General features: G+C 64.3%; 54 protein-coding genes and 1 tRNA gene (1 of these 55 cut by a window edge). 26 read left to right on the forward strand and 29 right to left on the reverse strand.

Annotation, left to right across the window (positions count from 1 at the left end):
* Window positions 1–95: 95 nt before the first annotated feature.
* Window positions 96–851, forward strand: a complete 756-nt coding sequence (locus tag N7333_RS02530) for a M48 family metalloprotease (RefSeq protein WP_129482768.1) — start codon at window positions 96–98, stop codon at window positions 849–851.
* A 44-nt stretch (window positions 852–895) separates the two neighbouring features.
* Window positions 896–1285 carry a lysozyme inhibitor LprI family protein gene (locus N7333_RS02535; RefSeq protein ID WP_252576768.1) on the forward strand — a complete coding sequence of 130 codons (390 nt, stop codon included), beginning with the start codon at window positions 896–898 and terminating at the stop codon, window positions 1283–1285.
* On the opposite strand, the gene N7333_RS02540 is transcribed toward N7333_RS02535, so the two are convergent.
* Genes N7333_RS02540 through N7333_RS02555 form a run of 4 tightly spaced genes read right to left on the reverse strand, consistent with a single transcriptional unit; the run spans window position 1282 to window position 4155 of the window.
* Window positions 1282–2475, reverse strand: coding sequence for a crosslink repair DNA glycosylase YcaQ family protein (locus tag N7333_RS02540; RefSeq protein ID WP_129482770.1), 1194 nt, complete (start codon window positions 2473–2475; stop codon window positions 1282–1284). The two genes, N7333_RS02535 and N7333_RS02540, sit on opposite strands and share 4 nt — an antisense overlap.
* 14 nt (window positions 2476–2489) lie before the next feature.
* Window positions 2490–2936: a DUF3291 domain-containing protein gene (locus N7333_RS02545; RefSeq protein WP_129482771.1), complete on the reverse strand. Its 447-nt coding sequence runs from the start codon at window positions 2934–2936 to the stop codon at window positions 2490–2492.
* A gap of 26 nt (window positions 2937–2962) precedes the next feature.
* A complete protein-coding gene (locus N7333_RS02550) occupies window positions 2963–3907 on the reverse strand; it encodes a DMT family transporter (protein WP_129482772.1) in 945 nt (314 codons plus the stop codon).
* A 23-nt stretch (window positions 3908–3930) separates the two neighbouring features.
* Window positions 3931–4155 carry a DUF1127 domain-containing protein gene (locus tag N7333_RS02555; RefSeq protein ID WP_129482773.1) on the reverse strand — a complete coding sequence of 75 codons (225 nt, stop codon included), beginning with the start codon at window positions 4153–4155 and terminating at the stop codon, window positions 3931–3933.
* Between the two features lie 97 nt (window positions 4156–4252).
* Between N7333_RS02555 and N7333_RS02560 the strand changes: the two genes are divergently transcribed.
* Entirely contained in the window at window positions 4253–5107 is an 855-nt protein-coding gene (locus N7333_RS02560) for a LysR family transcriptional regulator (protein WP_003240101.1), read from the forward strand.
* Here N7333_RS02560 and N7333_RS02565 read toward each other — a convergent pair.
* Window positions 5102–5866 (reverse strand): sulfite exporter TauE/SafE family protein, encoded by a 765-nt coding sequence (locus N7333_RS02565; RefSeq protein WP_129482774.1) that lies wholly within the window; start codon window positions 5864–5866, stop codon window positions 5102–5104. The genes N7333_RS02560 and N7333_RS02565 overlap by 6 nt on opposite strands.
* A gap of 101 nt (window positions 5867–5967) precedes the next feature.
* On the opposite strand from N7333_RS02565, the gene N7333_RS02570 reads away from it, so the two are divergent.
* Window positions 5968–6930, forward strand: coding sequence for a LysR family transcriptional regulator (locus N7333_RS02570; RefSeq protein ID WP_129482786.1), 963 nt, complete (start codon window positions 5968–5970; stop codon window positions 6928–6930).
* Between the two features lie 88 nt (window positions 6931–7018).
* On the opposite strand, the gene efp is transcribed toward N7333_RS02570, so the two are convergent.
* From efp to N7333_RS02595, 5 genes are all read right to left on the reverse strand, one after another.
* The gene (gene efp / locus N7333_RS02575) at window positions 7019–7591 is read right to left on the reverse strand and encodes an elongation factor P (RefSeq protein ID WP_003240094.1); all 573 of its coding nucleotides are present in this window, start codon (window positions 7589–7591) and stop codon (window positions 7019–7021) included.
* Window positions 7592–7625: 34 nt separating this feature from the next.
* Window positions 7626–8768, reverse strand: a complete 1143-nt coding sequence (gene earP / locus N7333_RS02580; RefSeq protein WP_129482437.1) for an elongation factor P maturation arginine rhamnosyltransferase EarP — start codon at window positions 8766–8768, stop codon at window positions 7626–7628.
* Window positions 8769–8875: 107 nt separating this feature from the next.
* Window positions 8876–9082, reverse strand: coding sequence for a hypothetical protein (locus tag N7333_RS02585; RefSeq protein WP_129482436.1), 207 nt, complete (start codon window positions 9080–9082; stop codon window positions 8876–8878).
* Window positions 9083–9333: 251 nt separating this feature from the next.
* Window positions 9334–9423, reverse strand: a tRNA-Ser gene (locus N7333_RS02590).
* A gap of 93 nt (window positions 9424–9516) precedes the next feature.
* Window positions 9517–9735 carry a hypothetical protein gene (locus N7333_RS02595; RefSeq protein ID WP_129482434.1) on the reverse strand — a complete coding sequence of 73 codons (219 nt, stop codon included), beginning with the start codon at window positions 9733–9735 and terminating at the stop codon, window positions 9517–9519.
* A gap of 186 nt (window positions 9736–9921) precedes the next feature.
* Here N7333_RS02595 and N7333_RS02600 point away from each other — a divergent pair, with 186 nt between their 5' ends.
* Complete coding sequence (locus N7333_RS02600; RefSeq protein WP_129482433.1) at window positions 9922–10611, forward strand: crotonase/enoyl-CoA hydratase family protein; 690 nt, start codon at window positions 9922–9924, stop codon at window positions 10609–10611.
* A 99-nt stretch (window positions 10612–10710) separates the two neighbouring features.
* Here N7333_RS02600 and N7333_RS02605 read toward each other — a convergent pair whose 3' ends face one another.
* Window positions 10711–11103: a hypothetical protein gene (locus N7333_RS02605; RefSeq protein ID WP_129482432.1), complete on the reverse strand. Its 393-nt coding sequence runs from the start codon at window positions 11101–11103 to the stop codon at window positions 10711–10713.
* Between the two features lie 147 nt (window positions 11104–11250).
* Between N7333_RS02605 and N7333_RS02610 the strand changes: the two genes are divergently transcribed.
* The 14 genes from N7333_RS02610 (at window position 11251) to cobA (ending at window position 28657) form a co-directional block, all read left to right on the forward strand.
* Complete coding sequence (locus N7333_RS02610; RefSeq protein WP_012018520.1) at window positions 11251–11565, forward strand: hypothetical protein; 315 nt, start codon at window positions 11251–11253, stop codon at window positions 11563–11565.
* 387 nt (window positions 11566–11952) lie between these two features.
* Window positions 11953–13236: an ABC transporter substrate-binding protein gene (locus tag N7333_RS02615; RefSeq protein WP_129482431.1), complete on the forward strand. Its 1284-nt coding sequence runs from the start codon at window positions 11953–11955 to the stop codon at window positions 13234–13236.
* A 12-nt stretch (window positions 13237–13248) separates the two neighbouring features.
* A complete protein-coding gene (gene ntrB, locus N7333_RS02620) occupies window positions 13249–14100 on the forward strand; it encodes a nitrate ABC transporter permease (RefSeq protein ID WP_036986784.1) in 852 nt (283 codons plus the stop codon).
* Window positions 14101–14216: 116 nt separating this feature from the next.
* Window positions 14217–15008 (forward strand): ABC transporter ATP-binding protein, encoded by a 792-nt coding sequence (locus tag N7333_RS02625; RefSeq protein WP_129482430.1) that lies wholly within the window; start codon window positions 14217–14219, stop codon window positions 15006–15008.
* A 110-nt stretch (window positions 15009–15118) separates the two neighbouring features.
* The gene (locus N7333_RS02630) at window positions 15119–15808 is read left to right on the forward strand and encodes a polysaccharide lyase family 7 protein (RefSeq protein WP_129482429.1); all 690 of its coding nucleotides are present in this window, start codon (window positions 15119–15121) and stop codon (window positions 15806–15808) included.
* Between the two features lie 73 nt (window positions 15809–15881).
* Window positions 15882–17726, forward strand: a complete 1845-nt coding sequence (locus N7333_RS02635) for a sulfatase-like hydrolase/transferase (protein WP_129482428.1) — start codon at window positions 15882–15884, stop codon at window positions 17724–17726.
* A 78-nt stretch (window positions 17727–17804) separates the two neighbouring features.
* Window positions 17805–18248 (forward strand): thioesterase family protein, encoded by a 444-nt coding sequence (locus tag N7333_RS02640; RefSeq protein ID WP_003240052.1) that lies wholly within the window; start codon window positions 17805–17807, stop codon window positions 18246–18248.
* Window positions 18249–18388: 140 nt separating this feature from the next.
* The gene (locus tag N7333_RS02645) at window positions 18389–18544 is read left to right on the forward strand and encodes a hypothetical protein (RefSeq protein ID WP_012018515.1); all 156 of its coding nucleotides are present in this window, start codon (window positions 18389–18391) and stop codon (window positions 18542–18544) included.
* Window positions 18545–18967: 423 nt separating this feature from the next.
* Window positions 18968–20179, forward strand: a complete 1212-nt coding sequence (locus tag N7333_RS02650) for a nitrate/nitrite transporter (protein WP_129482427.1) — start codon at window positions 18968–18970, stop codon at window positions 20177–20179.
* A 116-nt stretch (window positions 20180–20295) separates the two neighbouring features.
* Complete coding sequence (locus N7333_RS02655) at window positions 20296–21960, forward strand: bifunctional protein-serine/threonine kinase/phosphatase (RefSeq protein WP_129482426.1); 1665 nt, start codon at window positions 20296–20298, stop codon at window positions 21958–21960.
* Window positions 21961–22239: 279 nt separating this feature from the next.
* Window positions 22240–24696, forward strand: a complete 2457-nt coding sequence (nirB, locus tag N7333_RS02660; protein ID WP_129482425.1) for a nitrite reductase large subunit NirB — start codon at window positions 22240–22242, stop codon at window positions 24694–24696.
* The gene (nirD, locus tag N7333_RS02665) at window positions 24693–25019 is read left to right on the forward strand and encodes a nitrite reductase small subunit NirD (protein ID WP_012018511.1); all 327 of its coding nucleotides are present in this window, start codon (window positions 24693–24695) and stop codon (window positions 25017–25019) included. The genes nirB and nirD overlap by 4 nt, the downstream gene beginning before the upstream one ends.
* Before the next feature lie 111 nt (window positions 25020–25130).
* Entirely contained in the window at window positions 25131–27848 is a 2718-nt protein-coding gene (locus N7333_RS02670) for a nitrate reductase (RefSeq protein ID WP_279858405.1), read from the forward strand.
* 65 nt (window positions 27849–27913) lie between these two features.
* Complete coding sequence (gene cobA, locus N7333_RS02675) at window positions 27914–28657, forward strand: uroporphyrinogen-III C-methyltransferase (RefSeq protein WP_129482423.1); 744 nt, start codon at window positions 27914–27916, stop codon at window positions 28655–28657.
* A 115-nt stretch (window positions 28658–28772) separates the two neighbouring features.
* Here the strand turns inward: cobA and N7333_RS02680 are convergent, their stop codons facing one another.
* The 8 genes from N7333_RS02680 to ppsA all read right to left on the reverse strand — a co-directional run bounded on the left by N7333_RS02680 (window position 28773) and on the right by ppsA (window position 36947).
* A complete protein-coding gene (locus N7333_RS02680) occupies window positions 28773–29756 on the reverse strand; it encodes an OmpA family protein (RefSeq protein ID WP_129482422.1) in 984 nt (327 codons plus the stop codon).
* Window positions 29757–29864: 108 nt separating this feature from the next.
* The gene (gene sigX / locus N7333_RS02685) at window positions 29865–30455 is read right to left on the reverse strand and encodes an RNA polymerase sigma factor SigX (RefSeq protein WP_003240036.1); all 591 of its coding nucleotides are present in this window, start codon (window positions 30453–30455) and stop codon (window positions 29865–29867) included.
* 82 nt (window positions 30456–30537) lie between these two features.
* Window positions 30538–31362, reverse strand: coding sequence for a mechanosensitive ion channel domain-containing protein (locus N7333_RS02690; protein WP_012018507.1), 825 nt, complete (start codon window positions 31360–31362; stop codon window positions 30538–30540).
* A gap of 1 nt (window position 31363) precedes the next feature.
* Complete coding sequence (locus N7333_RS02695) at window positions 31364–31615, reverse strand: CrfX protein (protein ID WP_177491111.1); 252 nt, start codon at window positions 31613–31615, stop codon at window positions 31364–31366.
* A gap of 49 nt (window positions 31616–31664) precedes the next feature.
* Window positions 31665–32651, reverse strand: coding sequence for a CorA family divalent cation transporter (locus N7333_RS02700; RefSeq protein WP_129482421.1), 987 nt, complete (start codon window positions 32649–32651; stop codon window positions 31665–31667).
* A 5-nt stretch (window positions 32652–32656) separates the two neighbouring features.
* Complete coding sequence (gene rraA, locus N7333_RS02705) at window positions 32657–33145, reverse strand: ribonuclease E activity regulator RraA (RefSeq protein ID WP_129482420.1); 489 nt, start codon at window positions 33143–33145, stop codon at window positions 32657–32659.
* A 252-nt stretch (window positions 33146–33397) separates the two neighbouring features.
* The gene (locus N7333_RS02710) at window positions 33398–34387 is read right to left on the reverse strand and encodes an alpha/beta fold hydrolase (RefSeq protein WP_129482419.1); all 990 of its coding nucleotides are present in this window, start codon (window positions 34385–34387) and stop codon (window positions 33398–33400) included.
* Window positions 34388–34574: 187 nt separating this feature from the next.
* Complete coding sequence (gene ppsA, locus N7333_RS02715; protein WP_012018503.1) at window positions 34575–36947, reverse strand: phosphoenolpyruvate synthase; 2373 nt, start codon at window positions 36945–36947, stop codon at window positions 34575–34577.
* A 180-nt stretch (window positions 36948–37127) separates the two neighbouring features.
* Between ppsA and N7333_RS02720 the strand changes: the two genes are divergently transcribed.
* Window positions 37128–37946 carry a pyruvate, water dikinase regulatory protein gene (locus N7333_RS02720; protein ID WP_003240022.1) on the forward strand — a complete coding sequence of 273 codons (819 nt, stop codon included), beginning with the start codon at window positions 37128–37130 and terminating at the stop codon, window positions 37944–37946.
* Window positions 37947–38011: 65 nt separating this feature from the next.
* On the opposite strand, the gene prpF is transcribed toward N7333_RS02720, so the two are convergent.
* The 5 genes from prpF to N7333_RS02745 form a co-directional block, all read right to left on the reverse strand.
* Complete coding sequence (prpF, locus tag N7333_RS02725) at window positions 38012–39199, reverse strand: 2-methylaconitate cis-trans isomerase PrpF (protein WP_129482418.1); 1188 nt, start codon at window positions 39197–39199, stop codon at window positions 38012–38014.
* Between the two features lie 221 nt (window positions 39200–39420).
* On the reverse strand, window positions 39421–42030 hold the full coding sequence (gene acnD / locus N7333_RS02730) for a Fe/S-dependent 2-methylisocitrate dehydratase AcnD (protein ID WP_177491109.1): 2610 nt from the start codon (window positions 42028–42030) through the stop codon (window positions 39421–39423).
* A 13-nt stretch (window positions 42031–42043) separates the two neighbouring features.
* A complete protein-coding gene (gene prpC / locus N7333_RS02735) occupies window positions 42044–43201 on the reverse strand; it encodes a 2-methylcitrate synthase (RefSeq protein WP_129482416.1) in 1158 nt (385 codons plus the stop codon).
* Window positions 43202–43294: 93 nt separating this feature from the next.
* Window positions 43295–44182: a methylisocitrate lyase gene (gene prpB, locus N7333_RS02740; protein WP_129482415.1), complete on the reverse strand. Its 888-nt coding sequence runs from the start codon at window positions 44180–44182 to the stop codon at window positions 43295–43297.
* Window positions 44179–44901, reverse strand: coding sequence for a GntR family transcriptional regulator (locus tag N7333_RS02745; protein WP_003240010.1), 723 nt, complete (start codon window positions 44899–44901; stop codon window positions 44179–44181). The genes prpB and N7333_RS02745 overlap by 4 nt, the downstream gene beginning before the upstream one ends.
* 303 nt (window positions 44902–45204) lie before the next feature.
* Here N7333_RS02745 and N7333_RS02750 point away from each other — a divergent pair, with 303 nt between their 5' ends.
* From N7333_RS02750 to N7333_RS02770, 5 genes are all read left to right on the forward strand, one after another.
* The gene (locus tag N7333_RS02750) at window positions 45205–45741 is read left to right on the forward strand and encodes an ATP-dependent zinc protease (RefSeq protein WP_012018498.1); all 537 of its coding nucleotides are present in this window, start codon (window positions 45205–45207) and stop codon (window positions 45739–45741) included.
* Between the two features lie 5 nt (window positions 45742–45746).
* Entirely contained in the window at window positions 45747–47273 is a 1527-nt protein-coding gene (locus tag N7333_RS02755) for an inactive transglutaminase family protein (protein ID WP_003240004.1), read from the forward strand.
* Between the two features lie 4 nt (window positions 47274–47277).
* Window positions 47278–48267 (forward strand): alpha-L-glutamate ligase-like protein, encoded by a 990-nt coding sequence (locus N7333_RS02760; RefSeq protein WP_003240002.1) that lies wholly within the window; start codon window positions 47278–47280, stop codon window positions 48265–48267.
* Window positions 48268–48534: 267 nt separating this feature from the next.
* Window positions 48535–49602: a phosphotransferase family protein gene (locus tag N7333_RS02765; protein WP_129482414.1), complete on the forward strand. Its 1068-nt coding sequence runs from the start codon at window positions 48535–48537 to the stop codon at window positions 49600–49602.
* 16 nt (window positions 49603–49618) lie between these two features.
* Window positions 49619–50386 carry an SDR family oxidoreductase gene (locus N7333_RS02770; RefSeq protein ID WP_003239997.1) on the forward strand — a complete coding sequence of 256 codons (768 nt, stop codon included), beginning with the start codon at window positions 49619–49621 and terminating at the stop codon, window positions 50384–50386.
* A 233-nt stretch (window positions 50387–50619) separates the two neighbouring features.
* Here N7333_RS02770 and N7333_RS02775 read toward each other — a convergent pair whose 3' ends face one another.
* Window positions 50620–51267, reverse strand: a complete 648-nt coding sequence (locus N7333_RS02775; RefSeq protein WP_003239994.1) for a hypothetical protein — start codon at window positions 51265–51267, stop codon at window positions 50620–50622.
* A gap of 101 nt (window positions 51268–51368) precedes the next feature.
* On the opposite strand from N7333_RS02775, the gene N7333_RS02780 reads away from it, so the two are divergent.
* Window positions 51369–52148, forward strand: a complete 780-nt coding sequence (locus N7333_RS02780; protein ID WP_129482413.1) for a TSUP family transporter — start codon at window positions 51369–51371, stop codon at window positions 52146–52148.
* A 46-nt stretch (window positions 52149–52194) separates the two neighbouring features.
* On the opposite strand, the gene nudC is transcribed toward N7333_RS02780, so the two are convergent.
* The 4 genes from nudC to N7333_RS02800 all read right to left on the reverse strand — a co-directional run.
* On the reverse strand, window positions 52195–53016 hold the full coding sequence (gene nudC / locus N7333_RS02785) for an NAD(+) diphosphatase (protein ID WP_129482412.1): 822 nt from the start codon (window positions 53014–53016) through the stop codon (window positions 52195–52197).
* Window positions 53016–54695 carry a ferrous iron transporter B gene (locus N7333_RS02790; protein WP_129482411.1) on the reverse strand — a complete coding sequence of 560 codons (1680 nt, stop codon included), beginning with the start codon at window positions 54693–54695 and terminating at the stop codon, window positions 53016–53018. Before N7333_RS02790 ends, nudC begins: the two co-directional genes overlap by 1 nt.
* A gap of 46 nt (window positions 54696–54741) precedes the next feature.
* Window positions 54742–55554 (reverse strand): crotonase/enoyl-CoA hydratase family protein, encoded by an 813-nt coding sequence (locus tag N7333_RS02795; RefSeq protein ID WP_129482410.1) that lies wholly within the window; start codon window positions 55552–55554, stop codon window positions 54742–54744.
* Between the two features lie 202 nt (window positions 55555–55756).
* Window positions 55757–57310, reverse strand: partial view of an Orn/Lys/Arg decarboxylase N-terminal domain-containing protein gene (locus tag N7333_RS02800; protein ID WP_129482409.1) — the 3' portion only. The gene runs 690 nt beyond the window's last position; only the last 1554 of its 2244 coding nucleotides appear in the window; its start codon lies beyond the right edge, outside the window — the gene reads right to left on this strand; it ends in the stop codon at window positions 55757–55759.

Genomic DNA, 57310 nt, shown 5'->3' on the forward strand with positions numbered 1-57310 from the left:
CATAATGCCGCCCCTCGCGAGCACCGGACAGGTGCCGAAGCAACACCCAGCCGGAAAGGACTCGCGGCCAACACCACCAACAAGGACGATGATCCATGCAACTGCGCACCACCCTCTCCGCTTTTGCCCTCTCCAGCGCCGTGCTTCTGACCGGCTGCCAGAACATGTCTCCCGACGCCATGCTGCAATCCGGCCTGATGGCCGTGCAAGCCGCGACCCTGAGCGATGCCGAAGTGAAAAGCATGTCCGACCAGGCCTGCGCCGAAATGGACGCCGCAGCCAATGTCGCCGGCCCGACCAGCCCCTACGCCAAGCGTCTGGACAAGATCGCCAGCAACCTCGGCCATCAGATCAACGGCACGCCGATCACCTACAAGGCCTACCTGGCCGACGACGTCAATGCCTGGGCCATGGCCAACGGCTGCGTGCGCGTCTACAGCGGCCTGATGGACCTGATGACCGACAACGAAGTGGAAGGCGTGCTCGGCCACGAAATCGGTCACGTCGCCCTCGGCCACACCAAGAAGGCCATGCAGACCGCCTACGCCACTGCCGCCGCACGCAATGCGGCCGCTGCTTCGGGCAATGGCACCGTCGCTGCCCTGTCCGCCTCGCAGCTTGGCGCCATGGGCGAACAGCTGGTCAATGCGCAGTTCTCGCAAAGCCAGGAAACCGCGGCCGACAACTTCTCCTTCGACCTGCTGACGCAGCGCAACATCCCGCGTGAAGGCCTGGTCACCGCGTTCGAGAAACTGGCCAAGCTGGGCGGCGGCGAAAGCAGCATGTTCGACTCGCATCCGGGCTCCCACGACCGCGCCAACAACATGCGCACCCGTCTGGCGGCCAAGTAAGCCCCTCCCGAGGGGCTGCAACGCAGCCCCTTCTCGTTTGCGATATGACCATGCCGACTCTGTACAAGTACCTGAGCCTAGTGTTCCTGCCGCTCACTGCCTGGGCCGATTACGACATGCAGTACCAGGCCTGCCGGGACGCCAGCGGAGCGATCAACAACGCCAGCGTCGCCGGCTGCGCCGAGGGCGTCTCCGAAGCGGCGAAGAAAGAAATGAACCGGGTCTACCAGCAGCTTTTTCTCAAGCTGCAGGAAGGTGCGCCGCAAGATGCCCAGCAACTGGAGGCGACGCAGAAGGCCTGGCTGATCTACCGCAACGGCCAATGCGACCTGCAGGGCAAGCACGTCGGCTCGCCGATGTACTACACCTGCCCGATGCAGTTGAACATTCAGCGCGTCGAGGAGCTGAAGTTCCTGCTGGAAAACGGCGGTTAGCCGAGCTGCCCGCGCAGGCTGACGCTCGGCGCCAGCCACACTTGCTCCAGCCCCAGCCAGTGCGCCAGCGCACGCAGCGAATCGCCCAGCGCCAGGCGCGCCTCGTCGCTCAACACCGCTTCTTCCAGATGCACGGCATGCACCGCCAGGCGCCCGGCCGCGCGCTCGCTGCGCAGGTCCACCCGCGCCAGCAGGCGCTCGTGATGCAGGAAGGGCAGCACGTAATAGCCGTATACGCGCTTGGCCTGCGGGGTATAGATCTCCAGGCGGTAGCGGAAGCCGAACAGCCGCTCGGTGCGCTCGCGTTCCCAGATCAGTGAATCGAACGGCGACAGCAGCGCGCTGTGACGGATGCGCCGCGGTACGCGCGGCTCGCCCCGACAGTAGGCCGGCTGCCGCCAGCCCTGCACTGCGACCGGCAATAGCTCGCCCGCCTCCACCAGCTCGGCGATACGGCGCTTGCTGTCGCCGGCATCGAGCCGGTAGTAGTCACGCAGATCCTTCTCCGTCGCCACGCCCAACGCATCGGCCGAACGCAGCAACAGGCGCCGCTGCGCATCGTCCTCATCCAGTTCGGCATGATTGAGCAGCTCAGCCGGGATGACCCGCTCCGGCAGATCGTACAGACGCTCGAAACCGCGGCGTCCGGCCACCGTCACCAGGCCTGCGGCGAACAGCCACTCCAGCGCCATCTTTTCCGCACTCCAGTCCCACCAAGGGCCGGCCTTCTCAGTACGACTGGACAGACTGCCGGCGCCCAGCGCACCGCGCTCGCGCACGGCCTGCAGCACGGTCTCTATGGCGTCGCGCCGCTCCACGCCGAAGCGCGCCAGCCCCGGGTAGATGCCCTGGCCATCGGCGGCCCGGCGCATGCGCCAGCGCAGCAGCGGATAGAGTTCCAGCGGCAACAGCGAAGCCTCGTGTCCCCAGTACTCGAACAGGCGCCGACGGCGCGCCCGGCCCCAGGCCAGTTCGTCGAGGTGCTCGGCCTGGTAGTGGCCAAGGCGGGAAAACGCCGGCAGGTAATGCGAGCGCACCAAGGCGTTGACCGAATCGATCTGCAGCACGCCGAGGCGTTCGATCTGCGCCTGCAAGTGCCGGTGGGCGATGGCGCCGCGCGGGGTACGGCCGAACCCCTGAGCCGCCAGGGCCAGGCGGCGCGCTTCGGCGAGAGAAAGTGAGAGCGTCATGGCGAGCCAGCCTATCAGGCCGGCGCCGCGAACGCATGGCGGAAGGTGAAGGCCTGCTGCGTGGCGCCATGCTCGCGCAAATGCGCCAGACGCTCGGCCGCCTCGACCACGTCCGGACGATGCCCGGCCGGCACCCACCACAACACCTGGTGCGCCTGTTCGACGCGCTCGAACCATTCGCGGCGGCGCTTGAGCATCTCGGTATGCGCGGATTTGTAGACGTAATCGCTGAGCGACTGCACGTCCTGCCAGACCGACATGTTCACCAGCACCTCGTCACCGAACGGGCGGATCGCCGTGGCATCGCCCGCCTCGTCCTGCAAACGCCAGACATAGCCAGGCGAGGCTTCGGCCAGGGCATTGACGCGCTGCAGGTTGGCGACGAAATCGGCCATTCCCGGCGATTCCAGCGGTGCCTTCATCCAGGCGATGTTCAGTTGGGCCAAGTGATAAGCGGACAAATTCCAGCCTCCTTGCAGGCAAAGCATCAGGATCGTTGCGGCAAACCGCGCCAGTCAGCGAAGCGCCGACGCAGCCAGGCCTCGCTGCTGACCAGGGTGATGCCCGACAGCACCAGTGCCGCGCCGATGATGAAGTTCAGCGTCAGCGGCTCGTCCAGCACCAGCACGCCGAAGCTGACGCCGAACAGCGGGGTCATGAAGGAGAACACCGCCATGTTCGAAGCCAGGTAACGGCGCAGCAGCCAGAACCAGGTCAGGTAGGTGAAGAACGACACCACCACGCCCTGCAGCAGGATGCTGCCGATGGCGATCGGGCTCCAGCGCAACTGGCCAAGATCGACCACCGCCAGCGCATAAGCGAGCAGCAACGCGAAGGCCACCGCCAACTGATAGAACAGCGTCAGCCCAGGCGGCGCCTCGGACAGTCGAGAAGCGCGCACCACCACCGTGGTAGCGCCCCAGGCCATGCCGGCGCACAGCCCCAGCACATCACCAAGCAGCATACCGGCATCGATCTGGGCCCAGTTGCCGCCCACACCGAAGGCCATCACCACACCGCCAAAACACAGCGCGATACCCAGCCACTGCAGACGCCGCAGGCGCTCGCTGGGCAGCAACAGGTGCAGCCCAAGCGCCGAGAAGATGGGCGCGGTATAGAGAAACACCGCCATATGCGAGGCCGTGGTATGGCGCAGACCCAAGGCGATGAAGAAGAACTCCAGGGCGAACAGCACGCCTGCCAGCAGTCCGGCCAGCCAAGTCGCGCTGACCCAGTCGCGCCAACCGCGCTGCCATAACAACAGCAGCCCGACCAGCAGTGCGGCGATGCCGGAGCGCAGGGCCACCTGCAGCATGGGCGCGATGTCGTCCGCCGCCAGCTTGATGGCCACCTGCTGGCTGCCCCAGATGGCGCAGAGCAGCAGCATCAGTTGGAACAGGAAAAAATCGGCGCCCTTGCGTTCCGCGCTCATTCAACAACTCCAGTCATTACTCGTCACTTTTTCAGCGGATCATCCCAGAATGGCCGTTCGGCCTCCTGCATCACATCGGCGCGGGACAAGCCCAGGTCCTTCAGCGCAGCGGCATCGAGCCGAGCCAGTTGCCGACGCTGGCGCGCCAACTGCTGCCAGCGACGCAGCATACGCCACATGGCTGCCAATGACGGCAGGCGCTCGAAGTGGATGGCCTGTGCCAGTGCATAACCTTTCTGACCTTTCATCTTTTCGCCCTCCCTGTGGGGTTGGCGTAATTGTCGGGCCGCGCTTAAGATCAATCCAACGAATGTTATTTATAGTATCCATCTCGAGGATTGATGAATGGCCTACCACCCCAGCATTGATACCGAACTGCTGCGCAGCTTCGTGGCCATCGCCGACACCGGCGGCTTCACCCGCGCCGCGGAAACGGTCAATCGCACCCAATCGGCCGTCAGCATGCAGATGAAGCGGCTGGAGGAAGACGTGGTACAGCGACCGCTGTTCGAGCGCGACGGCCGCCAGGTGCGGCTGACGCCCGAAGGCCAGGTGCTGCTGGGTTATGCGCGGCGCATTCTCAAGCTGCACGGCGAAGTGCTCAACACCCTGCGCGAACCGCACATGGTCGGCGCCGTGCGCATCGGCACGCCGGACGACTATGTGATGCGTTTCCTGCCGGAAATACTCTCGCGCTTCGCCCAGGCCTACCCGCTGGTGCAGGTGGAGGTGCATTGCGAACCCTCCGGCCAGCTGTTGCTGCGCCAGGATCTCGATCTGACCATCGTTACCCGCCAGCCCGGCAAGGAGATCGGCCAACTGCTGCGCCAGGAGCGCTTCGCCTGGGCCGTGGCCCAGGGCTTCTGCCCGCACGAGCAGAACCCCATGCCGCTGGCCATGTTCAACGCCGACTGCTTCTGCCGCGAATGGGCCTGCAACGCGCTGGATGCGATGAGTCGCCCCTATCGCATCGCCTATACCAGCCCCAGCCTGTCGGCGATCTTCGCCGTGGTACGCGCCGGCCTGGCCGTCACCGCGCAGCTGCAAAGTCTGATCACCCCGGACTTGCGCATTCTCGGTGAGGCCGAAGGCCTGCCCCTGCTGCCACTGACCAGCATCGTGCTGCTGCGCAACGAAAGCAGCCAGTCCCCGGTGACCGAGTGCCTGGCCGAACATATCGTCGAAGGCTTCCGGCTATAGGCCGCCGGATTCCAGCGCCAACAGCAGCGCGCAGAGCAGCAGGAAGCCGCAGAACAGACTGCGCAGCAGACGCTCCGGCAGCGAGTGCGCCAGGCGTACCCCCCAGCTGATGCTGAGCAGGCCGCCAATGGCCAGCGGCACGCCCATCCACCAGTTGACGTGATGGTGCACCGCATAGGTGAGCAAAGTCACCCCGGTGCTCGGCAGCGCCAGCGACAGTGAAAGCCCCTGCGCCACCACCTGGCTGGTGCCGAACACGCTGGTCAACACCGGCGTCGCCACCACCGCGCCGCCCACACCGAACAGACCGCCCATGGCGCCGGACACCCCGCCCAGCACGCCGAACCAGCCCCAGTGATGGCGCAGCTCGCCGCTGGCCGGTACCTGAGCCATCAGCATGCGCAGCAGGTTGTAGGCTGCCAGCGCCAGCAGGAAGCCGACAAAGGCCCAGCGCATGGTGCGCGAGTCCACCTCCACCGCGTACAGCGAGGCCAGCCAGGCGCAGAAGAAACTGGTGACACCCAGCAGCAGGGCATAGCGCAGGTCGATACGGTTTCTCTGGTGGTAACGCCAGATCGCCAACATCACGTTCGGCACCACCATCACCAGGGCGGTGCCCTGCGCCAGTTGCTGATCCAGCCCGAAGACAATGCCCAGTACCGGAATGGCGATCAGCCCGCCGCCGATGCCGAACAACCCTCCCAGCGTTCCCAAACCCAGCCCCAGCAACAGATTCGGCAACAGGTCGAACAGATTCATGGCACCTCCAGACAGTGGAAGGCATGTTAAGCAGCCTCGGCTAGCGCGGAAACGCACAGCAACGCAAAATGGCTGTGCCGATTACGCACAAGCAGATCACCATGAACCCCGATGCCCTGACCGACCAGCTGGAACTCTTTCTCGACGTGCTGGAAACCGGCAGTTTCTCTGCCGCTGCCCGGCGTCACCCGCTCACGCCTTCGGCGGTGGCCCGGCGCATCGACGCGCTGGAGCGCGCCCTGGGCAGCAGCCTGTTCAGCCGCAGCACCCATGCGGTGCGCGTGACCCCGGCGGGCCTGGCATTCGCCGAACGTGCCCGGCGCATTCTTGCCGAGTTGCACCTGGCGCGTGCCGAGGCGGTATCGCTGAGCAGCGCGCCGGAAGGGTTGATTCGCATCGACGCACCCTCGCCCTTCGGTCGCCGCCACCTGGCACCCGCGATTGCCAACTTCCTGCGCGCCAACCCCGGGCTCGACGTGCAGCTGCGCCTGATCGACAGTTTCACCGACCTGCAGGGTGAGCATCTGGGCGAGGTGGACATCGTCGTACGCATCGGCCCGCTGCCGGACAGTCGCCTGGTCGCCACCCCGCTGGCGTCGATGACCCGCATCGTCTGCGCCAGCCCGGACTACCTGCGCCGCCGCGGCATCCCGCGCAGCCCGCTGGAGCTGGAGCAACACGACGGCCTGGACTGGGACAGCCTCGCCCCACCCTACGCCTGGCGCTTCGAGGTCGACGGCAAGCTGCAACTGTGCAAGCCCAAACGCCTGCGCCAGACCAGCAACAATGCCGAGACCCTGCTGTTCAGCGCCCTCGCCGGCCTGGGCGTCGCCCACCTGCCCACCTGGATGAGCAGCGAGCATCTGCAGCGTGGCGAGCTGATCCCGCTGTTCTGCGAGCAGGGCCTGCCGGCCGCTGAGCCGGTGAGCATCTACGCGCTGCGCCTGGAACGCGAAGCCAGCCCGCGCACACGGCTGCTGCTGAGCTTTCTCAAGCAGCGCTTCGGCTTCCCGCCGCCCTGGGACCAGGCACTACAGGCCAGCCTGGCGACACCGCAGCAGTAGGATCATGCGCCGCGCGCCCCACGCAAACCACCGCGTAACAGCCACAAAAAACCCGGCGCGAAGGCCGGGTTCTTCGTAGCGTTCAAGCTCAGGCCGGAGCCTGGGTGCGGCCCTTGTAGGAACCGTCACGGGTATCGATCTCGATCCAGTCGTCGATGTCAACGAACTCGGCAACCTTGATCTCGGTGCCGTTGCGCAGCTTGGCAGGCTTCATCACCTTGCCGGAAGTGTCGCCACGGGCAGCGTTCTCGGTGTAGACAACCTGACGCACGATGGTGGTCGGCAGGTCGACGGAGATCACCTTGCCTTCGAAGAACACGGCTTCGCAGACGTCGGTCATGCCTTCTTCGATGAACGGCAGAACGCTTTCCAGATCTTCGGCACGCAGCTCGTAGGAGTTGTACTCCGGATCCATGAACACGTAGTCCTCACCGCTGATGTAGGACAGGTTCACTTCCTTGCGCTCGAGAATCACCGGCTCCATCTTGTCGTCGGCTTTGTAGACGGTCTCGGTCTTGGAACCGTTGAGCAGGTTCTTCAGCTTCATCTTGACGATGGCGCTGTTACGACCGGACTTGGTGAACTCGGCCTTCTGGATCAGCCACGGCTGGCCATCGATCAGGGCCACGCTGTTGACTCTCATTTCTTGTGCAGTTTTCATGCGGATATCCGAAATATGCGGGAGGTACAGAAATCTAGGCCGCGTATGATAGCCAATTTAGGTAAAACTGTTCCAGCGCTGTGGCAAGGTCCGGCCGAGCGGCCTGCGAATCGCACCAGCGCTCGGCATGTTGCTGCAATACCGGCCACGCGTGCAGAAGCGCAGGCCAGGCCTGCTCCATCCCCTCTCCGGCATTCCATGCGCGCCACCACGCGGCATGCGCAGCGGCGACGTCCGACGGCAACTCGGCGCCATAGAGCGCCAGGAAAGCCTCCAGCTTGTCCCAGTGCGCCCCTTCCTCCTGCGGGTAGATATGCCAGAGCAGCGGCCGCCCGGCCCACTGCGCGCGGATAAAGGAATCCTCGCCGCGCACCGCATTGAGGTCGCAGCACCACAGCAGACGGTCGTAATCGTCCTGAGCAAGAAAAGGCAGCACATGAATCTGCAGATTGCCACGCCGGCGCTGATCACCCGGCGCCAGCTGCGCGTCACCGAGCCAGACCTGCAGATCGGCGAGAATCTTGCCTTGCGGCACCAGCAGCTGAGTCGCTTGCGCGCCGGCTGCCAGCGCATCGAGCCAGCCCGCCAGCCCGGCATTTTCGTAGGCGAACAGCGAGATCAAGCGCGCCCCGGCTACACGCACCACACCGAGCGATTGCAGAAACGCCTGCCGCGCCGACGCATCGGCCTGAAAGGCGCGCCGCCGCGCCAGTAGCTCGGCCTCACGCAACAAGCCCCCCGTGCCCGCCACGAACCCGGGAAAGAAGAAGAACTTCTGCAAACCGCCCGGCTGAGGTGATGGCAGGCCATGACACCCGGCAACCCAGTCTTCGGCGCTGAGGTATTCCAGGTTCAGCCACAGACGCCGCGAGCCGCGCGCCGTCATCGCCTCTATATAGGAAGGTGGCAACTGGCAGGCGAAGGCCTCGATCACCACCTCCGCCGGCTCAACCGCCGGGAACGGCTCACGCCAGTGACGCACCTCGACACCCGAACGCAGCTGACTCTCGGCGTCGGGATTCGCTGCAGGGCACAGGCGCACGAAGGCGCTCAGCTCATCGACCCAAAGGCGCACCGCATGCCCCTGCTCGGCCGCCAGCTGCCGAGCCAGCCGCCAGGTCACGCCAATGTCGCCGTAGTTGTCCACCACGCTGCAGAAAATGTCCCACCTGGCCACACGGCGCCCCTCGAACAAATGATCGCCATTCTACCCGGCAGACAAGAAAAAGCCCGCCAGAGGCGGGCCAAGGGGAGCGCTGGAGCGAGCGCGGGGTAAAACGGTAATCAGGCCAGCAGCAAGTCACCCTCGCGCCGGGCAGCGGTGCTGAGCAGCCACACCGCCTGGCAAGCCAGCGCCGCCTCACGCGAAGCGAAGGGCCCGGCCTTGGGTTGACCATCGACCATCAGCAGCCAGCACGCCATATGACCATCGGCTCTGAGCTCAGCCGGCACGGCGCTACCAACCAGGGACACCACATCGATACGGGGCATAGCCACCTCCAATCCAACTCAATTTCTGTTGCGATCGACAGTAGGCCACCGGCTCGCCAGATAGAAATCAGCGTTCTCGATAGTGACCATGGTTATTGCCAATGGACCACCGGGAGCGGCCAGGGCCAAGGTTGAGGTGAGGCTTCACGCAAGCCCACACAGGTTGCGCCGGAGATGGGCAAAAGCAAAAAGGCAGCAAACAAAAAGCCCCGAGAACTTTTCAGCTCTCGGGGCTTCATGTATTGCGAAAGTGGCGGTGAAGAAGAGATTCGAACTCTTGATACGGTTTCCCGTATACACACTTTCCAGGCGTGCTCCTTCAACCACTCGGACACTTCACCGGATCTCGACGTTTTGGCGTTTACCCCGTCGAGGCGCGCTAATTTAGTCGAATGTTTTCCCGATGGCAAATTTTTTTTAAAGGATTCATGCGCTTAAGAGCGAAGCGGGTTTTCGTCGTGCTCGCTGGCGGGTTGATCGTCGAAGCGCGTATGACCAAACAGCAGGAAGCCCAGCGAGGCAAACAGGCCGGCGCCGAACAGCAGCAGGACGCCGGTGGGGCTGCGCAGCAGCTGGCTTTCGCTGAACAGGACCGCTGCCAGCAACAGACCGATCACGGCGATGACATAAAGGATGGAGTACAGGGTATTCATGGGTAGCTCTCCTTCGGTTCGCTACACCTTATTGCCGCGCGACGTCTCTCGGCCAATTGCCATCCGGCATCGCCGCGATAGGCAAAAACACTGACCCACCAGTCAGCCACGGCGCTTTACCAGAGCGATTCCGCTGAGTACCTTCTGCCCACATTCAGCCCTGCGGCCCTAACAAGGAAAACTGCCATGAGCGACCTGATCAGCTACCAACTCGAGGACGGCATCGCCACCCTCACCCTGAGCAACGGCAAGGTCAATGCCATCTCCCCTGACGTGATCGCCGCCTTCAATGCAGCGCTCGATCGTGCGGAGCAGGATCGCGCCATCGTCGTCATCACTGGCCAGCCAGGCATTCTTTCCGGCGGCTATGATCTGAAGGTGATGACCTCCGGCCCGCAGAATGCGATCAACCTGGTGGCTGCCGGTTCTACCCTGGCGCGGCGCATGCTCGCTCACCCCTACCCGATCATCGTCGCCTGCCCGGGTCATGCCGTGGCCAAGGGGGCATTCATCCTGCTGTCCGCCGATTACCGTATCGGCGTGGAAGGCCCGTTCAACATCGGCCTGAACGAAGTGCAGATCGGCATGACCATGCACCATGTCGGCATCGAGCTGGCCCGCGACCGTCTGCGCAAATCCGCCTTCCATCGTTCGGTGATTAATGGCGAGATGTTCGACCCTGCCGGTGCAGTGGATGCCGGCTTCCTCGACAAGATCGTGCCGGCCGAGCAACTGTTGGCCACCGCTCAGGCAGTGGCGCAGCAGATGAAGAAGATCAACATGACCGCGCACAAGAACACCAAGCTGAAGGTGCGCAAGGCGCTGCTGGAAACCCTCGACGCCGCCATCGAGATGGACAAGCAACACCTGCTGTAAGCACGCGCTGACGCATAAATGAAAAGCGCCGCTTCCGTTAAGGTCGCGGCGCTTTTTTCTTTGCGCGTCTCGGCTGTCGAATGTCGGGGCGCGCTGCGCTCAGCCGGAATAGTCCAGCGCCGTCCAGGCCCGGCTGAGCCCCTGGTTCAATACGCAGTTGGGGTTGCCCAGTTGTTCGTTGAAGGCGGCGGGCAGCAGCGTGGTTTCACCCTCCGCGGCGCCATGTCGCTCGGTCAGCCATTGCAGCTTGCCGCAGTTGGGGGTGTCGATCACGTAACTGGCGGCGATGTTGGAATGATGGCTGGGTAGGCGAATCACATCCAGCACCCGGCCAACCTCCTCCACTCTGCGACCATCGGACACCAGCACGGCCCAGGCCTGCTCGCCCTCGATCACCAGGTACGCGCCATTGGCCTGCGGTCGCTCGACCTGGGGCTGAGCGCAGCCGTACAGGAAGACCGATAGCACAATCGTCATCAGCATCTGTTGCATTGCCAATTCTCCTCTCGCAAGGCGCCCGTCTTGCGGGCGGACAGGTCTGCAGTGGCCTTACTATTCCTCAATACTGTTTATTTGTACAGTATTTTTAGATTAGGCTTGGCATCACAGGTAAATGACCTTTTGCACAGGAGCGCTACCATGCTGGACGTACTGCAGTTGAAACACCGGGTGAACCGCATGCCGCTGGAGCGGGTGCGCGAGATGGTCGAGGAGCTGCAGCTCGAGGGCATCGTCACCGAGAGCCGCACCCCCTTCAATCGTCAGCACTTCAATACCTGCTTCGCCGAGATCGAGGCCCTGCTGCAGCGCGCCGGCTACCACCGCCAGCTGGACGTGGTCGGCTACCAGGGGCTGGCCTATGCATTGTTCGATCCGGCCCGCTGGGAAGCCGTCGAAGTGCTGCGCTGGCTGCGCGATTTCGTCGAGGAGGCGCGCGTTCAACCGGCTTCCTGAGCCTTCCAGGCGAACCAAAAAGGCTCAGCGTCGCCTGCCCATGCACGGCATTGGCTCAGAAACATGCAGGGCGAGCCGCGCGCTCGCTCGCCGCGCATGCTGTCAATCGACCTCAACAAGCATCTGCAACTTCTTGATTAAAAACGGTTAGCTGCTGGCCGGCTTGTATCCAGCCTCTACCTGCCAGGCGCCGCATGGTGCTGCTCGGCTGTTATACGTGAAAGCTGGCAAGCCCCTTGCTAAGTCACTGTCAACCATCCTGCGTAGCACGCCAACGGCGGCGGGCCGAGGATCACGGACAACGGCGTCCGTCAGGTCACCTCCCTCTCATTTGAGGTGGCCTGGCGTACGCCGTTTTTGTTTATGCGCCTGACAAGGATTAGACCCATGACCGATCGTGATTCGAACAAGCCGCTGGACACCAGCCGCCGCAACTTCCTCAAGCAATCCATCGCCCTGGCCGGCGCCGTGAGCGGTATCGCCGCGCTCGGCCTGTCCGCCCCCGCTTCGCTGCGCAGCGCGGCCTGGGCCGCCGGCTCCGACGCACCGGAGAAGGCCGCGCTGACGGTTGGCTTCATTCCACTGACCGATTGCGCCTCGGTGGTGGTAGCCGCGACACAGGGTTTCGGCGAGAAATATGGCCTGACCATCAACCCGAGCAAGGAGGCCTCCTGGGCCGGCGTGCGCGACAAGCTCAACACCGGCGAACTGGACGCTGCCCATGTGCTTTACGGCATGATGTACGGCGCCCAGCTCGGCCTGGCCGGCCCGCAGAAGGACATGGCGGTGCTCATGGGCCTGAACCAGAACGGCCAGGCCATCACGCTTTCCAAACAGTTGCGCGACGCCGGTGTGACCAACGGCGCGCAACTGGCCGAGCACGTGAAGAAAGGCGGCAACCCGCTGACCTTCGCCCAGACCTTCCCCACCGGCACCCACGCCATGTGGCTGTACTACTGGCTCGCCAGCCTGGGCATCAACCCCATGAGCGACGTGAAGACCATCGTCGTGCCACCACCGCAGATGGTCGCCAACATGCGCGTCGGCAACATGGACGGCTTCTGCGTCGGCGAACCCTGGGGCGCGCGGGCGATCTTCGACAAAATCGGCTTCACCGCCACCACCACCCAGCAGATCTGGCCGGACCACCCGGAGAAGGTGCTCGGCACCACCCGCGCCTTTATCGAGCAGTATCCCAACGCAGCGCGCGCGCTGATCATGGCCATTCTCGACGCCAGCCGCTTCATCGAGGCCAGCGAGGAGAACCGCAAGAGCACCGCCAAGCTGATTTCCGGCAAGGCCTACGTCAACGCCCCGGTGCAGGTGATCGAGCCACGCTTCCTTGCGCAGTATGAAGATGGCCTGGGCAACAACTGGAAGGACGAGCACGCCATGGCCTTCTGCAAGGACGGCAGCGTCAACTTCCCCTATCACTCCGACGGCATGTGGTTCCTCACCCAGTTCAAGCGCTGGGGCCTGCTCAAGGACGCACCGGATTACGCCGCCGTGGCTGCGCAGATCAACCAGACCGCGCTCTACGCTGAGGCCGCCGGCGCGCTGAAACTGGCGGTGCCAAGCAGCCCGTTGCGCAGCAGCACACTGATCGACGGTGTGGTCTGGGACGGCAGCAACCCGGCCGCCTATGCCGATTCCTTCGCCATCAAAGCCTGATCGGAGGTGACCATGAATGCGCCCCTGAAAACGCCATTACCCCCAGTCGCCAAGCCGCGCGCAAGCCTTGCGACGCGGCTACCCGACGCGCAAACCCTCGCCACGCTGTTCAAGGCCGGCATCGCTCCGCTGCTGGGTATCCTCGCCTTCATCGGCTTCTGGTCGCTGCTGGCGCAGTACAGCGAGGGCCTGCCCGGGCCTTTGAGCACCTGGCAGGCCGCCCTGGTGCTGTTCGCCGACCCTTTCTACGACAACGGCCCCAACGACATGGGCATCGGCTGGAACATCCTCAACTCGCTTGGCCGCGTCGGCGTCGGCTTCGGCCTCGCCGCGCTGGTGGGCATTCCCCTGGGCTTCGCCATCGGCCGCTTCGCCTTCCTGGCCGGCATGCTGGCGCCGATCATCAGCCTGTTGCGTCCGGTCTCGCCGCTGGCCTGGCTGCCGATCGGCCTCTTGGTATTCGAGGCGGCCGGCCCGGCGTCGATCTGGGTGATTTTCATCAGCTCGATCTGGCCGATCATCCTCAACACCGCCGCCGGCGTGGCCAGTGTGCCGCAGGACTACCTGAACGTGGCCCGTGTGCTCAAGCTGTCGGAGTTCAAGGTGCTGACGCGCATCCTGTTTCCCGCCGTGCTGCCGCACCTGATGACCGGCATCCGCCTGGCCATCGGCGTGGCCTGGCTGGTGATCGTGGCCGCAGAGATGCTCACCGGTGGCATCGGCCTGGGTTTCTGGGTGTGGGACGAGTGGAACAACCTCAACGTCGAGCACATTCTCATCGCCATCATCATCGTCGGCCTGGTGGGCCTGGCGCTGGAGCAGACGCTGCTGCTGATCGCCAGGCGTTTCGACTACGCGAGCTGATAAAGCAGTAGAAGAAACGAATTCAACCCATTGATTTAAATGAAAACATCCCGAATTGAATACGGGAAAGCCTGACACGACTCCCCGGGCAGCCTCCGGGGAACGGGAGAATTGCGATGGACAAGTTCGTGGAGCTGACCGCCGTCAGCAAGCACTTCGACACCAAGAAAGGCCGCTTCCAGGCGCTGGCAGACGTCAATCTGAGCATCGCCCGCGGCGAGTTCGTGGCGCTGATCGGCCATTCCGGCTGCGGCAAATCCACCGTGCTCAACCTGATCGCCGGCCTGCTCGAGGCCAACGAAGGCGGCCTGATCTGCAACGGCCGCGAGATCGACGGGCCCGGCCCGGAGCGCGCCGTGGTGTTCCAGAACCACAGCCTGCTGCCCTGGATGACCTGCTTCGGCAACGTCCACCTGGCCGTGGAGAAGGTCTTCGGCGCGCGCGAAAACAAGGCCCAGCTCAAGGCCCGCACCGAGCAGGCGCTGAACATGGTCGGCCTCAGTCATGCCATGCACAAGCACCCCAACGAGATCTCCGGCGGCATGAAGCAGCGCGTCGGCATCGCCCGCGCCCTGGCCATGGAGCCCAAGGTGCTGCTGATGGACGAGCCGTTCGGCGCCCTCGATGCCCTGACCCGCGCGCACCTGCAGGACGAGCTACTGCGCATCGTCGGGCAGACCCAGAGCACCGTGGTGATGGTCACCCATGACGTTGACGAAGCCGTGCTGCTGTCCGATCGCATCGTGATGATGACCAACGGTCCGGCGGCCACCGTCGGCGAAATTCTCGCCGTCGACCTGCCGCGCCCGCGCGACCGCCTGGCACTGGCCAACGACCCGCAGTATCACGCCTACCGCACCGCGGTGCTGGAGTTCCTCTACCAGCGTCAGCAGCGACCGGCCGCCTGACCTGCTCTGCCCCGAGTGCGACCGTTCGGCTTGCGGTTCGGGGCAGCGTTGAACCATTTGCCGCTTCGGTAGACGAAAGGGGGCTTTCCACTCCCGACCAAGGACTCTACGTGCTCGATCTCACCACCTGGAACCTGTCCGTCCCCACCGACCCAGCCCCGACCACCATCAGCACCACGAGGCTCAACAACGGCTATCAGAGCGGCTATTTCCGCCGCAACGCAGATGGCAGCGTGACCTTCTGGGCACCGGTGACCGGCTCGCCCACCGCCGATGCCAAGTACCCTCGCAGCGAGCTGCGCGAGACGCAGAGCGACGGCAGCCTGAGCAACTGGCAACACGGCAGCAGCGACAGCTACCTCAGCGCAGTGCTGACAGTCGACAGCGTGCCCAGCAAGAACAAGGTGGTGATCGGCCAGATTCACAGCAAGGACGAGCCCGGCAGCGAAAACGACCCGCTGATCAAGTTGCAGTACCACTATCGCAACGGTATCGGCCGCCTGGAGTTGCTGCTGCGCGAGAAACCCGGCGATCACCAGGTGCAGAACATCCTGCTGGCGGAAAACGTGCAGCTGGGCGAACGCTTCGGCTACGACCTGCGCCTGACGCCTACCGGCAAGCTGGGCGTGGCCGTGGTCAGCAAGGACGACGACAAGGGCTCGCTGTACCGCCAGCTCCATCCCTCCTGGGCGAAGCAGCAGCTGTACTTCAAGGCCGGGGCCTACATCCAGGACAACGAAGGCCCCAGCAAGGAAGGCGGCCGAGTGACCTTCTATCACCTCAACACCGCACACCGCTGAACGCCGATTAAGCCTCGCTTAAGGTCGCATCGCTACCTTGCGCGGCCATCTCCAATAAGAAAGGAAATTGTGCGTGCCCAGCCATCCATCGACGCGCCGCGCCGACTCGCTGTACTGGTTCTTCACCTGGCTCGCCGTCGCCGGGCATCTGTCCCGCGCCTTCGACCCGCCGGCGAGCCTCGCCCTGGGGCTGTACCAGCTGGTGTTGCTCGGTAGCTACGCGCTGCTGTTCATCGCTCCTCTGTGGTTGCTGGGCCAGCTTGGCAGCCGGCTGCACCGCGGTCTCGGCCTGACGCTGTCGGTGCTGCTGGCGGGTCTGCTGCAGTTGCTGATCTACGCCGACGGACTGCTTTGGCAGCTGTATGGCTTTCACCTCAACGGTTTCGTCTGGAACATCCTCACCACGCCGGGCGGTATCGCGGCCCTGGGCTCCTCCGAATCGACGCAGAGCGGCTTCGCCCTGATCGCCGCCGCGCTGTTGCTGGGCCAGGCGCTGCTGCGCCTGCTGGCCAGTGCGCTGGCCAGATGGCAACCGCGGCTACCCGCGCCGCGCTGGCTGTGGGTGCTGCCGCTGTTTCTCCTGGCCACGCTGGGCGAGCGCGTCAGCTACGGCGTCAGCCACTTCTACGGCTACAGCCCCCTGCTCGAGACCGCTCAGCGCATGCCCTTCTATCAGCCGCTGACCATGCGCCGCTTCCTCGAGCAACAGCTCGGCCTGCAGCGACCGCAGCGTCTGGAGCTGGAAAACGTCGCACTCAAGGGCCAGCTCAAGTATCCGCAGGCGCCGCTGCGTCTGACGCGCCCGGACAAACCGCTGAACCTGGTGTGGCTGGTGGCCGAATCCTGGCGTGCCGACAGCCTCAACCCACGGGTGATGCCGCAGACCGACGCCTTCGCGGCGCGCGCGCTGCGCTTCGACAGTCATTTCTCCGGTGGCAACGGCACCCGTATCGGCATGTTCAGCCAGTTCTACGGCCTGCCGGCCAACCTCTGGTTTTCGGTACTGGATGCGCGCATCGGCAGCCCGCTCATCGACGTGCTGCAACAGCAGGACTACCAGATGCGCCTGTTCACCAGCGCCAAGTTCAGCTATCCGGAGTTCGACAAGACCCTGTTCGTCAAGGTGCCACCGGCGCAGATGCAATCCTATGACCGCGGGCCGAGCTGGCAGCGCGACCGCAAGAACGTCGACGACCTGCTGCAGTTCATCGACCAGCGCGACCGTGCGAAGCCCTTCATGACCTTCATGTTCTTCGAGTCGCCGCACGCCAACTACGACTTCCCGCCCGAGTCGGTGATCGAGCCGGATTACCTCCCGGACTTCAGCTACGCCAGCATGGACCTAGAGCGCGACATCGACGGCATCTACAAGCGCTACCTGAACGCCGTGCACCACCTTGACGGGCAGATCGCCCGGGTCGTCGACCATCTCGAACAGCGCGGGCTGCTGGACGACACGCTGATCGTGATCACCGGCGATCATGGCGAAGAGTTCATGGACAACGGCCGCTGGGGCCACAACTCCACCTTCGTCGATGCCCAGCTGCGCGTGCCGCTGGTGCTCTGGGTGCCGGGCCGCGAGGCGCAGCGCACCAAGCTGCGCACCAGCCATGTCGACCTGCTGCCAACCCTGCTGCCGCTGCTGGGAGTGAACAACCCGGCGCATGACTACAGCATCGGCCAGAGCCTGTTCAGCCCCAGTTCGCCGCGGCTGCTGGTGGCTGGCGACTGGGACCGCCTGGCCTTCCTCGGCGAACGGCACAAGGTGGTGCTGCCGTTCACCAGCGGCAGTTTCACCGCCCTGCAGGCCAGCCGAGCCGATGATCGGCGCCTGGCGAACGCCGCCAGCGTGCTGCAACAGGCCCTGCCACAGATCCGCAGCGAGCTGCAGGGCTTCAGGCGCTTCCTCGCGCACTGAGCGCCTGTGGCGCGGATGACTCTTCTGCCTGGGAGCAGGCGGCGTACAATCGCCGCCTGATTTTCCACGAGACGCACCATGGCCCGCCTGACCCTAGAATTTCCCGAAGACCAGTACTGCTACAGCACCCAGCTCACCGTGCGGGTCACCGACATCAACGGTGCCAACCACCTGGGCAACGACTCGATGATTTCGATGATCTCCGAAGCCAGGGCGCGCTTTCTCTACGAGTTCGGCATTCGCGAGACCGACGAGGACGGCACCGGCATCATCGTCACCGATCTGGCCACCACCTACCGAGCCGAAGCCCATGCCCGCGACCAGTTGCTGTTCGAGGTCGGGGTGATGGACTTCAACCGCTATGGCGGCGATATCACCTTCCGCATCACCCGCCCGGCCGACGGCACACTGGTGGCCATGGCCAAGTCCGGCTTCGTGTTCTTCGATTACCGCCAGTCGAAGGTGGTGCCGATGCCGGACGCCTTCAGTGCCAAGTTCCCCAAGGTCAATCGGCTCGACTGAGCGGGGTTCCCCATGCGCCAGGCGCACGCTGACGAAGCAGGCCCTGGCAGGAACTTGCACAGTTATTGCTGCAAGCACCGTGACACATCGCCAATCGTCTGCTACGCCTAGGTCAGAACAGAAAAAAGGGGGGATCGAGGATGACCGACACCTACCGCCGTGCCCGTCAGGCTGGGCTGCTGAGCAATCTGCTGGCAATCGCCCTGCTGACCCTGCCGCTACCGACTCACGCAACCAGTATCGCCCAACTGGCCAGCATCGAAGCACGAACTGCACTCAGCTCGCCGCATAGCTGAGCGAAGCACCCGCCCCGTTCGGGTGCATTGACAGCGCAAACGCCTCGTTTTGCGGCAGCCCTGCGCTCGCCGAAATGCCGCAACGCCCCCTATCAGGGCCTTCGATCGGTTGGCCCGGCACTTGCTTAGTCCCTGATACCAGGTAGCCAACGGCGGCCACCTCCCTCACGACAAAGACGTCGCCTCACCCGGCCTTCATGGCCTGCGGTGAAGCGGCGTTTTTTTTCGTGTTCGCCCCAGTGTCCGGGGCCGGCGCAGGCGTCGCGATCCGAGCCTGCACTGCAATCGTTCAACCCTGCTGTGGCCTCGGCCGCAGGGCCCTGCACCACAAGTGCACGGCCTCCCCGGCAGGCGCGGCCGCCGTGTCCACGACCACGGTTTCGCCGCGCCATGCTGGGCTCCTTCTCGCTGATGAGGTGATCGATGAATACAAGTTTCTGGAAAGCCGGCCACGCCCCCACCCTGTTCGCCGCTTTCCTCTATTTCGACCTGAGCTTCATGGTCTGGTACCTGCTCGGCCCGCTGGCGGTGCAAATCGCCACCGACCTCGAACTCAACGCCCAGCAACGCGGCCTGATGGTAGCCACGCCAATTCTCGCCGGCGCCGTGCTGCGCCTGCTGATGGGCTTTCTCTGCGACCGCCTGTCGCCGAAGACCGCCGGCCTGCTCGGCCAGGTGGTGGTGATCATCGCGCTGTTCTGCGCCTGGCAGATCGGCATCGGCAGCTACGAGCAGGCGCTGCTGCTCGGCCTGTTCCTCGGTTTCGCCGGCGCTGCCTTCGCCGTGGCCCTGCCGCTGGCTTCGCAGTGGTACCCACCGCAGCACCAGGGCAAGGCCATGGGCATCGCCGGCGCAGGCAACTCCGGCACCGTCCTGGCGGCCCTGTTCGCCCCGGGTCTGGCGGCGCTGTCCGGCTGGCAGAACGTGTTCGGCTGGGCGCTGATCCCGCTGCTGGCGACCCTGGTGATCTTCGCCCTGGTGGCCAGGAACGCGCCGGAGCGGCCCAAACCCAAAGCCTTCGGCGACTACCTCAAGGCCCTCGGCGACCGCGACAGCTGGTGGTTCATGTTCTTCTACAGCGTCACCTTCGGCGGCTTCATCGGCCTGGCCAGCGCCCTGCCCGGCTACTTCAGCGACCAGTACGGGCTGAACCCGGTGACCGCCGGCTACTACACCGCCGCCTGCGTCTGCGCCGGCAGCCTGCTGCGCCCGCTCGGCGGCGCCCTGGCCGACCGCATCGGCGGCATCCGCACGTTGCTGATGATGTACACCATCGCCTCGCTGTGCATCGCCGCGGTGGGCTTCAACCTGCCCAGCTCGACCGCTGCCCTGGCCCTGTTCGTCGCCGCCATGCTCGGCCTCGGCGCCGGTAACGGCGCCGTGTTCCAGCTGGTGCCGCAGCGCTTTCGCAGGGAAATCGGCGTGATGACCGGGCTGATCGGCATGGCCGGCGGCATCGGCGGCTTCTTCCTCGCCGCCGGCCTCGGCACCATCAAGCAGCACACTGGCGATTACCAGCTGGGCCTGTGGCTGTTCGCCAGCCTCGGTGTGCTGGCCTGGATCGGCCTGCACGGGGTCAAGCAGCGCTGGCGCACCACCTGGGGCAGCGCCGCGGTCACCGCCGCGCGGGTGTGAGCGAGTTCTCGACGACCAGCCACACTCCGTAGGGTGCGCCGCGCGCACCAGCGATTTGCGTCGAGCCTGGTGCGCACGGCGCACCCTACGGTCCAAAGATCTACGGAAACTGCATCATGGCCCTGCAACTGAGCATCGGCGAAACCAGCGCCATCGGCCCGCGCAGCGAGAACCAGGATGCCCTGCGCGTGGTCACCCCGGCGCCGGCCCTGGCCGCCAGCAAGGGCTATCTGCTGGGCCTGGCCGATGGCGTCAGCCAGTGCGCCGACGGCGGCCTGGCGGCGCGCGCCACCCTGCAGGCGCTTGCCCTGGATTACTACTCCACGCCGGAAACCTGGCCGGTGCAGCACAGCCTGGACCGTCTGCTCACCGCGCATAACCGCTGGCTACAGGCCAATGGCGGCGGCCAGCCGCTGCTCACCACCCTCACCGCCCTGGTGCTGCGCGGCCGCCGCTATACCCTGGCGCATATCGGCGACAGCCGTGCCTACCTGTGGCGTGACGGCCACCTGCTGCGCCTGACCGAGGACCATGTCTGGGAACAGCCGGGCATGCAGCACGTGCTCAAGCGCGCCATGGGCCTGGATCAGCACCTGGTGGTGGACTACCGCGACGGCGAGCTGCAGGCCGGCGACCGCTTCCTGCTGGTCAGCGACGGCGTCTGGGCCTGCCTCAGCGACAAGCGCATCGGCGAGTTGCTACAGGGCGCCGATGCCCAGGCGATCTGCCAGGCACTGGTCGACGAGGCGCACCGTGCCGGCAGTCAGGACAACGCCAGCGCCCTGCTGGTGCAGGTCGAGCAGCTCCCGGAAGCCGCGCTGGCCGACACCCTGGCCCAGCTCGAGCATTGGCCGCTGCCGCCGCGTCTGCGCGACGGCCAGGAGTTCGAGGGCTGGCAGGTCGAACGGCTGCTCGGCGAATCGCGCCAGTCGCTGATCTACCGGGTGCGCGATACCGACAATCAGCCCTGGCTGCTCAAGACCCTGCCGGCCAGCCGCGCCGGCGAGGAACAGGCCGGCCCGGCGCTGCTGCAGGAGGAATGGTTCCTGCGTCGCGTCGCCGGCCGCCACTTCCCCGAGCTGCACGCCCTGCCGCAGCGTCAGCACCTGTATTACGTGCAGCGCGAGTACGCCGGCCAGACCCTGGCCGCGCGCCTGCAACAGCATGGCCCGCTGAGCCTGGCCGACTGGCAGGACCTGGCGCCGCGGCTGATCAAGGCGCTCGGCCTGCTGCACCGGCGCAATATCATCCACCGCGACATCAAGCCGGAGAACCTGCTGCTCGGCGACGACGGCGAACTGCGCGTGCTGGACTTCGGCCTGACCTACTGTCCGGGCCTGACCCGCGACGAGGCGCATGCCCTGCCCGGCACCCCCAGCTATATCGCCCCGGAAGCCTTCGCCGGCAGCCCGCCCAGCGCCCAGCAGGATCTCTACGCCGCCGGCGTGACCCTCTACCACCTGCTCACCGGTCACTATCCCTATGGCGAGGTCGAGGCCTTCCAGCACCCGCGCTTCGGCCAGCCGCCCCCGGCCAGCCGCTATCGCCCGGACCTGCCGGCCTGGCTCGACGAGGTGTTGAACCGCGCGGTAGCCGCTGCCCCGGCGCAGCGCTTCGAAACCGCCGAGGAATGGCTGCTGGCCCTGGAAAGCGGCGAGCGCCAGTCGCTGAACAACCGTCCACGACCGCTGCTGGAACGCGAGCCGCTGTTGGTCTGGCGCACGGTGGCGCTGGTGTCGCTGCTGCTTAACCTGCTGCTGGCGCTGCTGCTGCTCAAATAGTCCCACTCGCACCAAAGCAGCGCAAAACGCCTCGCAAAGGTGCACGAGCCCCGTCCGGCAGATACGCCAAGTCGCTGAAAAGCCAGGAAAACCGAGCTTCGAGAAAGTTGGCACAGGCACTGCATTGTTACTGGCAGCAAACACATAAAGCGCGACCTTCAACGAAGAAGGCTGCACTTCCCGATAGAACGGGACCTGGACAAAGGCGTCCTCGCTAGGTGACTAGCGGGACGCCTTTTTTGTTTCTTTTCCACCGTGATTTTTCAGGAGATGGCCGGCATGCAAAAACTCAAGCTGGTGATGATCGGCAACGGCATGGCGGGTGTACGCACCCTCGAGGAGCTGCTCAAGCTCGCCCCCGACCTCTACGACATCACCGTGTTCGGCGCCGAGCCGCACCCCAACTACAACCGCATCCTGCTCTCGCCGGTGCTGGCCGGCGAGCAGACCTTCGAGGAGATCGTGCTCAACGATCTGAACTGGTATGCGGAGAACGACATCAAGCTGCTGCTCGGGCGCAAGGTGGTCAAGATCGACCGCAAGCAGCGCCTGGTCATCGCCGATGATGGCAGCGAGGCCGAGTACGACCGCCTGCTCATCGCCACCGGTTCCAACCCCTTTATCCTGCCGATTCCGGGCAAGGACCTGCAGGGCGTGATCGGCTACCGCGACATCGCCGACACCCAGACCATGATGGACACCGCCAAGACCCACAAGCACGCGGTGGTCATCGGCGGCGGCCTGCTCGGCCTGGAGGCGGCCAACGGCCTCAAGCTGCGCGGCATGGACGTCACCGTGGTGCACCTCGGCGACTGGCTGCTGGAGCGCCAGCTGGATCGCACCGCTGGCGAGCTGCTGCAGAAGTCCCTGGAAGACCGTGGCCTGAAGTTCCTCCTGCCCAAGCACACCGCCGAACTGCTGGACAATGGCGAAGGCCGTGTCTGCGCGGTGAAATTCAAGGACGGCGAGGTGATTCCCGCCGACCTGGTGGTGATGGCCGCCGGTATCCGCCCCAACACCGAACTGGCCGAGAGCGCCGGCATCGCCTGCAACCGCGGCATCCTGGTCAACGACACCATGCAGACCTTCGACCCGCGCGTTTACGCCATCGGCGAATGCGCCAGCCACCGCGGCATCGCCTACGGTCTGGTGGCGCCGTTGTTCGAGCAGGCCAAGGTCTGCGCCAATCACCTGGCCCAGCTCGGTTTCTCCCGCTACCAGGGCTCGGTGACCTCGACCAAACTCAAGGTCACCGGTATCGACCTGTTCTCCGCCGGCGAATTTATGGGCGGCGAAGGTACCGAGACCATCACCCTCTCCGACCCCATCGGCGGCGTGTACAAGAAGCTGGTGATCAAGGACGACGTGCTGGTCGGCGCCTGCCTGTACGGCGACACCGCCGACGGCGGCTGGTACTTCCGCCAGATCCGCGAGAGCCACAACGTCAGCGAGATCCGCGACCATCTGATGTTCGGCGAAGGCGCCATCGGCGACGTCGGCCACCAGGGCGCCGACAAGACCGCCAACATGCCCGACAGCATGGAAATTTGCGGCTGCAACGGCGTGTGCAAGGGCACCATCGTCAAGGCCATCCAGGAGAACGGCCTGTTCTCGGTCGACGAGGTCAAGAAGCACACCAAGGCCGCCAGCTCCTGCGGCTCCTGTGCCGGTCTGGTCGAGCAGATCCTGATCAGCACCGTGGGCGGCGCCGCCGACGTCAAACCCAAGAGCGAGAAGGCCATCTGCGGCTGCTCCGACCTCAACCACGGGCAGATCCGCAAGGCCATCCGCGAGCAGCACCTGACGTCCATGGCGCAGACCATGGCGTTTCTCAACTGGAGTACGCCCAACGGCTGCGCCACTTGCCGCCCGGCTCTCAACTACTACCTGATCTCCACCTGGCCGGGCGAGGCCAAGGACGACCCGCAGTCGCGCCTGATCAACGAACGCGCCCACGCCAATATCCAGAAGGACGGCACCTACTCGGTGGTGCCGCGCATGTGGGGCGGCGTGACCAACCCGTCCGAGCTGCGCCGCATCGCCGATGTGGCCGACAAGTACAACGTGCCCATGGTCAAGGTCACCGGCGGTCAGCGCATCGACCTGCTGGGCATCAAGAAGGACGACCTGCCGGCCGTGTGGAAGGACCTGGACATGCCCTCCGGCCACGCCTACGGCAAGTCCATCCGCACGGTGAAGACCTGCGTCGGCATTGAGTTCTGCCGCTTCGGCACGCAGAACTCCACCCAGCTCGGTATCGACCTGGAGCATGACCTGTTCAACATGTGGTCGCCGCACAAGGTCAAGCTGGCGGTCTCCGGCTGCCCGCGCAACTGCGCCGAAGCCGGCATCAAGGACGTCGGCATCATCGGTGTGGATTCCGGCTTCGAGATGTACATCGGTGGCAACGGCGGGATCAAGACCGAGGTCGCCGAGTTCTTCGTCAAGGTGAAGACCGCCGAAGAAGTGCGCGAATACAACGCCGCCTTCCTCCAGCTGTACCGCGAGGAGGCCTTCTACCTGGAGCGCACCGTGCACTACATGCAGCGCGTCGGCATGGAGCACATCAAGAAGGCGGTGCTGGAAGACGAAGCCAACCGCAAGGCCCTGGCCGCGCGCCTGCACTACGCCCTGTCGTTCGAGCAGGACCCGTGGAAGGAGCGCATCGAGACGCCGCAACTGAAGAAAGAGTTCGACACCATCAAGGTGGTGCAAATCGAGGAGGCCACCGTATGAACTGGCTGGATATCTGCGCCCTGGACGAAATCAACGTGCTCGGCTCGCGCATCGTCAGCGGTCCCAAGGGCGACATCGCCATCTTCCGTACCGCTGCCGACGAGGTCTTCGCCCTCGACGACCGCTGCCCGCACAAGGGCGGCCCGCTGTCCCAGGGCTTGATCTACGGCAAGCGCGTGGCCTGCCCGCTGCACAACTGGCAGATCGAGCTGGAGTCCGGCGAGGCCGTGGCGCCGGATGTGGGCTGCGCTCACCGGCACCATGCCCGGGTCGAGAACGGCCGCGTGCTGCTGGCCCTGAACCAGGCCGAAAAGTGCGCATAGAACTGTAGGAGCCAGCTTGCTGGCGATGCCTTTCGCGACCTGGATCGCCAGCAGGAACTCAGCGTCCCCCCTAGCTCCTACAGCAAGCCGCAAACCACGGAGTCGAGCGCCATGCCTACCCAAAGCCAAATCACCGCTTCAACCTGCTGCTACTGCGGCGTGGGCTGCGGCGTGCTGATCGAGCACGACGGCGAGAAGATCCTCGGCGTCGCCGGCGACCCCAGCCACCCGGCCAACTTCGGCAAGCTGTGCAGCAAGGGCTCGACCCTGCACCTGACCGGCGACCTCGACGCCCGCGCGCTCCATCCCGAGCTGCGTCTGGGCAAGGGCCTGGCCCGTTCGCGCACCGACTGGGACAGCGCCCTGGATCACGCCGCGGCGGTGTTCGCCGAGACCATCCGCGAGCACGGCCCGGACAGCGTGGCCTTCTATATTTCCGGCCAGTTGCTGACCGAGGACTACTACGCCTTCAACAAGCTGGCCAGAGCATTGGTGGGAACCAACAATATCGACAGCAATTCGCGCCTGTGCATGAGCTCGGCGATGGTCGGCTACAAGCGCAGCCTCGGCGCCGATGCCCCGCCCTGCAGTTACGAGGACATCGAGCAGAGCGACTGCCTGCTGATCGCCGGCTCCAACATGGCCTACGCCCACCCGGTGCTGTTCCGTCGCCTGGAAGAAGCCAAGGCGCGCCGCCCCGAGATGCAGATCATCGTCGTCGATCCGCGGCGTACCGACACCTGCGAGCTGGCCGACCTGCACCTGGCGATTCTGCCCGGCACCGACGTGGCGCTGTTTCACGGCATCCTGCATCTCCTGCTGTGGGAAGGCTGGGTCGACCGCCGCTATATCGACGCCCACACCGAAGGTTTCGCGGCGCTGAAGAACCTGGTGCGCGACTACAGCCCGGCGGCCACCGCCGATATCTGCGGCATCAGCCTGGACGCCCTGCAGCGCTGCGCCGAGCTGATCGGCCGCGCGCCCTCCTTCCTTTCGCTGTGGTGCATGGGGCTCAATCAGTCCTCGTCCGGCAGCGCCAAGAACAGCGCGCTGATCAACCTGCACCTGGCCACCGGGCAGGTCGGCAGGCCCGGCGCCGGCCCCTTTTCCCTGACCGGCCAGCCCAACGCCATGGGCGGCCGCGAGACCGGCAGCCTGAGCAACCTGCTGCCGGGCCACCGCGAGGCCGGCAACGCCGAGCACCGCGCCGAAGTCGCCGCCTACTGGGGCGTCGACACCCTGCCGGAGACGCCCGGCCTGTCCGCCATCGAGCTGTTCGATGCGGTGCACGACGGCCGCATCAAGGCGCTGTGGATCGCCTGCACCAACCCGGCGCAGTCGCTGCCGAACCAGAACAAGGTGCACGAGGCCCTGGCCGCCTGCCCCTTCGTCGTGGTGCAGGAAGCCTTCTTCACCACCGAGACCTGCCGCTACGCCGACCTGCTGCTGCCCGCCGCCAGCTGGGGCGAGAAGGAAGGCACGGTGACCAACTCCGAGCGCCGCGTCAGTCATGTACGCCGCGCCGTGCCAGCGCCCTTCGATGCGCGGCCCGATTGGTCGATCACCTGCGACTTCGCCCGTCGCCTGGAAACTCTGCTCCGCCCCGGCCTGCCCAGCCTGTTCGACTTCACCAGCGCCGAGGCGCTGTTCGAGGAATACAAGTTCCTGACCGCCGAGCGCGATCTCGACCTCTCGGGGCTGAGCTACGCGCTGCTCGATGACCAAGGTCCCCAGCAATGGCCGTTTGCGCCCGGCGCACGGCAGGGCACCGCACGGCTCTATGCCGACGGCCGCTTCCCCACCGCCAGCGGGCGTGCGCAGTTCCATGCCGACCCCTACCGCGCGCCAAAGGAAAAGCGCGAGGCGCGTTTCTCCCTTACCCTCAACACCGGCCGCCTGCGCGACCAGTGGCACGGCATGAGCCGCACCGGCACCGCCGCGCGCCTATTCGGCCATGTCGAGGCCGCCGTGCTCGGCCTGCATCCGGATGAACTGCGTCGCCGCCGCCTGCAGGACGGCGACCTGGTCAGGTTGCGCAGCCGCCGCGGCAGCCTGATCCTGCCGGTGCAGGCGGACGAGTCGGTGCGCCCAGGCCAAGCCTGGCTGCCGATGCACTGGGGCGACCGCTTCCTCAAGGGCCTGGGCACCAACGTGCTGACCCAACCGGCCTTCGACCCGCTATCCAAGCAGCCGGAGCTCAAGCATGCCGGCGTCGAGGTGGACAAGGTCGAGCTGCCCTGGCAGCTGTTCGCCCTGGTCGAGGGCGAGGTGCAGAGCCGCTTCGAGGCCCTGCGTCCGCTGTTCGAGGACTTCGCCTACGCCAGCCTCACCCCCACCGGCCGCGAGCGCCCCGCCCTGCTGATCCGCGCCGCCAGCGCCGTGGCGCCGCAACCCGAGCTGCTGGCACAGATCGACCGCCTGTTGCGCCTGAACCAGGGCCCGGTGCTGGCCTACGACGACCCGCGCCGCGCGGTGGGCAAGCGCGTGCGTATCGAGGATGGCCGCATCGTCAGTATCCGTCTGGCCGGCGAAACGGCCGCCAGCGAATGGCTGAGAAGCCTGTGGCTGGACGGCCAGGCCGATGCCGACCTGCGCCGCTGGCTGCTCGCCCCGGTCTCCGCGCCGCCAGGCAACGTCGGCGCCACCACGCGCGGCAAGACCCTGTGCAATTGCCTGAACGTCAGCGAAAGCGCGGTGTGCGCCGGCATCGAGCGCGGCCTGGATCTGAACGGCCTCAAGCAGGAACTCAAATGCGGCACCAGTTGTGGCTCCTGCGTACCCGAAATCAAGCGGTTGCTGGCCCAGCAGGCAGTGGCGACACAAGCGTAGGGTGCGCTGTGCGCACCGCTGCAAAATAACTCGGTGCGCACGGCGCACCCTACGAGGAACCCGATATGAACGCAAAAGTCTGGCTGGTGGGCGCTGGCCCCGGTGATCCCGAGCTGCTGACCCTCAAGGCGGTCAAGGCGCTGAACCAGGCCGAGATCGTGATGATCGACGATCTGGTCAACCCGGCCGTGCTCGAGCACTGCCCCGGCGCGCGTATCGTCTCGGTGGGCAAGCGAGGCGGCTGCCGCTCCACACCGCAGGCCTTTATCCATCGCCTGATGCTGCGCTACGCGCGCCAGGGCAAGTGCGTGGTGCGTCTTAAAGGCGGCGATCCCTGCATCTTCGGTCGCGGCAGCGAGGAAGCCGACTGGCTCGGCGCGCACGGCGTCGAGGTGGAGCTGGTCAACGGCATCACTGCCGGCCTGGCCGGCGCCACCAACTGCGGCATCCCTCTGACGCTACGCGGCGTGGCGCGCGGTGTGACCCTGGTCACCGCCCATACCCAGGATGACAGCTCGCTGAACTGGCAGGCGCTGGCGCAGAGCGGCACCACCTTGGTGGTATATATGGGTGTAGCCAAACTGGCGGATATTCGCGACGGCCTGCTCGCCGGCGGCATGAGCGGCGAGATGCCGGTGGCCATGATCGAGAACGCCTCGTTGCCCGCACAGCGCGAGTGCCGCAGCCAACTGGCAGATATGGTCGCAGATGCCCGCGCCTTCGCCTTGCAGAGCCCGGCCATCCTGGTGATCGGCGAGGTCGCCCGCGCCAGCGCCCAGCTCGGAATGCCCCAACTCCTGCATGCCTGACTGCTTCGCCTCCTGCGAAGGCATTGTTTGCCCGCCGTCCCCTTGGCGGGCTTTTTTATGCAGAAAAAAGAAAAACCCGGCCGAGGCCGGGTTTCTCCTTACAGCACCAGAAGCATTACTGCTTGATCTGGGCTTCTACTTCGGCTTCAACGCGACGGTTGATGGCGCGGCCGGAGTCGGTGGCGTTGTCGGCTACCGGGCGGGTTTCGCCGTAACCAACAGCGTTCACGCGGTTGCCATCGACACCGTACTGGTTGACCAGCACGTTACGTACGGCGTTGGCACGACGCTCGGACAGACCCTGGTTGTAAGCGTCAGAACCGACGGAGTCAGTGTGACCTTCAACGGTGGTAGTGGTCTGCGGGTACTGGTTCATGAAGTCAGCCAGGTTCTTGATGTCACCGTAGCTTTCTTCTTTGACGCGATCCTTGTCGAAGTCGAACTTGACGTCCAGCTCGACGCGAACGGTTTCCATGGCCGGCTCAGGAGCAGGCTCAGGCATCGGCTCCGGAGCTGCAGCTACAGGGGCCGGAGCCGGGGCCGGCTTGCTGCCGCCACCGAAGTTCAGACCAACACCCACACCGGCTTGCCACTCGGTGTCGCCCTGGTCGATGTTGTACAGAGCGTCGACGCCGGCACGGGCGTAGAACATTTCGGTGAAGTAGTACTTGGCACCAGCGCCTGCAATGGCCAGAGTCGAGTGGTTACGGCCGCCGCTAGTAGTGTTGCTGATGCTCTGATGACCGAAACCTGCGGAGACGTAAGGACGCAGACCTACACCCGGCTGACCGAAGTGGTAGATGGCCTTCAGATCGGTCAGGCTGCCTTTGATGTCCTTGTTGCCGAGGTTACGCTCGCCACGAATGTCGTGGTATTCGCCGTAGGACAGCGCCAGTTCTACATCGTCGGTCAGGTAATAGCCAATGCTGCCACCGAACAGGTTGCCTTCATCGTGGGCATAGCCACGCTGAGAGTCAGTGAAGTAGCGATTGACGAAGCCCTCCACCTCGACAGCGCCTTGGCCTTGCGCCAGCGCGCCGAAGGAAGTTGCGGCAACGAGAGAGCCAATGACTACGCCCAAGGTGTTTTTTACTTTCATCCGTTAAATCCCCATCTTGGTGGTTAATAAGTCGCCGCGAACATCACTCGGCAACTTGGCGGCGATTTTATCAGGTTTCGCCACTCCCTTAGTGGTCGGGAAGCTGAACTAAGTTTCGGAAGTTTCCGAAAATTTGTCCCGCAACCGATCCAATGCTCGCTTGTAGCGCATCTTCGTTGCGCTCAAGCCCATGTGCATGATGTCGGCAATCTCCTGGAACTCCAGTTCTGCGACAAATCGTAGCACCAGAATTTCGCGGTCGATCGGATTGACATGAACCAACCAGCGATCCAGACCGCCTCGCTCCTCGACTTTGGGTGTCTTTTCGTCGGAAGCTTCTTCGAGCGGATCCAGACTCAAGGCATCGATCAATCGACGCTTGCGCCGCTCTTTTCGGTACTGAGTGATGCACTCGTTGTAAGTGATGCTGTACAGCCAGGTCTTGAACTTGGACTTGCCTTCGAAGTTCTTCAGGCCATATAGCACCTTCAGCATCACCTCCTGACAGACATCGTCGGCGTCCCTTTCGTTCCCCAGATAGCGCGCACATACGTTGAATAATGTGCGTTGGTAGCGCCTCATCAGCTCTTCATAAGCACGGGTGATGTGAAACAGCTCGTCATGGGCGCGCGCCACCAGCTCTTCATCGGTGAGCTCGCGGGGGTCATAGCGCGTGGGCAGGGATTGAGCTTTGTTCAAAACGAGTCGGGCCGACGGTCAGGACGAAAAGTGCCCGGCAGGTCATGCCTGCCGGGCAGCTGCATAAAATAACAGATTGGCGTCAGCGACTGTTCACGCGTTGTTCGAGCATCACCCGATTGGCCACCGAAACCAGCTCGCCGGCATCGGTCAACAGAATGGTTTTCACCGTGCCGATCTCTTCGATCTGGCCTTCGACCTCGCCGACCTGCACCTGTTGCCCGACTTGGTACAACTCGCGCACGTAGATGCCTGCCAGGATCTGGCTGGCGATGTCGCGACTGCCCAGCCCCAGGGCCAGGGCGACCGCCAGACCGACCGAGATCAGGACGATGGCGATGACGTTGTTGAGCAGATCGGTCTTGACCTCGAGCTGGCCGATGGCCACCGAGATGCTGATGATGATCACCAGGCCTTGGGCCACGCGACCGAGACCATGGGCATATTCCAGGCCGACGCCTTCGGCGGCGCCACGCACCAGGCTGCTGACCAGTTGCGCCAGCAGTACGCCGGCCAGCAACACCAGGGCCGCACCGAAGACCTTGGGCAAGTACAGCGCCAGCACGTCGAGGGTGGCGGATACGCGTTGCAGGCCAAGCGATTCGGCAGCCGAAACCAGGAAGATCAGCAGCACGAACCAGTAGACGATCTTGCCGATCAGGGTCGAAACCGACGCCTGGATCCCCACACGGGCCAACAGCTTGGTCAGCCCGGTACCCATCATCAGACGGTCCAGCCCTACCTTGCCGAGCAGCTTGGACAGCAGGGTGTCGAGCAGTTTGGCCACGACGAAGCCGAGCAGCACCAGCACCAGGGCGACGAACAGATTGGGGATGAAGCCGGCAACCTTGGTCCACAGTGCGGTCATCGCGGAGATCAGGCTTTGGGTCCAGGGATCGAGTTCCATTTCAGTCGGCCTTATCAGCAGAAACAGGGGGTTGAGTACGGCGAGAAACTGGCGCGACATGCGCCGAACCGTTGTTCAGGGCAATCATCAGCGCCTGCAGCCAGTGGCCTATCAGGCTGAACAGATCGCCAGCGCCGACCTGGCGATTGGCGGTCTTGAGCACCCGATGCAGGCAGGCATCGTCGTCATGGCTGGACGGCGATGACTTGAGCAGGTCGCGTAGAGACTCTTCGAATGGATCGTGCATGCGCACCTCACGGGATGTCACGGCTAGACGCAGTGGCGGGCAGATGAGTCACACATCACAACCAGCGCCAGCGGCGAAACAACAGCAGCAGACCCAGCGCCAACGCAGCTATCAGGCCACAGGCGACCAGAAAACCCACCGAGCTGTCGGCGCCGGGAATGCCGCCGACGTTGATGCCCAGCAGGCCGGTGATGAAGGTCAACGGCAGAAACAGTACGGCGGTGATGCTGAAGCGATACATCAGGCGGTTCATGCGCTCGTTCAAGCGCCGGCTTTCCGCCTCGAGAACCAGATTGGCGCGCTCGCGGATGAGCTCCAGCTCCTCCAGATAGCGGGTCAGGCGGTTGTTGAGCTCGTTCCAGTAATCCTCGTCATCTTCCATGAACCAGACCTGGCGATTGCGTACCAGCTGAGCGTAGAGGTCGCGCTGCGGCGACAGAAAGCGACGCAACGCAGCCGCCCGGCGGCGCAACTGGAGCATCAGGCTGTGGTCGGGGCGATAGCGTTCATCGGCATCCAGCCCGTCCTCTTCTTCGTCGAGCGCCTCGCTCAGCTCGGTGATCAGGTCATCGACCCGGTCGGTCAGATAGCGGGCCAGATCAAGTAGAAGCTCTGAAGCACTTTTCGGCCCACGGCCGGCCTCGAAGTCGGCGATCAGGGCTTCGGTCGCCCGCAGCGGCCGCAGACGCAGGGAAATCACGCGGCGGGCATCGGCGAAGATGCGCACCGAGACCATGTCTTCCGGCTCTGCACCGGGATTGCGGTTGACCCCGCGCAGGAACAGCAACAGTTCGTCGTCGGGCAGGGGCAGCAGGCGCGGACGGGTGTTTTCCTCGAGCAGCAGGTTGCAGCTGAATTCATCCAGCCCACTGTTCTCGCGCAACCAGCGCTGCGCCTGAGGCTGACCACGATCCCAGTGCAACCACAGGCTTTCCCACTCGCGCAGCTGCAGGTCGTCCAGCTCTGCGGGACAAATGCTGCGGGCACCACCCTGCCCATCGAGCACGAAGGCATGCAACAACGCGGAGTCGTAAGCCTGCATCCGGGTTATTCCGGCATGCTCAGCGCTTGCGGGGAGACGATGATGCCGTTGTTGTCGGCATACAGGTATTCGCCCGGCTTGAAGGTCACGCCACCGAAGGTGACCGGCACGTTGAGGTCGCCGATACCGCGCTTGTCGGTCTTCATCGGGTGGCTGGCCAGCGCCTGCACGCCCAGATCCGTCTGCGCAATCACATCCACATCACGGATGCAGCCATAGACGACGATGCCCGCCCAGCCATTCTTGGCAGCCTTCTCCGCAAGCATGTCCCCCAGCAGCGCCCGGCGCAGCGAGCCGCCGCCATCGACCACCAGCACACGCCCTTCACCCGGCAGGTCGACCTGTTCCTTTACCAGCGAATTGTCCTCATGGCACTTGATGGTCACCATCTGACCACCGAAGGAGTCGCGACCACCGTAGTTGGCGAACATCGGCTCGACCACCTGGACCAGCTCCGGATAGGCGTCGCACAGATCTGGGGTGATGTAGTGCATGGCAAAACTCCTTTCAACGATGAATGAGGTGGCAACCCAGGGCTCTAAACCGAGGTGTTCAACGACACAGGCAGTTTCAAATCAAGGACAACTCGGCATGCGGGGCGTTCAGCGGCAACGAAGCGTGGCACGAGAATGCTTGGCGCCAACGCGATGAACATGCGACCACCGGCTGCCCGGTAAATGACCGCGACCTTTAGCGGCGTCACATATTACCGGTATGCGTGCGACGAAGAAACGACCCGAACAGGCTCAGCCGCCCACACTCGCCGCTTCCTCGCTGAAACCTGCCGGCAGTTGCAGGTGTTGCAGCCAGTATTCGGTGAGCGGCCACACCTCACGCTGCGCTTCCTTGCTGACCAGCATCTCGATATGGCCGAAGTCGCTGGAAAAACCATTGCTCTTGCCCAGCAGCAGAAACTGCGTCGGCGCTGCGCTGCATTGCTCCAGCAACTTGCGGCAAGCCCAGGCAGGGTCCTGATGATCCGCCACGGCGCCGACCGCCAGAATGGGCAGACGCACCTGGGTCAGCCCTGTCCACCAGTCCTGCTCGCGATCGCCGAAGCGGCCGAACAGGCCCAGCCAGCGCAGGGTTTCCTGAGCCAGGCCAATGGGTTCGTCTTCCGGTCCCCGCTTCAGTCGTCGCCCGGATAGATAGGGAAAGGCGCGCAGCAGCAACCGAGCTCCCCACTCCACCGGCGGCAGCTTCAGCGGCCAGTAGATGCGGCTGATCTGGCTGCCGAACCACGCCGCCGAGCGGGCGCGCGACTCATCGAGGAAGCCACCACCCAGCGCCGCCGCCAGGATCACGCCACCGAGGGAGTGTCCGATCCAGTGTGCGGCCTGCCCGCTCTGCTCGAAGATGAAATCGGCAACGGCCGGCAGATCGTAACGCACGTACTGCGCCACGTTGTTGCTTCGGTAGCTGTCATTGCGTGGTGACAGGCCATGACCGCGCATTTCGGCGATCCACACATCGAAACCGGCACGCGCCAGGTAGGCGCCCAGGCCGATGCCCTTGGGCGAATACCAGAAGCGACGATTGGAGAAGCTGCCGTGCAGCAGTACCACCGGCACGCCCCGCTCGCCCTCGGCGCCGGCCAGGCCCAGGCGGGTCAGGGCCAGTTCGACAGTGCAATCGGGGCTGTTGTTGGGTTTGAGGAGGTAGACGTCCTCGCTCAGATCACCGCGCAACTCGGCGCTGATCAGGGCGACGGGGAAAAGCTCACTGCTGCTTTGCATGGATCGGGTGACCGCAATGGCGCTGTGCCAGAAATAAAGACGACACTCGGAAAAAACCTCGAAGACGATGCTTCACATCGATTGCGATGCCCGCCCGTTGGCCGCCACGCCGCTGGCGACGCGGCGGTTCCCGGGGCACTAAAAAGGGCGGGATCAACCCGCCCTTGTGCACATCGATGATCGCGCCTCAGGCGGGTTGAGTTTCAGCCAGGAAGAACCAGGTATCGAGTACCGAATCCGGGTTCAGCGACACGCTCTCGATGCCCTGCTCCATCAGCCACTTGGCCAGATCCGGATGGTCCGACGGGCCCTGGCCGCAAATGCCGATGTACTTGCCGGCCTTGTTGCAGGCGGCGATGGCATTGGCCAGCAGCTTCTTCACGGCCGGGTTACGCTCGTCGAACAGGTGGGCGACGATGCCGGAATCACGATCCAGGCCCAGGGTCAGCTGGGTCAGGTCGTTGGAGCCGATGGAGAAGCCGTCGAAGAACTCCAGGAACTCCTCCGCCAGCAGCGCGTTGGACGGCAGTTCGCACATCATGATGACCTTCAGGCCGTCCTGACCGCGGGCCAGGCCGTTGCTCGCCAGCAGCTCGACCACTTGCGAGGCCTCGCCCAGGGTACGCACGAAGGGCACCATGATCTCGACGTTGGTCAGGCCCATTTCACCACGCACCTTCTTCAGCGCACGGCATTCCAGTTCGAAGCAGTCGCGGAAGGATTCGCTGATGTAGCGCGAAGCACCGCGGAAGCCCAGCATCGGGTTTTCTTCTTCCGGCTCGTACAGCTTGCCGCCGATCAGGTTGGCGTATTCGTTGGACTTGAAGTCCGACAGACGCACGATGACCTTCTTCGGCCAGAAGGCAGCGGCCAGGGTGCTGATGCCCTCGACCAGCTTCTCGACATAGAAGTCGACCGGATCGCCGTAGCCGGCGATGCGCTTCTCGACGCTGTCCTTGATCTCCGGCGGCAGGCTGGCGAAGTTCAGCAGCGCCTTCGGGTGCACGCCGATCATGCGGTTGATGATGAATTCCAGGCGGGCCAGGCCCACGCCTTCGTTCGGCAGCTGGGCGAAGTCGAAGGCGCGATCCGGGTTGCCGACGTTCATCATGATCTTGAACGGCAGCTCGGGCATGGCGTCGACCGAGTTCTTGCGGATGTCGAAGCCCAGTTCGCCCTCGAAGATGAAACCGGTGTCGCCTTCGGCGCAGGAAACGGTCACGCCCTGGCCGTCCTTCAGCACGCTGGTGGCGTTGCCGCAGCCAACCACCGCCGGAATGCCCAGCTCACGGGCGATGATCGCCGCGTGGCAGGTACGACCGCCGCGGTTGGTGACGATGGCGCTGGCGCGCTTCATTACCGGTTCCCAATCCGGGTCGGTCATGTCGGAGACCAGCACGTCGCCCGGCTGCACCTTGTCCATCTCGGACACGTCGTGGATCACCCGCACCTTGCCGGCGCCGATGCGCTGACCGATGGCGCGGCCTTCCACCAGCACGGTGCCCTTCTCTTTCAGCAGGTAGCGTTCCATCACGGTGGCGCTGGAGCGGCTCTTCACGGTTTCCGGACGGGCCTGCACGATGTACAGCTTGCCGTCGTCACCGTCCTTGGCCCACTCGATGTCCATCGGGCGGCCGTAGTGTTTCTCGATGATCAGCGCCTGCTTGGCCAGCTCGCTGACCTCGGCGTCGCTGATGCAGAAGCGCGCACGCTCGGCACGGTCGACTTCCACGGTCTTGACCGAACGACCGGCCTTGGCCTCGTCGCCGTAGACCATCTTGATCGCCTTACTGCCCAGGTTGCGACGCAGGATCGCCGGACGGCCGGCTTCCAGGGTCGGCTTGTGCACGTAGAACTCGTCGGGGTTGACCGCGCCCTGCACCACGGTCTCACCGAGGCCGTAGGCGCCGGTGATGAACACCACGTCACGGAAGCCGGATTCGGTGTCCAGGGTGAACATCACGCCGGCGGTGCCGGTTTCCGAACGCACCATGCGCTGCACGCCGGCGGACAGGGCGACCAGCTTGTGGTCGAAGCCCTGATGCACGCGGTAGGCGATGGCACGGTCATTGAACAGGGAAGCGAAGACTTCCTTAGTGGCGCGGATCACGTTGTCCACGCCGCGGATGTTGAGGAAGGTTTCCTGCTGGCCGGCGAAGGAAGCATCCGGCAGGTCTTCGGCGGTGGCGGAGGAACGCACGGCCACGGCCATGTTGTCGTTGCCGGCGCTCATGGTGGCGAAGGCTTCGCGAATCTGCTTGTCCAGCTCGGCCGGGAAGTCGGCTTCCATGACCCACTGGCGAATCTGCGCGCCGGTCTTGGCCAGGGCGTTGACGTCGTCGACGTCGAGCGCGTCGAGGGCCGCGTGGATCTGGGCATTCAGGCCGCTCTGCTCGAGGAAGTCGCGGTAGGCCTGAGCCGTAGTGGCGAAACCGCCGGGAACCGAGACGCCGGCGCCGGCCAGGTTGCTGATCATCTCGCCGAGGGATGCGTTTTTGCCCCCCACATGCTCTACATCGTGGACGCCGAGCTTATCGAGGGAAACTACGTACTCTACCAAGGTGATCTCTCCACTAACGGTGTTGGAAAAGCTCAGTGGGCTGCGCAATGTCGAACGACCGAAGTCGCGCGATTGTGGCCGTGCCCTTGAATAAGTAACAATGCCGAACCCCATGGGCCCGGCGAAAAACGCGGCCTATCATAGCCAAGAATCGATCTCAGCTTAAGGCCTTTGGCGCAAATGAAACGAACCGCTTTCTTCATCTCCGACGGCACCGGCATCACGGCCGAAACCCTGGGCCAGAGCCTGCTCGCGCAGTTCGAGAATATTCAATTCACCAAACTTACGCGTCCTTATATCGACAGCATCGATAAAGCGCGCGCCATGGTACAACAAATCGATGCTGCCGCCGAAAGGGACGGTGCACGCCCGATCATCTTCGACACCATCGTCAATCGCGATATTCGTGCGATCCTCGATACCGCAAATGGTTTCATGATCGATATCTTCTCCACCTTTCTCTCGCCCCTGGAACAGGAGTTGAGTTCGCACTCCTCCTATTCCGTCGGCAAGTCGCACTCCATTGGCCAGCACTCCAACTACATGGAGCGCATCGAGGCGGTGAACTTCGCCCTGGACAATGACGACGGCGCGCGCACCCATTATTACGACAAGGCCGATCTGATCCTGGTAGGCGTCTCGCGCTGCGGCAAAACGCCCACCTGCCTGTACATGGCGATGCAGTACGGCATCCGCGCCGCCAACTACCCGCTGACCGAAGACGACATGGAGCGTCTGCAACTGCCCGACTCGCTGAAAAAGCACCGCGACAAGCTGTTCGGCCTGACCATCGACCCGGATCGCCTCACCGCCATCCGCCACGAGCGCAAGCCCAACAGCCGCTACGCCAGCTTCGCCCAGTGCGAGTTCGAAGTGCGCGAGGTGGAGAACCTGTTCCGCCGTGAAAACATCGCCTTCATCAACTCCACGCATTTCTCGGTGGAGGAAATCTCCGCCAAGATCCTGGTGGAAAAAGGTGTTGAAAGGCGCCTCAAATAACCGCTGCAAGCACATGTTTACAAAGGGAAAAGGCTCGAAACCTCGAGCCTTTTCTCATTCAGGGCCTAGAAGCTTTCAGCGGGTACGCGTACCCAGCCTTCCATCAGGATGCGCGCACTGCGGCTCATCGACGCCTTGGTTACCGTCCACTGACCATCGACCCGCCTGGCCTGCGCGCCGACACGCAGGGTGCCGGACGGATGGCCGAAACGTACCGCCTCGCGCTCGCCGCCACCGGCCGCCAGGTTGACCAGCGTGCCGGGAATCGCCGCCGCTGTGCCGATGGCCACCGCGCAGGTGCCCATCATTGCGTGGTGCAGCTTGCCCATGGACAGCGCACGCACCAGCAGATCGACCTCGCCGGCCTTCACCGCCTTGCCACTGGAGGTGCGGTAGTCCTTGGGCGGACTGACGAAGGCGATCTTCGGGGTGTGCTGACGTGTCGCAGCCTCCTCGGCCGTCTTGATCAGCCCCATGCGCAGCGCACCAGCGATGCGGATCTGCTCGAAGCGCGCCAGTTGCGCCGGATCGCCATTGATATCCTCGCGCAGCTCGGTGCCCCGATAGCCGATGTCCTCGGCATTGACGAACACGGTCGGGATGCCGGCGGTGATCATGGTCGCCTTGAAGCTGCCGATGCCCGGCACTTCCAGGTCGTCCACCAGGTTGCCGGTGGGGAACATGGAGCCGCCCTCCTCGCCGTCGTCGGACGGGTCGAGGAATTCCAGCACGATCTCCGCCGCTGGGAAGGTCACCCCGTCCAGCTCGAAGTCGCCGGTTTCCTGCACCTGGCCATCAGTGACCGGCACATGGGCGATGATGGTTTTCTGGATATTGGCCTGCCAGATGCGCACCACGCAGGTGCCGTTCTCGGGAATCCGCGCGGGATCGACCAGGCCGGCGTGGATGGCGAAGGCGCCAGCCGCCGTGGACAGGTTGCCGCAGTTGCCGCTCCAGTCGACGAAAGCCTTGTCGATGGACACCTGGCCGTAGAGGTAATCGACGTCGTGCTCGGGCTGGCTGCTTTTCGACAGGATCACGCACTTGGAGGTGCTCGAGGTGGCGCCGCCCATGCCGTCGATATGCGCCGAATAGGGGTCGGGGCTACCGATCACGCGCATGAACAGCGCATCGCGCGCCTCGCCCGACACCTGACAGCGCTCGGGCAGGTCCTGCAGGCGGAAGAACACGCCCTTGCTGGTGCCGCCACGGATATAGGCGGCGGGGATTTTCACTTGAGGCAGATGAGCCATGAGTGCAGTCCTGAAGTAGCCCGGATGCAATCCGGGGAGAATCATTCAACCTTGCCCCGGATTTCATCCGGGTTACGCGCTTGTCTCCCCTCTCCCGCTTGCGGGAGAGGGGCCGGGGGAGAGGGTCTATCAGACAACACCGAGCCGCCTGCACCACCCTCTCCCCAGCCCTCTCCACTAGGCGTGCCCCCAATGAATGGGAGAGGGAGCAGACCGCGTCATCACGCCACCGCGCCTTCGAGGAAGTCCTTGGCGAAGCGCTGCAGCACGCCGCCGGCCTTGTACACGCTGACATCCGCAGCCGTATCCAGGCGGCAGGTCACCGGCACCCTGACCACCTCGCCGTTGCGGCGGTTGATCACCAGGGTCAGGTCGCAGCGCGGCGAAATCTCGCCTTCCACGTCATAGGTCTCGGTGCCGTCCAGGCCCAGGGTCAGGCGGGTGGTACCCGGCTTGAACTCCACCGGCAGCACGCCCATGCCCACCAGGTTGGTGCGGTGGATGCGCTCGAAGCCTTCGGCCACGATCACCTCCACACCCGCCAGACGCACGCCCTTGGCCGCCCAGTCCCGCGATGACCCTTGGCCGTAGTCGGCACCGGCAATGATGATCAGGTTCTGCTTGCGGTTCATGTAGGTTTCGATGGCTTCCCACATGCGCATTACCTGGCCTTCCGGTTCGACGCGCGCCAGCGAGCCCTTCTTCACCTGCCCGTCGACCACGGCCATTTCGTTGACCAGTTGCGGGTTGGCGAAGGTGGCGCGCTGGGCGGTCAGGTGATCGCCGCGGTGGGTGGCGTAGGAGTTGAAGTCCTCCTCCGACAGGCCCATTTTCGCCAGGTACTCACCGGCAGCCGAGTCCGCCAGAATGGCGTTGGACGGCGACAGGTGATCGGTGGTGATGTTGTCCGGCAGGATCGCCAGCGGCCGCATGCCCTTGAGCGTACGCTCGCCGGCCAGCGCGCCTTCCCAGTAGGGCGGGCGGCGGATATAGGTGGACATCGGTCGCCAGTCGTACAGCGGGCTCTCGGCCTCCTTCACCGTCCCGAGGTCGAACATCGGGATGTAGATCTGCTTGAACTGCTCGGGCTTGACGCTCGCCGCGACGATGGCGTCGATTTCCTCGTCGCTCGGCCAGAGGTCCTTGAGCGTCACGGGATTGCCAGCCGCATCATGGCCGAGCACATCCTGCTCGATATCGAAGCGCACGGTACCGGCGATGGCGTAGGCCACCACCAGCGGCGGCGAAGCGAGGAAGGCCTGCTTGGCGTACGGGTGGATGCGACCGTCGAAGTTGCGGTTGCCCGAGAGCACGGCGGTGGCGTAAAGGTCGCGCTCGATGATTTCCTTCTGGATCGCCGGATCCAGCGCGCCGGACATGCCGTTGCAGGTGGTGCAGGCGTAGGCGACGATGCCGAAGCCGAGCTTCTCCAGCTCCGGCAGCAGGCCGGCCTCTTCCAGGTACAGCTTGGCGACCTTCGAGCCCGGTGCGAACGACGTCTTCACCCAGGGCTTGCGTACCAGACCCAGTTCGTTGGCCTTTTTCGCCAGCAGACCGGCAGCGACCACGTTGCGCGGGTTGGAGGTGTTGGTGCAGCTGGTGATGGCAGCGATGATCACCGCGCCGTCAGGCATCAGGCCCTCAGCCTCTTCGGCCCTGCCCGCCGCCAGCTTGGCCTCGTCGGCGATGCCACGCTCGTGCAGCGCCGAGGTCGGCAGCCGCCTGTGCGGGTTGGACGGCCCGGCCAGGTTACGCACCACGGTGGACAGATCGAAGCTCAGCACCCGCTCGTACTCGGCGCCCTGCAGGGCGTCGGCCCACAGACCGGTGGTCCTGGCGTAGTTTTCCACCAGCGCCACCTGCTCCGGCTCGCGGCCGGTGAGCTTGAGGTAGTCGATGGTCTGGCCGTCGATATAGAACATCGCGGCGGTGGCACCGTACTCCGGGCACATGTTGGAGATGGTGGCGCGGTCGCCGATGGACAGGCTGTCGGCACCCTCGCCGAAGAATTCGACCCAGGCACCCACCACGCGCTCCTTGCGCAGGAACTCGGTCAGCGCCAGGACGATATCGGTGGCGGTGATGCCCGGCTGACGCTTGCCGGTCAGCTCGACGCCGACGATATCGGGCAGGCGCATCATCGAGGGATGGCCGAGCATCACGGTCTCGGCCTCCAGGCCGCCGACACCGATGGCGATCACGCCCAGGGCATCGACGTGCGGCGTGTGCGAGTCGGTGCCGACGCAGGTGTCGGGGAAGGCGATGCCGCCGCGCGCCTGGATCACCGGGCTCATCTTCTCCAGGTTGATCTGGTGCATGATGCCGTTGCCGGCCGGGATCACGTCGACGTTCTTGAACGCGGTCTTGGTCCAGTCGATGAAGTGGAAGCGGTCCTCGTTGCGGCGATCTTCGATGGCGCGGTTCTTCTCGAAGGCGTCCGGGTCGAAGCCCGGCGCCTCGACGGCCAGCGAGTGGTCGACGATCAACTGGGTCGGCACCACCGGGTTGACCTTGGCCGGGTCACCGCCCTGCTCGGCGATGGCATCGCGCAGGCCGGCCAGGTCGACCAGCGCGGTCTGGCCGAGGATGTCGTGGCAGACCACGCGCGCCGGGTACCAGGGAAAGTCCAGGTCGCGCTTGCGGTAGACCAGCTGCTCCAGCGAGGCTGTCAGATCCTGCGGATCGCAGCGGCGCACCAGCTGCTCGGCGAGCACGCGCGAGGTGTAGGGGAGCTTGTCCCAGGCGCCGGCCTGGATCGCCTCGACCGCCTCACGGGCATCGAAGTAATCCAGCACGGTGCCGGGCAGGCGCTTGCGGTATTGGCTATTCACGGTTTCGGTCATTTTATTTACGGTCCTTGAGCGGCACGAACTTCAGGTCTTCGGGGCCTGTGTAGTTGGCGCTCGGGCGGATGATCTTGCCGTCGATACGCTGTTCGATGACGTGGGCGGACCAGCCGGCGGTGCGGGCGATGACGAACAACGGGGTGAACATGGCGGTGGGCACACCCATCATGTGGTAGCTCACGGCGCTGAACCAGTCGAGGTTGGGGAACATCTTCTTGATCTCCCACATCACGCTTTCCAGGCGCTCGGCGATGTCATACATCTTGGTGTTGCCCTGCTCCACGGACAGCTCGCGGGCCACTTCCTTGATCACCTTGTTGCGTGGATCGCTGACGGTGTAGACCGGGTGACCGAAGCCGATCACCACCTCCTTGCGCCCTACCCGCTCGCGGATGTCGGCCTCGGCTTCGTCCGGGCTGTCGTAACGCTTCTGCACCTCGAAGGCCACCTCGTTGGCGCCGCCGTGCTTGGGGCCGCGCAGCGCGCCAATGGCGCCGGCGATGCAGCTGAACAGGTCCGAGCCGGTGCCGGCGATCACCCGCGAAGTGAAGGTGGAGGCGTTGAATTCGTGCTCGGCATACAGGTTGAGCGAGGTGTGCATGGCGCGCACCCAGGACTCGCGCGGCTTCTCGCCGTGCAGCAGGTGCAGGAAGTGGCCGCCGATGGAGTCGTCGTCGGTGTCCACCTCGATGCGCTTGCCGTTGTGGCTGTAGTGGTACCAGTACAACAGCGCCGAGCCCAGAGAGGCCATCAGCTTGTCGGCAATGTCGCGGGCGCCGGGGTGGTTATGGTCATCCTTCTCCGGGGCCAGACAGCCGAGCACGGACACGGCGGTGCGCATCACGTCCATCGGGTGCGCCGAGGGCGGCAGCTGCTCCAGCGCGGCCTTGACCCCTGCCGGCAGGCCGCGCAGGGCCTTGAGCTTGGCCTTGTAACCGGCCAGTTCGGCGACGTTGGGCAGTTTGCCGTGCACCAGCAGGTGGGCGATTTCCTCGAACTCGCAGCGATTGGCGAAATCGAGCACGTCATAGCCACGGTAATGCAGGTCGTTACCGGTACGGCCGACGGTGCACAGCGCGGTATTACCGGCGGCAGTGCCGCTCAGGGCGACGGATTTCTTCGGCTTGAAGCCAGGGGCGGTTTCAGTCGAGCTCATGGTCATCTCCTTGTCTCTTGTTCTAGGTGCGTGGCCCGGCGGCAATCCGGCAACCACGCCAACCAATCCCCGGATTGCATCCGGGCTACAGCCTTATTTCTTGCCGGCAGCGAACAGCGCGTCGAGCTTCTGCTCGAAGGCGTGGTAGCCGATGCGGTCGTACAGCTCGGCGCGGGTCTGCATCAGCTCGATCACGTCCTTCTGGTGGCCGTTCTGACGGATCGAGGTGTAGACACTTTCTGCCGCCTTGTTCGCCGCGCGGAAGGCCGACAGCGGGTAGAGCTGGATGGCCACGCCGACCGAAGCCAGCTCGTCGCGGCTGAACAGCGGCGTGGCGCCGAATTCGGTGATGTTGGCCAGTACCGGCACCTTCAGAGCATCGACGAAGCGCTTATAGGTGGGCAGGTCGTAGGCGGCCTCGGCGAAGATGCCGTCGGCACCGGCCTCGACATAGGCCTGGCAGCGCTCGATGGCGGCGTCCACGCCCTCGGCCTGGATGGCATCGGTACGGGCGATGAGGAAGAAGTCCGGATCGGTCTTGGCGTCGGCGGCGGCACGCACGCGGTCGACCATTTCCTCGCAGGAGACGATCTCCTTGCCCGGGCGGTGACCACAGCGCTTGGCGCCGACCTGATCCTCGATATGCGCGGCGGCGGCGCCGGCCTTGATCAGGTTCTTGATGGTGCGCTCGATATTGAAGGCGCTGGGGCCAAAGCCGGTGTCGATGTCCACCAGCAGCGGCAGGTCGCACACATCAGTGATGCGGCGTACGTCGGTGAGCACGTCATCGAGGGTGTTGATGCCCAGGTCCGGCAGGCCCAGGGAGCCGGCCGCCACGCCACCACCGGACAGGTAGATGGCACGGAAGCCCGCACGCTTGGCCAGCAGCGCATGGTTGGCGTTGATCGCGCCGATTACCTGCAGCGGTTTCTCTTCAGCGAGGGCCTGGCGGAAGCGCTGGCCGGCGGAAAGCTGGGTCATGAATCACCTCGGGTCTTGGATGAAGTGGCGAGCGCTTCCTTGTAGTGGCGCTCGATATTGCGCTTGGAGGCGCCGATGTGGCGGCGCATCAGCAGTTCGGCCAGTTCGCCGTCACGCTCGGCGATGGCATCGAGAATGCGGTGGTGTTCGGCGAAAGCCTGGCGCGGACGATTGGGCGTGGCGGAGAACTGCAGGCGATACATGCGCACCAGTTGGTACAGCTCGTCGCACAGCAGCTTGGCCAGGGTGCGGTTGCCGCTGCCCTGAATGATCCGGTAGTGGAAATCGAAGTCGCCTTCCTGCTGGTAGTAGCCGACGCCGGCCTTGAACGCGGCGTCCTGCTCGTGCAGCTCCAGCACCCGGCGCAGCTCGTCGATTTCCTGCTGGGTCATGCGCTCGGCCGCCAGGCGGCAGGCCATGCCCTCGAGGGATTCGCGAATCTCGTACAGCTCGATCAGCTCGGCATGACTGAGCGACACCACCCGTGCGCCCACATGCGGTACGCGCACCAGCAGCTTCTGACCTTCCAGCCGGTGGATCGCCTCACGCAGCGGCCCCCGGCTGATGCCGTAGGTGCGCGCCAGCTCGGGCTCGGAAATCTTGCTGCCCGGCGCGATCTCGCCCTTGACGATGGCCGCCTGGATCAGGCGAAACACATGCTCGGAAAGTGTTTCCGAATCCACCTGGGCGATTGGCGATGTTTCCGATTCAAGCAGCATGATTGTCGACACCAGTGACGTTCAATGCCGTGAAAACTACGCTCAAAAGCGGTTTATGTCAAAGTAGACCAAAGCATTGTCGACAATATTTTTATCCCATCCCCCAGAGCGAACCGCGACCTTACTTGCAGAAAGCTACATAAGCGTCTGTCGGCACGGAAAATCCCCATGCTAGAATTCGCGCACTCATGCCTGGTCATTGCCTTTTGCCATGCCTGCTAGACTTCCATCGCAGGCGAGACCTGGCAGGACGTCGCCAGCCACCTTTTCCACCCGCCTACGGCAACCTTCTCTCAAGGACCCATGAGACTGAAACCTTTCTCCTTGTGCCTCTGCCTGCTGAGCCTGTCTTTCCCGGGTCTGGCCCTCGGCAAGTCCATCTATGGTCTGAACGAATACATTCATATCGAAGAGCTCGACGTGCTGGTTGCCGCCAAGCTCGACACCGGCGCCAAGACAGCTTCGCTCAGCGCTCGCGACATCAAGCGCTTCAAACGCAATGGCGAAACCTGGGTACGTTTCGTCCTGGCGGTGGACGATAGCCATGAGCACACCGTGGAGCGCCCGCTCTCGCGCATCAGCAAGATCAAACGCCGTGCCGGAGACTTCGATCCGGAAGAAGGCAAGACCTACACGGCGCGCCCTGTCATCGACCTTGAACTGTGCATGGGCCAGACCCTGCGCACGATAGAAGTGAACTTGACCGACCGAAGCGCATTCCAATACCCGCTTCTGATCGGCTCCGAAGCACTCAAGGACTTCGAAGCGATGGTCGACCCAAGCCTTAAATATGCCGCTGGAAAACCCGGCTGCACCAATGACGCAACCCCTGGCGAGTAACTCCCATGCGCTCTCTGAACCTGCATCTGAAAGTCCTGATCACCCTGCTGGTGGCCTTGGGCGTTCTGATTACGGCATACCAAATCTTCATTCTCGGCATTCCGGTGACCGAGGACGAAACCGACGACCTGTGGAACATCGACGCCAAGGTCGAATTCCTGGCCAGCCCGCGCGAGCCGGTGAAACTGCAGATGTTCGTACCGCCGCTGAACCAGGATTACGTCAGCCTCAACGAGAGCTTCATCTCCAACAACTATGGCGTCAGCGTCAACCGCGTCGACGGCAACCGCCGCGTCACCTGGTCGGCGCGTCGCGCCAACGGCAAGCAGACCCTCTACTACCGCCTGGTGCTGACCAAGCGCTACAGCGGCGAACAACCGCCGGCCAAAGGCCCGATCTTCCGCGACAGCATCCCGGTCGAAGGCCCGGAGAAGATCGCCGCCGAAGCCCTGCTCGCGCCGATTCGCCAGCACTCGGCCGACGTCGAAACCTTCATCAGCGAGACCATCAAGCGCGTCAACAACGCCAACGACGACAACGTAAAACTGCTGCTCGGCGGCGACGCCTCCACCGCCAACAAAGCCAAGGTGGTCGACCTGCTGCTGTCCATCGCCCACGTGCCGATGGAGCGCGTACACACCATTCGCCTGCAGGCCGAGGTGGCGCAGTCGCCGGAGCTGTGGCTGCGCAGCTTCAACGGCCAGAAGTGGCTGTACTTCAACCCGGAAACCGGTGAGCAGGGCCTGCCGGCCGATCGCCTGGTCTGGTGGATCGGCGATGGCGACCTGGTCAGCCTCGAAGGCGGCCGTCAGGCTCAGGTCAGCTTCAGCCTGAACAACAGCGAGATGAATGCCATCCGCCTGGCCAAGCTGACCGACGAGAACACCGACGCCAGCTTCCTCGAATACTCGCTGTACGGCCTGCCGCTGCAGACCCAGCAGACCTTCATGATCATGGTGATGATCCCGATCGGCGTGCTGGTCATCCTGATTCTGCGCAACCTCGGCGGCCTGCAGACCCTCGGCACCTTCACCCCGGTGCTGATCGCCCTCGCCTTCCGCGAAACCCAGCTGGGCTTCGGCATCTTCCTGTTCACCGTGATCACCGCGCTCGGCCTGTCGCTGCGCTCCTATCTGGAACACCTGAAACTGCAGATGCTGCCGCGCCTGTCGGTGGTGCTGACCTTCGTCGTGGTGCTGATCGCCGCCATCAGCCTGTTCAGCCACAAGCTGGGCCTGGAGCGCGGCCTGTCGGTGGCGCTGTTCCCGATGGTGATTCTGACCATGACCATCGAACGCCTGTCGATCACCTGGGAAGAGCGCGGCGGCGGCCATGCCTTCAAGGTCGCCATCGGCACCCTGGTGGCCGCGACCCTGGCGCACCTGCTGATGAGCGTGCCGGAGCTGGTGTACTTCGTGTTCACCTTCCCGGCGGTCCTGCTGATCCTGGTGGGTTTCATGCTGGCGATGGGTCGCTACCGCGGCTACCGCCTGACCGAACTGTTCCGTTTCAAAGCCTTCCTCAAGGACTAAGACCATGTTCGGCCTGATCAAGACATGGAAGGCCCTTGAAGCCAAAGGCATCATGGGCATCAACCGACGCAATGCGGACTACGTGCTGAAGTACAACAAACGGCACCTGTACCCCATCGTCGACGACAAGATCATCACCAAGGAGCGGGCCATCGAGGCCGGCATCGATGTGCCGGAGCTGTACGGCATCATCGAAACCGAGAAGGAAATCGACAAGCTCGACGAGATCATCGCCGGGCGCAGCGACTTCGTCATCAAGCCGGCGCAGGGCGCCGGCGGTGACGGCATCCTGGTGATCGCCGACCGTTTCGAGGACCGCTTCAAGACGGTGTCCGGCAAGATCGTCAGCCATGAGGAGCTGGAGCAGCAGATTTCCAGCATTCTCTCCGGCCTGTACTCGCTCGGCGGCCACCGCGACCGCGCACTGATCGAATACCGCGTGACCCCGGATACCATCTTCAAGAGCATCAGCTACGAAGGCGTGCCTGACATCCGCATCATCGTGCTGATGGGCTACCCGGTGATGGCCATGCTGCGCCTGCCGACGCGTCAGTCCAGCGGCAAGGCCAACCTGCACCAGGGCGCCATCGGTGTCGGTGTGGACCTGGCCACCGGCGTCACCCTGCGCGGCACCTGGCTGAACAACAAGATCAGCAAGCACCCGGATACCACCAACGCGGTGGACGGCGTGCAACTGCCGAACTGGGATGGCTTCATGAAGCTTGCCGCCGGCTGCTACGAGCTGTGCGGCCTGGGTTACATCGGCGTGGACATGGTTCTCGACCAGGACAAGGGCCCGCTGATTCTCGAGCTCAACGCCCGCCCCGGCCTGAACATCCAGATCGCCAACGACTGCGGCCTGACTCATCGCGCCCATGCCGTGGAAGCGCGCCTGGAAGAACTGAAAGCCAAGGGCGTGCAGGAAACTCCCGAAGAGCGCGTGCGCTTCTCCCAGGAGCTGTTCGGTCACGTCAGCGTCAAGCAGGACGACTGAGCCGTTGCAACGGGCTGCTGGCCACAGTGCGAGCAGCCCGCCTCCCTCATCTCATGTCTTGAGATGGCATCCCCGGCGCACCCAGCGCCCCTTACGCATCCCCCTCGCACCTGCGCCATCCTGAAAGCCCCTGTCGCGGCTGATCAAGCAACTTGATTGCGGTGCAACACGCCCACCTATAACGACGCGTATCGCTTGTGGCAGCCCGTGCGCAGCATTAGATTAGCCAATTATCTAGGGCACCTATCATAAGCAGAAGGGATAAGCATGGCGCTCACCGACCAGTCCACCCGCATCCGCGCAGGCGAAGAACTCGACGCCACCGTCATCGATGCCTATCTCAAGGCTCACATCCCCGGCTTGAGCGGCGAAGCCAGAATCAGCCAGTTTCCCGGCGGTGCATCCAATCTGACCTACCTGATCGAGTACCCGCAGCAGGAGTTCGTCCTGCGGCGTCCGCCGTTCGGTCACAAGGCCAAGTCTGCCCACGACATGGGCCGCGAATACCGCATCCTCAACCAGCTCAACGCCGGTTTCCCCTACTGCCCCAAGGCTTATGTGCACTGCACCGACGAATCCGTGATCGGTGCCGAGTTCTACGTGATGGAGCGAGTGAAGGGCATCATCCTGCGCTCGGACATGCCGGCCGAGCTGAACTTCAGCCCCGAGCAGACCACCGCGCTGTGCAAGAGCTTCATCGACAAGCTGGTGGAGCTGCACAACGTCGACTACCACGCCTGCGGCCTGGGCGATCTGGGCAAGCCCGAGGGTTATGTCGAACGCCAGATCAGGGGCTGGAGCGAGCGCTACGAGAAGGCCCTGACGCCCGACGCACCAACCTGGGAGCCGGTCAAGGCCTGGCTGCGCGACAAGATGCCGGCCGATCATCACAAGCCGGGCATCGTGCATAACGACTACCGCTTCGACAACGTGATTCTCGACCCGAGCAACCCGATGCAGATCATCGGCGTGCTCGACTGGGAGATGACCACCATCGGCGATCCGCTGATGGACCTGGGCAACACCCTGGCCTACTGGATCGAAGCTGGCGATCCGCCCCCCGTGCAGCTGATGCGTCGCCAGCCGAGCAACGCCCCGGGCATGCTCACCCGCCAGCAGTTCGTCGATTACTACGCCGAGCAGGCCGGCATCGAGATCAAGAGTTTCGACTTCTACTACACCTACGGCCTGTTCCGCCTGGCCGGCATCGTGCAGCAGATCTACTACCGCTTCTACCACGGCCAGACCCAGGACAAGCGCTTCGCCCAGTTCATCCACATGAACAAGCTGCTGGAGCAGATGAGCCTGCAGGTCATCGGCAAAACCACTCTCTAAACCCGGGGTAATCACAATGTCCAAGACCCAACTGTTCGACCTCGACGGCAAGATCGCCTTCGTCTCCGGCGCCAGCCGCGGCATCGGTGAGGCCATTGCCAAGCTGCTGGCCCAGCAAGGCGCTCACGTGATCGTCTCCAGCCGCAAGATCGAGGGCTGCCAGGCCGTGGCCGATGCCATCCTGGCCGAAGGCGGCAAGGCCACCGCCATCGCCTGCCACATCGGCGAGATGGAACAGATCTCCAGCGTCTTCGCGCAGATCAGGGAACAGTTCGGTCGCCTCGACATCCTGGTCAACAACGCCGCCACCAACCCGCAGTTCTGCAACGTGCTGGACACCGACCTGGGCGCCTTCCAGAAAACCGTGGACGTGAATATCCGCGGCTACTACTTCATGTCCATCGAAGGCGGCAAGCTGATGAAGGAAAACGGCGGCGGCTCGATCATCAACGTCGCCTCGATCAACGGCGTATCCCCCGGCGAATTCCAGGGCATCTACTCGGTCACCAAGGCCGCGGTGATCAGCATGACCAAGGTGTTCGCCAAGGAATGCGCGCAGTTCGGCATTCGCTGCAATGCCCTGCTGCCGGGCCTGACCGACACCAAATTCGCCTCGGCACTGACCAAAAACGACGCCATCCTCAAGCATGCGCTGCAGCGCATTCCGCTCAAGCGCGTAGCCGACCCCAGCGAAATGGCCGGCGCGGTGCTGTACCTGGCCAGCGAAGCGTCCAGCTACACCACCGGTGTGGCGCTGAACGTGGACGGCGGCTTCCTCTCCTGAAGCCAAATGCCCCGAACGACAAAGGCACCTACAAGGTGCCTTTGTCGTTTTGGGTACGCGATGCGCACCGCAGGTTCAGTGGTTTTCATTTGTTGGGCAGGACGGCACTGCACTCTAGCCCGCCAATCCTGGTCAGTGTGGGCTAAAGCCCACCCTACATCGCTGACAGCCAGGAAGCGCACAACGCCACTACCCTCTCCCGCCCTTCGGGCACCCTCTGCCGCAAGCGGCCGCTACCAATCCTTCAAGGCCGCTTCTGCCGCCGGGTTCATCGGCTCGGCCAGCAGACCGGTCGGTGTCAGGCTGACGCTGTAGACCGCATCGGCGGCGATCGGCAGATAGGTGACGCGCAGCGCCTGCGGATCGAACAGGAGCAGGTCACGCTGGCTCAGGCGCAGCCAGCGCCACAGATCCACACCGTACGGGCTTTCCGCGAGCTGTACGCGACCGTGTTGCGCCAACGCCTGCTGCTCGATGGCGAGAAAACGTCCGGATAGCCGCTCCAGGCGGTAACCCGGTTCGAGACCGATCAACTCGGCCAGACCTTTCCAGCGAATCAGCCGGCCATCAAGCTGCCACAGATCGCCCTCCAGGGTCACCGTACGCTCACGCCCACCTTCGAGCAGCGTCACCTGATAACGCTGCGGGCCATCGGCCTTGAAGCTCAGCGTCACCAAGGGTTTACCTGGCTGCAGCGACTCATAGGCATAGAGATCGTAAGCCACCAGGCCGACCAGCCCCGCCAGCGCAAGAAATGCCAGACCACAGGTACCGCGCAGCCAGCCGAGGAACCAGCCCGTATTGAGCAGAATGCGCAATGCCACCAGCAGCGCCAATACGGCCAACAGCGCCATGGCCCAGGCCAACCCGTCGTATTGCATCGATTGCGTTCCTTCTCTGACGAAATCCCGGCATTATGCGCAGCTCGCCTCACCGCGAACAGCCAGCAGGCTGCGCACTCGCCCACAAGTCGACACTTTATATGCCCTTCGCCCTCGAACTCGCCATCGACCCCAGCACCCTGGCCATTCTCGCGCTGGTCGCCTTCACCGCCGGTTTCATCGACGCCATCGCCGGAGGTGGCGGCCTGCTGACCATCCCCGCCCTGCTCACTGCCGGCCTGCCGCCTCATCTGGTGCTCGGCACCAACAAACTGTGCGCCACCTTCGGCTCGGGCACCGCAGCGCTGACCTTCTACCGGCGCAAGCTGTTCGACCCCGGGCAGTGGCGCAGCGCCTTGCTGGCCACGCTGATTGGTGCCCTGCTCGGCGCGGTGATCGCCCACTGGATGCCCGCCGCCTGGCTCAACCAGATGCTGCCGGCGGTGGTGTTCGCCTGCGGCCTGTATCTGCTGTTCGGCCGCATGCCCGAGGCTCCGACGGAACAGAACCTGCCGATCGCCCGCGGCCGGCAGTGGCCACAGGGGCTTGGTCTGGGTTTCTACGATGGAGTGGCCGGCCCGGGCACCGGCGCCTTCTGGACGGTCAGCAGCCTGCTGATGTATCCGCTCGACCTGGTGCGCGCCAGTGGCGTGGCACGCACCATGAATTTCGTCAGCAACGCCGCGGCACTGGCGGTATTCATCGCCTTCGGTCAGGTGGCCTGGGTGCTTGGTCTGAGCATGGGCGCGGCACTGATGGTCGGCGCCTTCCTGGGCGCGCGCACGGCAATCAAGGGCGGTTCGAAATTCATTCGCCCGGTGTTCATTCTGGTGGTGTTGGCACTGACCGCACGCCTGGTCTGGCAGCACTGGGTCGCGTAGGGCGGGTGCGACCTGCCACAGCATCGATTTGGCGGGTTGCCCCGCCCTACGGCAGACTGGGCTCGGGCAGACCGAGGCGGCGCGCCACGTAGAGATCGATCAGATGGCGGGCGATGGAACGCGAAGCCGGCAACGGCGGCAGCTCATCGACGCGAAACCAGCGCGCATCCTCGATCTCGTCTTCCTGCATGACGATTTCGCCACCGGCATATTCGGCGTGGAAGCCGAGCATCAGTGAATGCGGGAATGGCCAGCCCTGGCTGCCGATGTAGTGCAGGTTCTTCACCTCGACGCCGACTTCCTCGCGCACCTCGCGCGCCACGCAATGCTCCACCGATTCGCCCGGCTCGACGAAGCCGGCCAGGGTGCTGTAGACGCCCGTGACGAAGCGCGGCGAACGGGCCAGCAGGATCTCGTCCCCACGCGTGACCAGCACGATCATGCTCGGCGAGATGCGCGGATAGTGTTGCGACTCGCAGCCGTCGCAACGCATCGCTCGCTCCCCCGGCAACTGGCGCGTCGGCGCACCGCAGCTGCCACAGAAGCGATGCTCGGCGTACCAGGTACCGATCTGCGCGGCGTACGCCAGCATGCGGAAAGTCTCCGCCTCGCCTTGCAGCATGAACTGACGCAGGCTCTGCCAGCTGCAACCATCCAGCATGGACGACGGTTTCACCTGCAGTAGATAGATGGCGTCCTCACCGAAATAGCCGATGCCCTGTTCGCCGACGATCTGCAGGTCTTGGCGCTTGATCCAGTCGCGAGGAAACAACACGCCGTTGCTGTCGGCCAGAAAATGCTGCTGGTGGTAGAGCAACGCCCAGCCGCCCGGCTGGGCCGGGTCGAGAAAGGCGTTGCGCCAGATCATCAGGCCGCCACCGGCATGCCCAGCGCCTTGACGCTCTCTTCAGCCAGATCGAGCACGCTGGGACGGGTCTCGGGCCGCATCACGGCACCGGCTTCCAGATAGTACTCCAGGCTGCTGAGCGCATCGGCCAGGGTTTCCAGCATCTGCTCCGACGGCATCTGCCCGGACTCGAGCATGCGCGTCTGGATATAGTCGGCGCAGGCGCCGACCAGCATGGCTGCCCGGCGCTGCTCGAGGAACCACAGCCCGCCACGCACCGCCTGCAGGCTGAACGGCACGTTGGCCAGGTGCATCTTGTCGCCGCCCGCCTCCAGGTATGCGGTGATGGCGCGCTTGGCCAGCGCCAGACCGGCCTGGGCCTCGTCGACCACGACGATACGCGCCTCGTTGAGCTGGTGATTGGCGAAGGAGTCGGCCTCGTTGCCCGGCTCGACCGGCGCCGGTCGAGTATCGCGCCCCTCGCCTCGCTCGAGGCTGGCCACCATGCCTTCGACATACAGCACGGCATCGGCCAGCTTGTGCAACTGCTCCGGCTGCGGGGCCGTATTGTCGTTCCAGGCCGCCACCAGCGGCAGCTGCGCACTCAGCGAGTTGCCCGCGGAGTTGAGGCCGACCATGCCCAGGGTCTTGGCCAGCTTGCCCAGCAGCGCATGCAGAGTACCCAGGGTTTCGCCCTGCAGGGTGCCACGCTCGAGCAGATCGAGCATGTCCTTGACGCTGGCCAGCTCTTCGCGAATCGCCGTGGACAGCGAACGCATCACCGCCTGCCCCGGCCCCGCCAGGCGCTGGTATTCCTCTTCCAGCAGATGATCGGTGAACGGCAGCGGCGTCAGCCCGAAGACTTCGCGCATGGCGCTGGCGAGCGGACCGTGGCTGTCGGCCAGCGCGACCAGATACAGCAGCTCCTTGAGCAGGCTGCGCGGCGCTTCGTACTGCGGATTGCTCAGCATCAGCTTGAGTTCGCGATCCAGGCGCGAGAACAGCTGCTTGCGCCCCTTGCGCGGCAGCAGCTGACCATCGCACTGCGCCTCGATGGCAGCGGCGCCGATCCAGCACATGCGCCCGCGTGCCTCGTTGGCGAACAGGCTGTCCAGACGCGCCATGGCGCGCACCATGAGCTTGAGGCTGGCCTGCGGATTCTGCTCGCGGATGAAGCCGAGCAACCCCACCTGATACATGTGGCGCAGGCGCTTGCCTTCGCTGAGCTTGGCCGCGCCATCCAGCGGCTGGGTAGCGCTGTGCGGCCGCGCATGATCGAGGCGCACGCTGAAGAAGAAGCTTTCCGGCAAAGGCTGCTGGGCGCCGGCCATGCGCAGGTCATTGATTGCCGGCAGCAGCAGCTCGGGCATCTCCTGGCGATGGGCGTCGACGTTCTCCAGATAGCGGCGCAACACGTGCAGCGCGTTGCTCAGCGCGGCCAACTGCACGTCGCGCTCCTCGCCGGCGCCGGCGGGGATATCGGTAGCCTGATCCAGCACCTCCTGCGCCAGCAGCTCGGCGCCGGCCAGCTCGATCAGATTGAGGGTGCCGCGCACCTGCTGCAGGCTTTCCACTGCCTGTTGCAGCAGGCTGCCGTTGTGACGTTCGGCGATGAAGTGCTCGAGGCTCTGCTCGGCCTCTTCCATGGTGACGAACAGTTCGTCGCGCACCAGGTTCAGGGATGTGGCTCCACTCACCATGCTCTAGGCACCTCGAGACTCGCAGCGGACAACAGTGGATACGGCATCAGTCGGCGAACTCCGGTTTCTGCTTGGTCATGTGCGCCGTCATGGCCAGACGCAGGTCTTCCGACTGCAGCATGGCAGCGTTCCAGGTGGCGATGTACTCCAGGCCATCGTCGACCCGGTGATCACGCATGTAGCGAATCATTTCCTTGGTACCGCGAATCGCCACCGGCGACTTGGCGGCAATGTCCGCGGCGATTGCCATGACCCCGGCCAGCAGGGCTTCCTGGCTCTCGTAGGTGCGATTGACCAAACCAATACGCGCGGCCTCGGCGCCGTCGATGCTGCGCCCGGTGAAGGCCAGTTCGCGCATCATGCCGTCACCGATGATACGCGGCAGGCGCTGCAGGGTACCGACATCGGCCGCCATGCCCATGTCGATCTCCTTGATGGAGAACTGCGCGTCGACCGTGGCGTAACGCATATCGCAGGCGCTGATCAGGTCGATGGCGCCACCCAGGCAGTAGCCGTGGATCGCGGCCAGCACCGGCTTGCGGCACTGGTCGACGGCAACGAAGGAAGCCTGCAGTTCGAGGATCTTGCGGCGCAGGGCATCGGCATTGCGGCCGACATCCTTGCCCAGTTGGGAACCAACCGAGGCCAGCAGCATCAGATCGATACCGGAGGAAAAGTGCTTGCCTGCACCGGACAGCACCACCACCCGCACCGCATCGGTGGCATCGACCCAGCGGAAGATCTCGATGATCTCGCGCCAGAAGTCGGCATTCATCGCATTGACCTTGTCCGGGCGGTTGATCTGCACATGGGCGATCTTGTCCGCCAACTCGACGCGGAAGGCTTGATAGTCGGACATGGCAGTCATCCTCAGCCGTGGCTCGGCAGCACAGTAACGATTTTGTGATTAATAACCGAGCAACTATAACAAGCACGCGATAAAAGTCGATGCTTGCCACTGTGACGCAGGGCACGCCCCGGACGTTAACAAGCGCTTTGAGTATCACGGATAAGGGCTTGATCTGCCGAGGGTCTTGCCCCCGGCAGTCACCTCGGGCACATCACTCCACGAGACAATCGACGCAATACTGCCCCGCCTCGGCCTGCAGGCCGTGCACGTCGATGTCGAAGCCCGGGAAGGCCTGATCGAAGGTCCGCGCGAAGGCCAGGTAGTCGAGTATCGAGCGGGTCGCGGCGGTGAAGCGCTCACCCGGCATGATCAGCGGAATGCCCGGCGGATAAGGCACCAGCATCACGGCAGCGATGCGCCCCTGCAGTTGATCGATCGGCACCGCCTCGACCTCGCCGCGCACCAGGCGGTCGTAGGCCTCGGCCGGCTTGATCGCCACTTCCGGCAAAGCCGTGTACATGCTCTTCAACGCCTTGGCCGTGGCGTTGTCGCGGTAGCAGCCATGCAGCGCATCGCACAGATCGCGCAGCCCCATGCCCTGATAGCAGCCGCCACCCGCATGAGCGATGGAGGGCAGCACGTCCACCAGCGGCAGATTGGCGTCGTAGCTGCGCTTGAACTCCAGCAGTTCGGTCAGCAGCGTGCTCCACTTGCCCTTGGTGATGCCCATGGAAAACAGCACCAGGAAGGAATACAGACCGGTCTTTTCCACGACCAGGCCGCGCTCCCAGAGAAACTTGCTGACCACCGCCGCCGGGATCCCGCGCTCCTCCAGTTTGCCGGCCGCGTTGAGACCGGGCATCACCAGCGTCACCTTGATCGGGTCAAGCAGCACGTAGTCATTGGCTACCTCGCCGAAACCATGCCAGTCGGCGTCCGGCTGCAGCACCCAGTCGGCAGTCGACAGGCTGTCGGCGCCATCGGCTTCGCCCGGCTGCCAGATGCTGAACCACCAGTCCTCGGCATCGAGATTGCGGCGCACGTTGGCCAGGGCACGACGGAAGCTCAGGGCCTCGTCGAAGGTTTCCTGGATCAGCGAACGCCCGGCCGGGCCTTCCATCATCGCCGAGGCCACATCCAGTGAGGCGATGATGCCGTACTGCGGCGACGTGGAGATGTGCATCATGAAGGCTTCGTTGAAGCGGTCACGGTCCAATTGGCGCTGCCCGCCATCCTGCACATGGATCATCGAGGCCTGACTGAACGCGGCCAGCAGCTTGTGCGTGGAATGGGTGGTGAACACCAGCGGCGAGCGCTCGTCGCACTGGGTACCCATGCCGTAGCGGCCGGCATAGAACTCATGGAACGCGGCGTAGGCGTACCAGGCCTCGTCGAAGTGCAGCACCTCGACCGAATCACCCAGCGCCTGCTTGACCATCTCGGCGTTGTAGCAAAGCCCGTCGTAGGTGGAGTTGGTCACCACCGCCAGCTTGACCTTAGGCGCGCGACCGCGTGCCAGCGGGCTGGCGTCGATCTTGGCCTGGATCGATTCACGGCTGAACTCCGACAGCGGAATCGGCCCGATGATGCCCAGCTCGTTGCGCTCGGGGCACAGGTACAGCGGGATCGCACCGGTCATGATGATCGAATGCAGGATCGACTTGTGGCAGTTGCGGTCCACCAGTACCAGATCGTCACGCCCGACCATCGAATGCCAGACGATCTTGTTCGCCGTGGACGTGCCGTTGATCACGAAGAAGGTGTG

This window comes from Pseudomonas sp. GD04158 (assembly GCF_029834875.1).
GTDB classification, from domain to species: domain Bacteria; phylum Pseudomonadota; class Gammaproteobacteria; order Pseudomonadales; family Pseudomonadaceae; genus Aquipseudomonas; species Aquipseudomonas hydrolytica.

Bases quoted from the DNA above. Each gene is read 5' to 3' on its own strand.
- prpC (WP_129482416.1), bottom strand. From the start codon at position 43,201: ATGAGCTCGACTGAAACCGCCCCTGGCTTCAAGCCGAAGAAATCCGTC.
- N7333_RS02600 (WP_129482433.1), top strand. From the start codon at position 9,922: ATGAGCGACCTGATCAGCTACCAACTCGAGGACGGCATCGCCACCCTC.
- N7333_RS02775 (WP_003239994.1), bottom strand. From the start codon at position 51,267: ATGCAATACGACGGGTTGGCCTGGGCCATGGCGCTGTTGGCCGTATTG.
- N7333_RS02770 (WP_003239997.1), top strand. From the start codon at position 49,619: ATGTCCAAGACCCAACTGTTCGACCTCGACGGCAAGATCGCCTTCGTC.
- N7333_RS02710 (WP_129482419.1), bottom strand. From the start codon at position 34,387: ATGCAAAGCAGCAGTGAGCTTTTCCCCGTCGCCCTGATCAGCGCCGAG.
- nirB (WP_129482425.1), top strand. From the start codon at position 22,240: ATGCAAAAACTCAAGCTGGTGATGATCGGCAACGGCATGGCGGGTGTA.
- N7333_RS02550 (WP_129482772.1), bottom strand. From the start codon at position 3,907: ATGAGCGCGGAACGCAAGGGCGCCGATTTTTTCCTGTTCCAACTGATG.
- N7333_RS02755 (WP_003240004.1), top strand. From the start codon at position 45,747: ATGCGCTCTCTGAACCTGCATCTGAAAGTCCTGATCACCCTGCTGGTG.
- N7333_RS02540 (WP_129482770.1), bottom strand. From the start codon at position 2,475: ATGACGCTCTCACTTTCTCTCGCCGAAGCGCGCCGCCTGGCCCTGGCG.
- N7333_RS02780 (WP_129482413.1), top strand. From the start codon at position 51,369: ATGCCCTTCGCCCTCGAACTCGCCATCGACCCCAGCACCCTGGCCATT.
- N7333_RS02720 (WP_003240022.1), top strand. From the start codon at position 37,128: ATGAAACGAACCGCTTTCTTCATCTCCGACGGCACCGGCATCACGGCC.
- rraA (WP_129482420.1), bottom strand. From the start codon at position 33,145: ATGCACTACATCACCCCAGATCTGTGCGACGCCTATCCGGAGCTGGTC.
- N7333_RS02700 (WP_129482421.1), bottom strand. From the start codon at position 32,651: ATGCAGGCTTACGACTCCGCGTTGTTGCATGCCTTCGTGCTCGATGGG.
- N7333_RS02625 (WP_129482430.1), top strand. From the start codon at position 14,217: ATGGACAAGTTCGTGGAGCTGACCGCCGTCAGCAAGCACTTCGACACC.
- cobA (WP_129482423.1), top strand. From the start codon at position 27,914: ATGAACGCAAAAGTCTGGCTGGTGGGCGCTGGCCCCGGTGATCCCGAG.
- efp (WP_003240094.1), bottom strand. From the start codon at position 7,591: ATGAAAACTGCACAAGAAATGAGAGTCAACAGCGTGGCCCTGATCGAT.
- N7333_RS02595 (WP_129482434.1), bottom strand. From the start codon at position 9,735: ATGAATACCCTGTACTCCATCCTTTATGTCATCGCCGTGATCGGTCTG.
- N7333_RS02750 (WP_012018498.1), top strand. From the start codon at position 45,205: ATGAGACTGAAACCTTTCTCCTTGTGCCTCTGCCTGCTGAGCCTGTCT.
- N7333_RS02535 (WP_252576768.1), top strand. From the start codon at position 896: ATGACCATGCCGACTCTGTACAAGTACCTGAGCCTAGTGTTCCTGCCG.
- N7333_RS02795 (WP_129482410.1), bottom strand. From the start codon at position 55,554: ATGTCCGACTATCAAGCCTTCCGCGTCGAGTTGGCGGACAAGATCGCC.
- prpF (WP_129482418.1), bottom strand. From the start codon at position 39,199: ATGGCTCATCTGCCTCAAGTGAAAATCCCCGCCGCCTATATCCGTGGC.
- N7333_RS02655 (WP_129482426.1), top strand. From the start codon at position 20,296: ATGGCCCTGCAACTGAGCATCGGCGAAACCAGCGCCATCGGCCCGCGC.
- N7333_RS02560 (WP_003240101.1), top strand. From the start codon at position 4,253: ATGGCCTACCACCCCAGCATTGATACCGAACTGCTGCGCAGCTTCGTG.
- prpB (WP_129482415.1), bottom strand. From the start codon at position 44,182: ATGACCCAGCTTTCCGCCGGCCAGCGCTTCCGCCAGGCCCTCGCTGAA.
- N7333_RS02765 (WP_129482414.1), top strand. From the start codon at position 48,535: ATGGCGCTCACCGACCAGTCCACCCGCATCCGCGCAGGCGAAGAACTC.
- ntrB (WP_036986784.1), top strand. From the start codon at position 13,249: ATGAATGCGCCCCTGAAAACGCCATTACCCCCAGTCGCCAAGCCGCGC.
- nirD (WP_012018511.1), top strand. From the start codon at position 24,693: ATGAACTGGCTGGATATCTGCGCCCTGGACGAAATCAACGTGCTCGGC.
- N7333_RS02690 (WP_012018507.1), bottom strand. From the start codon at position 31,362: ATGGAACTCGATCCCTGGACCCAAAGCCTGATCTCCGCGATGACCGCA.
- N7333_RS02530 (WP_129482768.1), top strand. From the start codon at position 96: ATGCAACTGCGCACCACCCTCTCCGCTTTTGCCCTCTCCAGCGCCGTG.
- N7333_RS02570 (WP_129482786.1), top strand. From the start codon at position 5,968: ATGAACCCCGATGCCCTGACCGACCAGCTGGAACTCTTTCTCGACGTG.
- N7333_RS02645 (WP_012018515.1), top strand. From the start codon at position 18,389: ATGACCGACACCTACCGCCGTGCCCGTCAGGCTGGGCTGCTGAGCAAT.
- N7333_RS02565 (WP_129482774.1), bottom strand. From the start codon at position 5,866: ATGAATCTGTTCGACCTGTTGCCGAATCTGTTGCTGGGGCTGGGTTTG.
- N7333_RS02760 (WP_003240002.1), top strand. From the start codon at position 47,278: ATGTTCGGCCTGATCAAGACATGGAAGGCCCTTGAAGCCAAAGGCATC.
- N7333_RS02745 (WP_003240010.1), bottom strand. From the start codon at position 44,901: ATGCTGCTTGAATCGGAAACATCGCCAATCGCCCAGGTGGATTCGGAA.
- N7333_RS02670 (WP_279858405.1), top strand. From the start codon at position 25,131: ATGCCTACCCAAAGCCAAATCACCGCTTCAACCTGCTGCTACTGCGGC.
- N7333_RS02555 (WP_129482773.1), bottom strand. From the start codon at position 4,155: ATGAAAGGTCAGAAAGGTTATGCACTGGCACAGGCCATCCACTTCGAG.
- N7333_RS02680 (WP_129482422.1), bottom strand. From the start codon at position 29,756: ATGAAAGTAAAAAACACCTTGGGCGTAGTCATTGGCTCTCTCGTTGCC.
- N7333_RS02640 (WP_003240052.1), top strand. From the start codon at position 17,805: ATGGCCCGCCTGACCCTAGAATTTCCCGAAGACCAGTACTGCTACAGC.
- N7333_RS02650 (WP_129482427.1), top strand. From the start codon at position 18,968: ATGAATACAAGTTTCTGGAAAGCCGGCCACGCCCCCACCCTGTTCGCC.
- N7333_RS02615 (WP_129482431.1), top strand. From the start codon at position 11,953: ATGACCGATCGTGATTCGAACAAGCCGCTGGACACCAGCCGCCGCAAC.
- N7333_RS02610 (WP_012018520.1), top strand. From the start codon at position 11,251: ATGCTGGACGTACTGCAGTTGAAACACCGGGTGAACCGCATGCCGCTG.
- nudC (WP_129482412.1), bottom strand. From the start codon at position 53,016: ATGATCTGGCGCAACGCCTTTCTCGACCCGGCCCAGCCGGGCGGCTGG.
- N7333_RS02585 (WP_129482436.1), bottom strand. From the start codon at position 9,082: ATGCCCCGTATCGATGTGGTGTCCCTGGTTGGTAGCGCCGTGCCGGCT.
- N7333_RS02790 (WP_129482411.1), bottom strand. From the start codon at position 54,695: ATGGTGAGTGGAGCCACATCCCTGAACCTGGTGCGCGACGAACTGTTC.
- N7333_RS02605 (WP_129482432.1), bottom strand. From the start codon at position 11,103: ATGCAACAGATGCTGATGACGATTGTGCTATCGGTCTTCCTGTACGGC.